This is a genomic window from Citrobacter sp. LUTT5 (assembly GCF_009905315.1).
In the GTDB taxonomy this organism is placed as follows: Bacteria; Pseudomonadota; Gammaproteobacteria; order Enterobacterales; family Enterobacteriaceae; genus Citrobacter; species Citrobacter freundii.
The window spans coordinates 1-57671 of sequence record NZ_CP047606.1 but is presented as its reverse complement, the minus strand read 5'-3'; the positions used below and the strand labels follow the sequence as shown (position 1 = coordinate 57671).

At 52.5% G+C, this 57671-nt stretch carries 56 protein-coding genes, 1 pseudogene and 1 other annotated feature (1 of these 58 running past the window's edge); of the genes and pseudogenes, 17 read left to right on the top strand and 40 right to left on the bottom strand.

What is annotated here, in order from left to right; genetic code table 11:
* The 4 genes in view from GUC46_RS00285 to GUC46_RS00270 are tightly spaced (at most 53 nt apart) and all read left to right on the top strand, a layout consistent with a single transcriptional unit that may run on beyond the window.
* Positions 1–287: the final stretch of a fimbrial protein gene (locus GUC46_RS00285; RefSeq protein WP_121540560.1), read on the top strand. 292 nt of this gene lie to the left of the window's left edge; 287 of the gene's 579 nt are visible here — the last part of the coding sequence; its start codon lies beyond the left edge, outside the window; its stop codon occupies positions 285–287.
* 53 nt (positions 288–340) lie between these two features.
* Positions 341–1048 (top strand): molecular chaperone, encoded by a 708-nt coding sequence (locus tag GUC46_RS00280; RefSeq protein WP_049000705.1) that lies wholly within the window; start codon positions 341–343, stop codon positions 1046–1048.
* Between the two features lie 18 nt (positions 1049–1066).
* A complete protein-coding gene (locus GUC46_RS00275; protein WP_160179633.1) occupies positions 1067–3529 on the top strand; it encodes a fimbria/pilus outer membrane usher protein in 2463 nt (820 codons plus the stop codon).
* On the top strand, positions 3520–4467 hold the full coding sequence (locus tag GUC46_RS00270; RefSeq protein ID WP_044714215.1) for a fimbrial protein: 948 nt from the start codon (positions 3520–3522) through the stop codon (positions 4465–4467). Before GUC46_RS00275 ends, GUC46_RS00270 begins: the two co-directional genes overlap by 10 nt.
* 60 nt (positions 4468–4527) lie before the next feature.
* On the opposite strand, the gene GUC46_RS00265 is transcribed toward GUC46_RS00270, so the two are convergent.
* Positions 4528–5364: a helix-turn-helix domain-containing protein gene (locus tag GUC46_RS00265; RefSeq protein ID WP_057101848.1), complete on the bottom strand. Its 837-nt coding sequence runs from the start codon at positions 5362–5364 to the stop codon at positions 4528–4530.
* A 349-nt stretch (positions 5365–5713) separates the two neighbouring features.
* On the bottom strand, positions 5714–6628 hold the full coding sequence (locus tag GUC46_RS00260) for a LysR family transcriptional regulator (RefSeq protein ID WP_057101849.1): 915 nt from the start codon (positions 6626–6628) through the stop codon (positions 5714–5716).
* Between the two features lie 104 nt (positions 6629–6732).
* Between GUC46_RS00260 and GUC46_RS00255 the strand changes: the two genes are divergently transcribed.
* The 3 genes from GUC46_RS00255 to GUC46_RS00245 all read left to right on the top strand — a co-directional run bounded on the left by GUC46_RS00255 (position 6733) and on the right by GUC46_RS00245 (position 9068).
* Positions 6733–7740 (top strand): zinc-binding alcohol dehydrogenase family protein, encoded by a 1008-nt coding sequence (locus GUC46_RS00255; RefSeq protein WP_032937145.1) that lies wholly within the window; start codon positions 6733–6735, stop codon positions 7738–7740.
* Position 7741: 1 nt separating this feature from the next.
* The gene (locus GUC46_RS00250) at positions 7742–8047 is read left to right on the top strand and encodes a putative quinol monooxygenase (protein WP_044714222.1); all 306 of its coding nucleotides are present in this window, start codon (positions 7742–7744) and stop codon (positions 8045–8047) included.
* 118 nt (positions 8048–8165) lie between these two features.
* On the top strand, positions 8166–9068 hold the full coding sequence (locus GUC46_RS00245; RefSeq protein WP_003023973.1) for a carboxylate/amino acid/amine transporter: 903 nt from the start codon (positions 8166–8168) through the stop codon (positions 9066–9068).
* A 28-nt stretch (positions 9069–9096) separates the two neighbouring features.
* On the opposite strand, the gene nlpA is transcribed toward GUC46_RS00245, so the two are convergent.
* The 10 genes from nlpA to GUC46_RS00195 all read right to left on the bottom strand — a co-directional run bounded on the left by nlpA (position 9097) and on the right by GUC46_RS00195 (position 19103).
* Positions 9097–9915: a lipoprotein NlpA gene (nlpA, locus tag GUC46_RS00240; protein WP_044714225.1), complete on the bottom strand. Its 819-nt coding sequence runs from the start codon at positions 9913–9915 to the stop codon at positions 9097–9099.
* 124 nt (positions 9916–10039) lie between these two features.
* Positions 10040–10978, bottom strand: coding sequence for an Rpn family recombination-promoting nuclease/putative transposase (locus GUC46_RS00235; RefSeq protein WP_130715307.1), 939 nt, complete (start codon positions 10976–10978; stop codon positions 10040–10042).
* Positions 10979–11188: 210 nt separating this feature from the next.
* On the bottom strand, positions 11189–11932 hold the full coding sequence (locus GUC46_RS00230) for a 2-dehydro-3-deoxy-phosphogluconate aldolase (protein WP_032950565.1): 744 nt from the start codon (positions 11930–11932) through the stop codon (positions 11189–11191).
* Positions 11919–13028 carry a D-glucosaminate-6-phosphate ammonia lyase gene (gene dgaE / locus GUC46_RS00225; RefSeq protein WP_088902924.1) on the bottom strand — a complete coding sequence of 370 codons (1110 nt, stop codon included), beginning with the start codon at positions 13026–13028 and terminating at the stop codon, positions 11919–11921. Before dgaE ends, GUC46_RS00230 begins: the two co-directional genes overlap by 14 nt.
* A gap of 3 nt (positions 13029–13031) precedes the next feature.
* Positions 13032–13892 carry a PTS system mannose/fructose/sorbose family transporter subunit IID gene (locus GUC46_RS00220; RefSeq protein WP_005121522.1) on the bottom strand — a complete coding sequence of 287 codons (861 nt, stop codon included), beginning with the start codon at positions 13890–13892 and terminating at the stop codon, positions 13032–13034.
* Positions 13889–14638 carry a PTS sugar transporter subunit IIC gene (locus tag GUC46_RS00215; RefSeq protein WP_003023960.1) on the bottom strand — a complete coding sequence of 250 codons (750 nt, stop codon included), beginning with the start codon at positions 14636–14638 and terminating at the stop codon, positions 13889–13891. The genes GUC46_RS00220 and GUC46_RS00215 overlap by 4 nt, the downstream gene beginning before the upstream one ends.
* A 25-nt stretch (positions 14639–14663) precedes the next feature.
* Complete coding sequence (locus tag GUC46_RS00210; protein ID WP_003023959.1) at positions 14664–15149, bottom strand: PTS system mannose/fructose/N-acetylgalactosamine-transporter subunit IIB; 486 nt, start codon at positions 15147–15149, stop codon at positions 14664–14666.
* A 12-nt stretch (positions 15150–15161) separates the two neighbouring features.
* Positions 15162–15587, bottom strand: a complete 426-nt coding sequence (locus GUC46_RS00205; RefSeq protein WP_121540568.1) for a PTS sugar transporter subunit IIA — start codon at positions 15585–15587, stop codon at positions 15162–15164.
* A 210-nt stretch (positions 15588–15797) separates the two neighbouring features.
* A complete protein-coding gene (gene dagR, locus GUC46_RS00200) occupies positions 15798–18596 on the bottom strand; it encodes a transcriptional regulator DagR (RefSeq protein ID WP_160179621.1) in 2799 nt (932 codons plus the stop codon).
* Between the two features lie 90 nt (positions 18597–18686).
* The gene (locus GUC46_RS00195; RefSeq protein ID WP_003023951.1) at positions 18687–19103 is read right to left on the bottom strand and encodes a GNAT family N-acetyltransferase; all 417 of its coding nucleotides are present in this window, start codon (positions 19101–19103) and stop codon (positions 18687–18689) included.
* A gap of 130 nt (positions 19104–19233) precedes the next feature.
* Between GUC46_RS00195 and GUC46_RS00190 the strand changes: the two genes are divergently transcribed.
* Both GUC46_RS00190 and GUC46_RS00185 read left to right on the top strand, forming a co-directional pair.
* Positions 19234–19527, top strand: coding sequence for a YicS family protein (locus GUC46_RS00190; protein WP_003840665.1), 294 nt, complete (start codon positions 19234–19236; stop codon positions 19525–19527).
* Between the two features lie 94 nt (positions 19528–19621).
* A complete protein-coding gene (locus GUC46_RS00185) occupies positions 19622–21004 on the top strand; it encodes a glycoside hydrolase family 1 protein (RefSeq protein ID WP_149911717.1) in 1383 nt (460 codons plus the stop codon).
* Positions 21005–21053: 49 nt separating this feature from the next.
* Here the strand turns inward: GUC46_RS00185 and nepI are convergent, their stop codons facing one another.
* From nepI to rbsK, 11 genes and pseudogenes are all read right to left on the bottom strand, one after another.
* Positions 21054–22247, bottom strand: coding sequence for a purine ribonucleoside efflux pump NepI (gene nepI, locus GUC46_RS00180; protein WP_003840662.1), 1194 nt, complete (start codon positions 22245–22247; stop codon positions 21054–21056).
* A gap of 118 nt (positions 22248–22365) precedes the next feature.
* On the bottom strand, positions 22366–22665 hold the full coding sequence (locus tag GUC46_RS00175) for a helix-turn-helix domain-containing protein (protein WP_003840660.1): 300 nt from the start codon (positions 22663–22665) through the stop codon (positions 22366–22368).
* A pseudogene (locus GUC46_RS00170) lies at positions 22652–23014 on the bottom strand (type II toxin-antitoxin system RelE/ParE family toxin). Before GUC46_RS00170 ends, GUC46_RS00175 begins: the two are co-directional and overlap by 14 nt.
* Positions 23015–23114: 100 nt before the next feature.
* A complete protein-coding gene (locus GUC46_RS00165) occupies positions 23115–23567 on the bottom strand; it encodes a DUF1198 family protein (protein ID WP_160179619.1) in 453 nt (150 codons plus the stop codon).
* 125 nt (positions 23568–23692) lie between these two features.
* Positions 23693–25084 (bottom strand): hexose-6-phosphate:phosphate antiporter, encoded by a 1392-nt coding sequence (gene uhpT / locus GUC46_RS00160; RefSeq protein ID WP_003023929.1) that lies wholly within the window; start codon positions 25082–25084, stop codon positions 23693–23695.
* A gap of 142 nt (positions 25085–25226) precedes the next feature.
* Entirely contained in the window at positions 25227–26555 is a 1329-nt protein-coding gene (locus GUC46_RS00155; RefSeq protein ID WP_160179616.1) for an MFS transporter, read from the bottom strand.
* A 9-nt stretch (positions 26556–26564) separates the two neighbouring features.
* Positions 26565–28067: a signal transduction histidine-protein kinase/phosphatase UhpB gene (gene uhpB, locus GUC46_RS00150; protein ID WP_057101855.1), complete on the bottom strand. Its 1503-nt coding sequence runs from the start codon at positions 28065–28067 to the stop codon at positions 26565–26567.
* Positions 28064–28657, bottom strand: a complete 594-nt coding sequence (uhpA, locus tag GUC46_RS00145; RefSeq protein WP_003023923.1) for a transcriptional regulator UhpA — start codon at positions 28655–28657, stop codon at positions 28064–28066. The genes uhpB and uhpA overlap by 4 nt, the downstream gene beginning before the upstream one ends.
* A 153-nt stretch (positions 28658–28810) precedes the next feature.
* A complete protein-coding gene (locus GUC46_RS00140; RefSeq protein ID WP_160179614.1) occupies positions 28811–29824 on the bottom strand; it encodes an aldose 1-epimerase family protein in 1014 nt (337 codons plus the stop codon).
* A gap of 11 nt (positions 29825–29835) precedes the next feature.
* Positions 29836–31152: an L-fucose:H+ symporter permease gene (fucP, locus tag GUC46_RS00135; RefSeq protein WP_003023919.1), complete on the bottom strand. Its 1317-nt coding sequence runs from the start codon at positions 31150–31152 to the stop codon at positions 29836–29838.
* Between the two features lie 27 nt (positions 31153–31179).
* Positions 31180–32100, bottom strand: coding sequence for a ribokinase (gene rbsK, locus GUC46_RS00130; protein ID WP_003844463.1), 921 nt, complete (start codon positions 32098–32100; stop codon positions 31180–31182).
* A 324-nt stretch (positions 32101–32424) separates the two neighbouring features.
* Between rbsK and GUC46_RS00125 the strand changes: the two genes are divergently transcribed.
* Positions 32425–33210, top strand: a complete 786-nt coding sequence (locus tag GUC46_RS00125) for a DeoR family transcriptional regulator (protein ID WP_046671057.1) — start codon at positions 32425–32427, stop codon at positions 33208–33210.
* Position 33211: 1 nt separating this feature from the next.
* Here the strand turns inward: GUC46_RS00125 and ilvN are convergent, their stop codons facing one another.
* The 3 genes from ilvN to ivbL form a co-directional block, all read right to left on the bottom strand.
* Positions 33212–33502, bottom strand: a complete 291-nt coding sequence (ilvN, locus tag GUC46_RS00120) for an acetolactate synthase small subunit (protein ID WP_048218864.1) — start codon at positions 33500–33502, stop codon at positions 33212–33214.
* A 3-nt stretch (positions 33503–33505) separates the two neighbouring features.
* Positions 33506–35194 carry an acetolactate synthase large subunit gene (gene ilvB, locus GUC46_RS00115; protein ID WP_160179612.1) on the bottom strand — a complete coding sequence of 563 codons (1689 nt, stop codon included), beginning with the start codon at positions 35192–35194 and terminating at the stop codon, positions 33506–33508.
* A gap of 107 nt (positions 35195–35301) precedes the next feature.
* A complete protein-coding gene (gene ivbL / locus GUC46_RS00110; RefSeq protein WP_003827118.1) occupies positions 35302–35400 on the bottom strand; it encodes an ilvB operon leader peptide IvbL in 99 nt (32 codons plus the stop codon).
* 521 nt (positions 35401–35921) lie between these two features.
* Between ivbL and tisB the strand changes: the two genes are divergently transcribed.
* The 3 genes from tisB (at position 35922) to emrD (ending at position 38345) form a co-directional block, all read left to right on the top strand.
* A complete protein-coding gene (gene tisB, locus GUC46_RS00105; RefSeq protein WP_003023909.1) occupies positions 35922–36011 on the top strand; it encodes a type I toxin-antitoxin system toxin TisB in 90 nt (29 codons plus the stop codon).
* Positions 36012–36133: 122 nt separating this feature from the next.
* Positions 36134–36967, top strand: a complete 834-nt coding sequence (locus tag GUC46_RS00100; protein WP_003840641.1) for a DMT family transporter — start codon at positions 36134–36136, stop codon at positions 36965–36967.
* 193 nt (positions 36968–37160) lie between these two features.
* The gene (gene emrD / locus GUC46_RS00095; RefSeq protein WP_086538659.1) at positions 37161–38345 is read left to right on the top strand and encodes a multidrug efflux MFS transporter EmrD; all 1185 of its coding nucleotides are present in this window, start codon (positions 37161–37163) and stop codon (positions 38343–38345) included.
* Here emrD and GUC46_RS00090 read toward each other — a convergent pair.
* On the bottom strand, positions 38272–39354 hold the full coding sequence (locus tag GUC46_RS00090) for a cellulase family glycosylhydrolase (RefSeq protein ID WP_130715314.1): 1083 nt from the start codon (positions 39352–39354) through the stop codon (positions 38272–38274). The genes emrD and GUC46_RS00090 overlap by 74 nt on opposite strands.
* A 78-nt stretch (positions 39355–39432) precedes the next feature.
* Complete coding sequence (gene dsdC, locus GUC46_RS00085) at positions 39433–40359, bottom strand: DNA-binding transcriptional regulator DsdC (protein ID WP_046671086.1); 927 nt, start codon at positions 40357–40359, stop codon at positions 39433–39435.
* Positions 40360–40588: 229 nt separating this feature from the next.
* Between dsdC and dsdX the strand changes: the two genes are divergently transcribed.
* Both dsdX and dsdA read left to right on the top strand, forming a co-directional pair.
* Positions 40589–41926, top strand: coding sequence for a D-serine transporter DsdX (dsdX, locus tag GUC46_RS00080; protein ID WP_003844455.1), 1338 nt, complete (start codon positions 40589–40591; stop codon positions 41924–41926).
* A 17-nt stretch (positions 41927–41943) separates the two neighbouring features.
* Complete coding sequence (dsdA, locus tag GUC46_RS00075) at positions 41944–43266, top strand: D-serine ammonia-lyase (RefSeq protein ID WP_130715315.1); 1323 nt, start codon at positions 41944–41946, stop codon at positions 43264–43266.
* Between the two features lie 2 nt (positions 43267–43268).
* Here the strand turns inward: dsdA and GUC46_RS00070 are convergent, their stop codons facing one another.
* From GUC46_RS00070 to ibpA, 6 genes are all read right to left on the bottom strand, one after another.
* Complete coding sequence (locus GUC46_RS00070; protein ID WP_130715316.1) at positions 43269–43781, bottom strand: radical SAM protein; 513 nt, start codon at positions 43779–43781, stop codon at positions 43269–43271.
* 14 nt (positions 43782–43795) lie between these two features.
* Positions 43796–44158: a DUF202 domain-containing protein gene (locus GUC46_RS00065; RefSeq protein WP_003023890.1), complete on the bottom strand. Its 363-nt coding sequence runs from the start codon at positions 44156–44158 to the stop codon at positions 43796–43798.
* Positions 44148–44495 carry a YidH family protein gene (locus tag GUC46_RS00060; protein WP_003023888.1) on the bottom strand — a complete coding sequence of 116 codons (348 nt, stop codon included), beginning with the start codon at positions 44493–44495 and terminating at the stop codon, positions 44148–44150. The genes GUC46_RS00065 and GUC46_RS00060 overlap by 11 nt, the downstream gene beginning before the upstream one ends.
* A gap of 185 nt (positions 44496–44680) precedes the next feature.
* Positions 44681–46342, bottom strand: coding sequence for a putative transporter (locus tag GUC46_RS00055; protein ID WP_032950587.1), 1662 nt, complete (start codon positions 46340–46342; stop codon positions 44681–44683).
* Between the two features lie 124 nt (positions 46343–46466).
* Positions 46467–46895, bottom strand: coding sequence for a small heat shock chaperone IbpB (gene ibpB / locus GUC46_RS00050; RefSeq protein WP_003840609.1), 429 nt, complete (start codon positions 46893–46895; stop codon positions 46467–46469).
* A gap of 92 nt (positions 46896–46987) precedes the next feature.
* Positions 46988–47401 carry a small heat shock chaperone IbpA gene (gene ibpA, locus GUC46_RS00045; RefSeq protein ID WP_003023882.1) on the bottom strand — a complete coding sequence of 138 codons (414 nt, stop codon included), beginning with the start codon at positions 47399–47401 and terminating at the stop codon, positions 46988–46990.
* Positions 47395–47467, bottom strand: a sequence feature (ROSE (Repression Of Heat Shock gene Expression) occurs in the 5'-region of heat shock genes and acts as an RNA thermometer to modulate expression.). (Overlaps the previous gene by 7 nt.)
* A gap of 238 nt (positions 47468–47705) precedes the next feature.
* Here ibpA and GUC46_RS00040 point away from each other — a divergent pair.
* Positions 47706–48038 (top strand): YceK/YidQ family lipoprotein, encoded by a 333-nt coding sequence (locus tag GUC46_RS00040; RefSeq protein WP_003023879.1) that lies wholly within the window; start codon positions 47706–47708, stop codon positions 48036–48038.
* A gap of 1 nt (position 48039) precedes the next feature.
* On the opposite strand, the gene GUC46_RS00035 is transcribed toward GUC46_RS00040, so the two are convergent.
* On the bottom strand, positions 48040–49266 hold the full coding sequence (locus GUC46_RS00035; RefSeq protein WP_130715317.1) for a DUF3748 domain-containing protein: 1227 nt from the start codon (positions 49264–49266) through the stop codon (positions 48040–48042).
* Between the two features lie 99 nt (positions 49267–49365).
* On the opposite strand from GUC46_RS00035, the gene cbrA reads away from it, so the two are divergent.
* Complete coding sequence (cbrA, locus tag GUC46_RS00030) at positions 49366–50466, top strand: colicin M resistance lipid reductase CbrA (RefSeq protein ID WP_130715318.1); 1101 nt, start codon at positions 49366–49368, stop codon at positions 50464–50466.
* A gap of 22 nt (positions 50467–50488) precedes the next feature.
* Here the strand turns inward: cbrA and yidA are convergent, their stop codons facing one another.
* From yidA to dnaA, 5 genes are all read right to left on the bottom strand, one after another.
* Positions 50489–51301 carry a sugar-phosphatase gene (gene yidA, locus GUC46_RS00025; protein ID WP_003840602.1) on the bottom strand — a complete coding sequence of 271 codons (813 nt, stop codon included), beginning with the start codon at positions 51299–51301 and terminating at the stop codon, positions 50489–50491.
* A 206-nt stretch (positions 51302–51507) separates the two neighbouring features.
* The gene (gene gyrB, locus GUC46_RS00020; protein WP_003844435.1) at positions 51508–53922 is read right to left on the bottom strand and encodes a DNA topoisomerase (ATP-hydrolyzing) subunit B; all 2415 of its coding nucleotides are present in this window, start codon (positions 53920–53922) and stop codon (positions 51508–51510) included.
* Positions 53923–53950: 28 nt separating this feature from the next.
* Positions 53951–55024 carry a DNA replication/repair protein RecF gene (recF, locus tag GUC46_RS00015; RefSeq protein ID WP_003844434.1) on the bottom strand — a complete coding sequence of 358 codons (1074 nt, stop codon included), beginning with the start codon at positions 55022–55024 and terminating at the stop codon, positions 53951–53953.
* 138 nt (positions 55025–55162) lie between these two features.
* Positions 55163–56263: a DNA polymerase III subunit beta gene (dnaN, locus tag GUC46_RS00010; protein WP_003023863.1), complete on the bottom strand. Its 1101-nt coding sequence runs from the start codon at positions 56261–56263 to the stop codon at positions 55163–55165.
* Positions 56264–56267: 4 nt separating this feature from the next.
* Positions 56268–57671, bottom strand: coding sequence for a chromosomal replication initiator protein DnaA (gene dnaA / locus GUC46_RS00005; RefSeq protein ID WP_003023861.1), 1404 nt, complete (start codon positions 57669–57671; stop codon positions 56268–56270).

Sequence of the window (57671 nt, the reverse complement as noted above, 5' to 3'; positions counted from 1 at the left end):
TTAATAACATTAATTTGACGAGTGAAGGTTATCTAAAAAACACTGATACTGCTGGTGCAAAAAACGTTGCATTAGTGTTAATAGATAAAAATGGACGCAAGATTAACTTAAACGAAAAAGCTAATCGTTTTGAGCCAGATAATTATCAATCAATCGGTCATAATGATTCCCCACTAACATACACATTCAGTGTCGGCTATATCAAACCGCGTGATAGCAATTTGTGGGATCGTGTTACTACAGGGCCGGTCACTGCCCAAGCAAACTACAGCATTACCTATCTCTAACCACATAATGCCGTAGCACTTGTTGCTATGGCATTTTTTTTGCCAGAGGTCATATGAAAATAATCTTTTCTCTGCTTGCTCTTTTTTATATTTCTTTTGCACATGCAAATAACATCATCGTAAATGGTACCCGATTCATTTACTCTGAAGAGACTACTGAAATTACGATACAAATGTCCAATTCGGGAGACTCACCTTCACTGGCTCAGGTATGGTTGGATAAAGGGGACGCTGGGAAATTACCCGAAGAAATTTCCACTCCATTTATTATCTCACCACCGATTGCTCGCATTGATGCAAATAATGGACAATCAATAAGAATCAAAAAAGCTATTGATAAACGCATTGCAGCTACCGATCGAGAATCATTATGGTGGTTAAATATTCTGGACATCCCCTCCATAGATAAAAACCACGCTACGGAAAATGCAGCCATTCTTAATTTGGCCATTCGTTCTCGATTTAAATTTTTTTGGCGCCCGATCGGTTTAGGAGATCGTCAAAATGCCGAAAGCAAGATGGAGTTTATAGCTACTTCTGACGGTATTACGTTGGTAAACCCGACGCCTTTTTTTATCACAGTTGTAGATATTGTTAGCACCTCAGGAAACGGGTTGTTGCAAGAAAGCATCATGGTTGCACCTAAAAGTAAAATTCAGGTCAATTCAAAACAAAAAATAAAACCTGGAGAACCTATTATTTTACAGGCGGTCAGCGATTACGGCAGCGTCGTGGAATTTAAAAAGGCCATCAATAAATAGAAGAAAAAGGAATGCAGAATGAGTTTACGTAAACGGAGCTTAGCATTACATGGCTGCGTAGTTTTATATGGCTCGTTATTTTCAGCCATGCTTCATGCAGACAGCACTAACCGTTATGAATTTGACAATGCTATTCTGATGGGAAATGCCACACTTAACGATTTACAATCATTCAATGCCGCAGGATTATTACCAGGAAAATATATCGTAGATATTTATATTAATGATAGCTGGCGAGGACGCCGTGAACTCTTATTCAAAAAAGATAATAACGGCGATTTGGTTAGTTGCTATCCAAAAGCATTTCTTAAAAGTGTGGGAATTAACCCTGAAAAAATGAGTCAAACGCTGACAACCCACCCTACACGCTGCGGCGCCATTGCGGATTGGGACACCAGCGGGAAAGCAACGGAGAGGCTCAATACCAGCCAACTTGAACTGCACATCACCGTCCCCCAAGCCTATCTCGACAGTATAGAAACTAATTATATCCAGCCTGAATTATGGCAACCGGGAGTTCCGGCGATTAATTTCGGCTACAACGCAGATTATTACAGTACTCAGCAACGCGGTAGCAATCGCTCAAGTACGGACAGCGCCTGGCTGGGAATGGATATCCGCAGCTCCGCTGGCGGGTGGCTAATTGAACATTTTGGTAGCCAAAATTGGGACAGCAAAATGGGCAGCCATTACACGAATAATCGTACAACGCTAAAGCGGCCAATCACTAGTTGGAAATCCATGTTCAGCGCTGGCAAGTTCTATACTGATAGCCAGATGTTCGACAGTATTGCTATTCTCGGGATGGGGTTGGCTTCTGAGGATTTAATGCGCCCGGACAGCACACTAAATTGGGCGCCAATCATTCGTGGCGTAGCAGAGACCAATGCCCGCATCACCGTTACCCAAGATGGCCAAACTATTCATCAGTCTTCGGTTCCAGCTGGGCCATTCTCGATTGAATCAGTGTTGCCCGCGAATACTGGCGGCGAATTGCTGGTCACGATTCAGGAATCAGACGGACGTATCCGCCGTTTTACCGTTCCATACTCTTCAGTACCACAACTACTAAAACCCGGCGTTTCGCGCTATGGCATCACCCTTGGGACCGTCAATGAAGATAATTATGATAAAGATCCGTTTGCCGCACAGGCCTACTGGCAGTATGGCCTGAACAACTATTTAACGTTGTATACGGGGGCATCCGGATTCGAGCGCTATCAGTCAGCCCTCATCGGTAGCGGCCTCAATTCCCAGCTTGGCGCATTCGCCCTTGATGTCACCCAATCTCGCCTGAATCTTGAGGACGATCGCCAACAAGGACAACAATATCGTCTGACATGGAATCGCACTCTCCCTTGGTCAGAAACCTCGTTTTGGCTGGAAGCTAAATACAGTTCACATCACTTTTACGGTCAACGCGATGCGCTGGATGCCCTGGATACACAAGCATCCGTCAACCAATACCTCTCATTACGCGAAAAGCAGTCGTTTAGCGCCAGTATTAATCAGCCGTTATCCGACACCTGGGGCTCATTCTATTTATCTGGCTCTCTTAAGAAGTTCTGGGATCAACAGGATAACTATCGCCAATATGCCATGGGTTACACCAATGCCAGGGGCAACCTGACCTGGAGCATATCCGCCCAGCGTTTATGGAATGAGGACCAACAGGGCTCCGTCACCAAAGACGACCAAATCATGCTCTCATTCAGCTATTTCCTGCCCCGGGATAACGCCGGTTTTACGCAAGTCTCCTCTGATAGCTACAGCAATAACGGCAAAGCGAGCAATACACGCCTCGGCTTCACGACGTCGTCTGATGAAGAAAACAATATCGTTTGGGGCGTAAATACTGGCTATGCCCGTGGTGGTGATGTGGAATGGGGGACAAACGGCATGGTACGTACGCCTTATACCTCTCTGAGCGGAACGTGGAGCCAAAGCAACTCATGGCATCAGGTCAGCGGGGGAATGAGTGGAATGCTGGTTGGCCACGCGGGGGGAATAACGTTCTCTCCAGAGCGCTCAGATACCGTCGCATTAGTCCATGCGCCTGATGCGTATGGCGCGCATCTTGATGGCGTGCCTGGAACCCGCTTCGATAAAAATGGCTACGCTATTCTGCCCTGGCTTCGTCCATGGCGCGTAAACGACGTCACTATCGATCCAAAAGGTTCAACTGAAGGCCTGAATTTTACCAAAACCCAGGCCAAGATTGCGCCGTATGAAGGTAATGTCATTCCAGTCACTTTTGAAACGATACTAAGAAAACAGAATATTATTTATCCTCGTCTGCAGGGTCAGCAGAAAATGCCATTCGGCGCCATCATCCGCGACAAAGCTAATAATCATGTCGGCTACGTTGGGCAAGGTGGTGCGCTTTATATTGATGAAACTACCTCACCAGAAGTGTTCGTTTCACTGGAAACGGGGAAATGCACGATCGTGTTAAAAAATCAGGAGGCCACATGTCGATAATACGTATCGTTCTAATTCTGGGGTGTGTAATGGGCATTCATCAGACAGCTAGTGCTGCATGTACCCTGAACACACAAAAGATTATCTTGTCACCGGAAATCGTTAACGATAAACAGTCAATCCAGTCCGGAGGGGTTATTCAGACGCGCACACTTTCACTACAGAATATTCAGTCGTCAGGTTGTAATGACAGCCATCCTTTTTCTGCCCAGATTATTGGGGATCTGTCCGCAATGAAACAGCCCGGTATTATACGTAGCAATGTGAGCGGTATTGGCATTAAAGTCACCCTAGAAACCTCAACCGGACGAAAGATCCAGTGGCCATCAGATTTCAAAGCAACGGCAGATGAGTTCAGAAACAGCAAAATTAATATTGAGCTAATCAAGCTGGATAATCAGCTTGCGGCCGGGCCTGCTGCGGGTGCGATCAACCTGCAAATCAGAAGTGCAACTCAATCGTTGCCCGTGGTGGATATTATTGTGCCGGCAAAATATATTACTATGCTCAACCGGTCATGCACGATCAAAGGTAACCGTACAATCAACGTAAAACTCCCCAGTGTAGCACTTGAGCAGTTTAGCGGCCCTGGCAGCACGGCAGGAAGAAAACCATTTACTATCGACCTTTTTTGTAAAAGTGATTTTACAACACCATCTCAGATTATTCTAAGCTGGAGCGGCATAGAGAATAATCACAGCAGTAATAGTGGTGTACTACAGAATATCCACCCCAAAGGTGCGGTTGGTATAGGTATTCAGGTTTTGGATCAACAACAAAGAGTTATCAACTTAAAAAATACCACGTATATCCATTTAGCGCATCAGAATAAAGGAAACCACTCTATCCCATTTTATGCACAATATTATCAAACAACTAACAAAGTTAGTCCTGGAATTGTGCGCTCAGTCTTGTATTTCAATGCTGAATACCAATAATCGTTCCTAATTTAGGCGTACTGCGTAGTCTTTGCTCCACGTAAGTGGAGCTTTTTTACATTACATATCAATGGGAATGTAATGTTCACAGGTAATTGTTTTATTGTTAATATCTTCTTGATTATATTTAAATATTTCAATATCATAACCTGTTTTTCTTTTTAATTTACTCTCTGGCAGCATTTTCAAATAAATATATCTTGAATAGAATGGATAGTCCTCTTTCTTAAACCTGAATGAAAAACAGGCATAAACCCCCGAAGGACAGTCATAACGATTATAGATATTTGGCGAATGATGATTTTTATTGCCAATGATACTCTTTACTTTCAATCGCATCATTGAGTTTGGATTGGAAGAGAAATCGGTTAATGCCCACACATTTTGTTTTGAACTGGTAAGTTGCTCAAATATCAAATTTAATCGATGCAGATGCGAATCACTGGCGGGTGGGATTGGTGTATCATAGTTATACTGAAATCCGTGAACGATATCAGCAGGCAAGGTACGAAGTTGTAATTCGCTGACAACAACATCACAGCGCTGTACAAATGACAGTAATGGTGCGAGATCCCAACTGGAATTTTTCCGGTATTCTGTGGGAGTATAACCTGTTAGTTTTTTAAATTCACGACAGAAAGATTGCTGGGAATCGAATCCTACCCGCACTGAAATATCAATAATATCCATATAGGTAAGACGTAACAAGTTTGCCGCTTTGGTTACGCGTCGCTTACGAATATACAATCCAACGGGCATATTGATTCGCTGTTTTAAAACACTCTGAATATGCCTTCGACTATATCCAGAAAACCGTGAAATATCATCAATATCGATGCCCGAAACAAAATTATCTTCTATATAATACAACACATCATTTATAGTCTTTGTCTTCAATGGCCCCTCTCCTACCTAATAACCATAAAAAACGCAATAACAAAAAGCGTCAGTCCATTTAACAATTAGGTAAAGAAATAGTTATATAGCAGGGCGATTATTTCTTATATCGTAGCAACAGCATGTCGTCAAATATATTTTGATAAATATACAATTCATTTAACCAATGACCGGGAATTTATTAACCAGCATATTATAAATGCCTCATTAATTAAAAGAATAATATTTATCGAGGTTACTATAATCAAGAATAATTATCATAAACTGATCGGAGTTCCGATCAGTTTAATGCTAAAAATAGAGAGTAGCTATTATTTATGAGTATCGATAAAAAATAATACTCCTTCAGTTAGACACGCCCAGGGGAAATGCTCAGCATTTCACACCGCGCCTTCACTGCGTCGTGCAGCAGACGGACTGCTCTTGAAAGCTGCTTCCGATGGGGACAAATCATATTCAGCGGGACTTTCTCCCCCTGATAATCCGGCATCAGCAGTTGTAATCGACCGTCACGCACATCTTCGCTGACATCCAGCCACGACTTGTACGCCACACCTTCCCCGGCAATTGCCAGCCGTCGGATCACTTCCGCATCGTCGCTCATAATGGTGCCGTTAACCTGCACACTACTGACCTCGCCGTTGCGCGTAAACGTCCAGCGATCGTGCAGACGGCCGCGTAAAACGAAGGTCATGGCGTTGAGCTGTGTTAAATCATCCGGGGTTTGCGGCGCGCCGTTTTGTGTAACCCATTCCGGTGATGCCACCAGCACACGTCGGTTACTCGGTGCAACGGGCAGCGCAATGTAAGACGCGTCTTCGGTATTGCCATAGCGAAACGCAACATCGACGGGGTCTTTAAAGACATCCGTCACCTGATCAGAGAAAAAAATCCGCAGGCGCAGCGCGGGATAGCGGCGTCGAAACGATTGAAAGACCGGCAGCAGCAGGTTACGGCCAAGATCGGAAGGCACGGCGATTTGCAGCGTGCCAGAAACTTCATCTTCTGGGGTCTGAATTTTCTGCAGCCCGGCATGCATCACGTCCAGCATCTGGCGGGCATAGGGTAGCCAGACCTCGCCCTCCGGCGTCAGGCGTAGGCTGCGCGTGGAGCGGGCGAACAAGCGGATAGCCAACGTAGACTCCAAGCGTTTGATAGCTGAACTGACCTGAGCAGGCTGAACGCCGACTTCGCGCGCAGCATCGCTAAAACTATTCAGCGCCGCGGCGCGGACAAACAACGTGAGATCTTCAAGCCGGAACATTTTCACTCCCCGAGTATAAGTCCTGTCGCCGTAGGGCTATTTTTCCCGTTCTGCTACCGGTTTACCATCGAATTATTCAACTGATTCCTGTGACCGGAGAGACCATGAAAGCCATCGCTATTACCCGCGCCGCGACCGACGGCAATAACATTGAATTTTTACAAGAGATTGACCTGCCCATGCCAGTCGCTACCGGGCACGATCTGCTGGTTGAAGTGAAAGCCATTTCCGTCAATCCCGTTGATACCAAGGTTCGCGAAGGTTTTAACGCCGATGTGCCGCGCGTTCTGGGCTGGGACGCCGTTGGCGTGGTGAAGTCCGTGGGTGAAGCCGTCACCCTGTTCACACCTGGCGATGAAGTCTGGTATGCCGGAGCGCTGGGCCGCGCTGGCAGTAACAGTGAATTTCAGCTGGTTGATGAACGTATTACCGCGCTGAAGCCAAAAACACTGGATAATGCTTCTGCTGCGGCGCTGCCGCTGACCGCCATCACCGCCTGGGAAATGCTGTTCGACCGTCTGGGCGTTGAGGAAAATAGCAATGAAGATGATGTGTTATTGATCGTTGGCGCGGCTGGCGGCGTCGGTTCTATTCTGACGCAACTGGCCAGTAAGCTGACCAAAATGACCGTCATCGGTACGGCATCACGTCCGCAGAGCCAGAAATGGGTTCGTGAAGCGGGCGCTCATCATGTGATTGACCACAGCAAGCCGTTGACGGAAGAGCTGGCACGGATAGGCATTAAAGAGGTGACGCACGTTGCCAGCCTGAACAATACCGAGCAGCACTATTCGCAAATTATTGCCGCCCTGGCACCGCAGGGCAAACTGGCGTTGATTGACGATCCGCACACTCTCGATGCGCGTCCGCTGAAGGCCAAAAGCATTTCGCTGCACTGGGAGTTTATGTTTACCCGTTCGATGTTTACCACCCACGACATCATTGCGCAGCATCAGTTACTGACCCGCGTGGCACAGCTGATCGACAGCAACACCCTCCGCACCACGCTGGGCGAACATTTTGGCGCGATCACCGCGGCAAATCTGCAAAAAGCCCACGCGCAAATTGAAACCGGTCGTTCGGTCGGCAAGATTGTGCTGGAGGGGTTTTAACATGTCAGATTCAGAAGTGATTTCAATTATTGCGGTACTGAAAGCCAAACCAGGGAAAATCGATGCACTGAAACAGGCACTGCAGGCTCTGTTACTGCCTACTCGCCGGGAGCCGGGCAATATTGAATATGCCCTGTTCCAGTTACGCGACACGCCGGATGTGTTTTACGTGCGCGAATCCTGGCACGGTCAGGCCGGTCTGGACGAGCATATCGCTCTGCCACATTTCCAGACGTTCATTCTACAAATGAACGATCTGCTAGCCGAACCGCTACGGCTGGATTATCTGACGCCGATTGCGCCATAAAATAACTGCCGAAGCCCCCTGCCGCGCGGGGGGCTACACCAGTCATGTCTCACTCGCTTCGCTATCTCTGCTATGATGCCTGCACACAAATAAAACAAAACAACATGCCGAGGGAAAGATGAGTTCCACCAGAAGAGGGATGATGAACGTCCTGATTGCCGCCGTATTGTGGGGAAGTTCAGGCGTTTGCGCGCAGTACATCATGGAGCAAAGTCAGATGTCGTCGCAGTTTCTGACCATGACACGTCTGATTTTCGCCGGGCTGATTCTGCTGATGCTCTCTTTCGTTCACGGCGACAAAGTGTTCTCCATTATCAAAAACCGCAAAGACGCCATCAGCCTGCTGATTTTTTCCGTAGTTGGAGCGCTCACCGTACAGCTCACCTTTCTGCTGACCATTGAAAAATCCAACGCCGCTACCGCGACGGTGCTGCAATTTTTGTCACCGACCATTATCGTGGCGTGGTTTTCCGTGGTGCGCAAAGCTCGACCGGGGATTTTAGTGCTGACCGCAATCTTCACCTCGCTTATCGGCACCTTCTTACTGGTCACCCACGGTAACCCAACGTCGCTGTCTATATCACCTGCCGCGCTGTTCTGGGGAATTGCCTCGGCGTTTGCCGCCGCGTTCTACACCACCTACCCCTCAACGCTTATCGCGCGCTACGGCACGCTGCCGGTTGTCGGCTGGAGTATGTTAATCGGCGGCATGATCCTGCTGCCGTTTTATGCCGGACAGGGCACTAATTTCGTGGTGAATGGCAGTTTGATTCTGGCGTTTTTCTATCTGGTGGTCATCGGCACGTCGCTGACGTTTAGCCTGTACCTGAAAGGCGCGCAGATGATTGGCGGACCGAAAGCGAGCATTTTAAGCTGCGCAGAACCGTTGAGCAGCGCGTTGCTGTCACTACTGTTGTTAGGTATTACCTTTACCCTGCCAGACTGGCTGGGCACGCTTTTAATCCTCTCATCGGTAGTACTGATCTCAATGGACTCACGTCGCCGCGCCAGAGCGGTTTAACCCCAACCGGCGCGGCAACGGGTCATGATTACCAACCCGGAACCGCGCCGCCGTTAAAGATAGTTTCTGCCGCCTTTGCCACTTCCGGTGACTGATAAGATTGCAGGAATTCTTTCACATTCTCGGCATCTTTGTTGTCTTCTCGCGCCACCAGGATGTTCACGTACGGTGAGTTTTTGTCTTCGATAAATACGCTGTCATGTACCGGGGAAAGCCCGGTTTGCTGGATGTAGGTGGTACTGATAATCGCTACATCCACTTTCTGATCGTCCAATACGCGCGGCAACTGCGCGCCTTCCAGTTCCATAATTTTCAGATGCCGCGGGTTATCAGTGATATCCAACGCTGTTGGCAGCAGGCCGGTATCCGCTTTCAGCGTAATTAACTTCTCTTTTTGCAGCAGCAACAGCGCCCGCCCGAGGTTGGTTGGATCGTTAGGTATCGCAATCGTTGCACCGTCTTTTAGTTCAGCGACGGTTTTGATTTTCTTCGAATACCCTGCCATCGGGAACACAAAGGTATTGCCCACCGCAACCAGCTTATAGTCGTGTGCTTTATTATCTTGTTCGAGGAACGGACGATGCTGGAAGACGTTGGCATCCAGCTCACCATGATTAGTGGCATCGTTGGGCAGCAGAGAACCGCTAAAACCCACCAGCTCCACCTCAAGGCCATATTTTTCTTTAGCGACTTTCTTCGCGACCTCCGCCACATCCTGCTCGGCACCGTTAATCACACCCACTTTGATATGCTTTGCATCACTGCTCTGTTGATCGCATCCTGCCAGCAATAACCCCGCCAGTAATACCGCCGCCCCGGCCCCAAAAAAAGGTATCTTCAGCTTCACGTTCTATCCTTTTGCAATAACCGCCTGATGAGTAATGAAATGACTATAGCGGCAAGGTCGCTGCGGTTTAAAAAACGAAAAAGCATCAGCAAGAAGAAAAAGGCATAACAGGGAAAGAGAAGGATTAGTCTGAATGTGCCGCCAGTTCGTCCAACGAAAGTCCGGTAATAATCAGCACCAGTTCACGATCAATACCCTTCTCCAGCATGGCATGGGCTATCCGCAACGCTTCGTCTTGTTTACCTTCAATCTTGCCCTTTTGTAATCCCTCTTGTAAGCCACTGTAATGACCCGTTCTTCGCCCTGATTCACGTAAACATTCTGCAATCGTCATTAATCTCTCCTTGTGTTGGGGAACGCGTAAAGCCACCTCGCGAATAAACGCCTCGAAACGCGGTGCGCTGCCAGACTGCATCAGATAATTAAATAGCGTTTCTACCTGGCTGTCATTAGCGTATCCCTTAACCAGCAGAGCAACCAGGTTATCCACCAGCACCATCAGGTCACGTTCACGTATATGCTTCTGGACAAGTTCAAGTAGCGCCATCCGCCGATGCTGCATAATCTCATCATCAGACACCACCGTGATGTCTACCAGCGGGAAGGCAGAACCATAAAGCTGCCGTGCGGTTTCTGGATCGTCAAATTCATCCAGCCAACACAGCGAGTATGGATACGGGCTGTCAACGCCATGATAAAAAAGTATCGGCACCACCAGCGGCAGCGTTTTGTGTCCTGCATCAAGATGCTTCTGCATCGTAGCAATGGCATAACGCATCATCCTGAATGCCATATGAGCATCTGGCGAGCTTTGGTGTTCAATCAACGCGTAGATATAGCCTTTACCGGTTCTCGTTTTTAGCGACCACAGAATATCGGAATAACTGGCACGCAGGTCTTCCTCAATAAAACTCCCGGATTCCAGCTTCAGTGTATTCAGATCGCAAAGTTCACGTAATGGTGCGGGGAGATAGGTATCAAGAAAATCCCGTGCCGTTTCTGGATGGCTTAAGAATTTTTTAAATACGGCATCATGCGGCGTAGAGGTTGTTGGTTTTTGCATGGCGATCCGTCACCGGAAGAACAAGATGACGGGACATTACTCGCCAGTGCTACAGACGACATCAGGGAAATTACCCCTTTGCGAGGCGTTTTCGAGGATAAATAGATGCTGCTGCAATGCATTCATTTTCCATGAATGATGTTCGCAAAAATGCCCGGTAGGCGAGATCACCTTCGGGCATTTTTTGTGTGCCATCCGGCGATAGCAACATCACACCAGGGCTTTGACTATCTCCATCAACCTGATGATATCTGCAGGCCGGGTATTACCGGTCTGTGGGTCGATAATCGAGCTGTAAACATGCGGCATGACGCGCGATACTCCTGCTTCCAGACAGGATTGCAGGATAATGCCGAAGTTATCGAGATCGATACCGCCGGTCGGCTCAATCAACGTCATGCCGTTGCGTGCCGCTGTCGTCGCCAGTGCGTACAACTCAGGCAGGGACTGCTCACCGCCCATTGGGAAGAACTTCGCCGCATGCGCGCCAGAGTCCAGCATCATACGTACCGCTGCATCACAGGAAACGTGGGCTGGCGTGCCCTGGCTGCTGCTGACGCCAGTGGAGATCAACACTTCCCCCGGCGTGCCCGTGGGACTGACTAACGCGTTGATATGGGTCTGTTCACCGCCCGTTGCCGCCAAGGCGCCTGCCGCAAACCCACAACCGGTAAAGGTCTGGTTGACGTGTGCCGGATGGACCTGTGAGGCAATCATCGCCGCTTTGTAATACTGCGCCGGGTCGCCCGCCCCCAGCCCCACGGAAATCGACGGCACGTCGACCATCCAGCGTTTTACTTCCTTAACCCCTTCCTCAACCGAGGAGAACTGCGCCGAAAGAATGCCGATCACCGCGTGACCTTCGGCAGCGTCATAGATTTCCCGGGCGTTGGCGATATCCTTCGCCAGCACGTTAATAGCCACTTTATTGCGATAAAAATTAATGTGCTGCATGGTCTGCAATCTCCTTTAGTCGGGCCACGATCAGTGCCATTTCCCCTTCTGCAACCGTACGCGGGTCAAGACTAAAGACGCCCTGATGAAGGTTGTAACGGCGAGCGTAAATCGCGATATCACCCTCTCGCAGCTGCGCTTCTACGGCGTAAGCATCCATCCCCAGCTCTTGTGCATTCACCCGAATACGAATCCGCCAGATGGCGCGCCCGGCTTCGTCCTGCTCAATATCCGCATCCAGTCCGCGAATCGCTGAAATCGCCTGCGCCACAGGTTGCAGTTCTTCAGCGGTGACCACAGTTTGCCCCTGATGATAGTTTTCCAGGGCATACACCAGCCCGACCATATTCTCTTTGCCGATCTTCATCGCCCGGGCAATTCCGTGGTGCTGCGCTTTACACGCGGCAATCCACTTTTTCTTTCCGGTGATAAACCCGGAGGTCGGCGCGTTAAAGGCTTTTGCCCCGCTGTAGACCACCATATCCGCCCCGCTCGCCACCCAGGCGTGTAAATCCTCCTCGGCGGCGGCATCGACAATCAGCGGCAGGTTATGAACCTGCGCAACCTGTACGAAGTCTGCAATGCTCAACATGCCTTTCTGCACGCAGTGGTGCGATTTCACGTACAGCAGCGCGGCGGTGTTATCGGTAATCGCGCTCTCCAGCTGCCAGCGGGCCGCCAGATTACTTGAGCCAACCTCCACCACGCGTCCGCCGCCTAAGCGGATCGCGCTGGTGATGGGCGCACCGTAGTCAACGTTATGCCCGCGCAGCATGACCACTTCATTGGCCATACCCGCGCTGTCCGGCATCAGCGTGACACTAGCCTGGTCACCGCGGGTAATGGCGGCGGCAACGGCAATCGCAATACCCGCCGAGGCGCACGAAGTAACATAGCTGTCCTCCGCGCCGGTGTAGCGGGAAACCAATTGACCGGTACGGTCCACCAGCCGGTCAATTTCAACAAAGGCCGAAGCTGCCCGCGCGGTGGCTTGCATCACTTCCGGCGCGACGCTGGAAACGCCCAAAATCGTCATCTTGCCGCAGGCGTTAATCACCTGTTTTAGCCCCAATTGTTGATAGATATTCTGTGTCATGGCTTACAACACTCCCAGCAGCGAACAGACCACGCTGAGCGCAACAATCGACAGCAAAATCGTGGTGTAACGCGGCCCTTTCTTCACCAGATAGAAATAAATGGCGAACACCGCCGCCAGCGGCAACAAACCGGGGGCAATAGAGTCGAGGATTTGCTGAACCACCACTTCAGAGCCTTTCAGGGCGCTGAGTTTTAACGGCGTGGTGATCTTGACGTAGCTCGCAGAAAGCGCGCCCATCATGATCAGGCCCAGCACGTTCGCGCCGTAGATAAGTTCCTTTATTCGCCCTCCCTGCAGCAGACCAATTATCGAGTCACGTCCCAGCGTATAGCCTTTGTGCACCATACCGTAGCTGATTGCCAACGTAATGGCCGGGTAGAGGATTAACGGTACAATTCCGCCCATCGCGCTGCCATTTGCCGCGAATGGGATAAAAATAGCAATTAACAGCGGCATCACGGCGGCCCAGATGATCGAGTCCCCCATCCCGGCCAGCGGTCCCATTAGCCCGGTTTTAATCCCGGTAATTGAAGCATCGCTGATCGGCTCGCCGCGGGTTTTCTGTTCCTCCATCGCAATGGAGATCCCCTGAATCACCGCCCCGAACGTCTGCTCTGAGTTGAAGAAGTTCAGATGGCGTTTCAGCGCTTCTACCTGTTCCTCTTTTTGCGGGTAGAGCTTTTTGATGATCGGCGTCATCGAGGCGCAGAAAATCAGGCTCTGCAAACGTTCATAGGAGCTGGAAACTTCCGCGCCCAGCCAGTAGATAAACCAGGCTTTGGTGATGTCTGCTTTGGTCAGCGTGCCGCTTTCACGCGCACGCTCCACCAGTTCATGTTGCATTACGTCGCTGCTCATCATGCTGCTCCTTCATTTTTCGCCAGACCTTTAATCAGGAAAGCCACGCAGGTACCAAAGATTGCCATCGCCATGATGTCCACCTTCAGGTACAGCACTGCGAAGAATCCGCCGATAAACCACGGCAGCAGGCTCTTTTTACCGATCACCATAATGGTGATGGCGAAGCCCAGCGCTGGCAGAATGCCGCCCATAATTTCAAAGGAGTGCGTCAACCAGTGCGGCATCAGCTTGAGGAAGCTTTCCACCACGTCCTGACCAAAATAGTTGGCGGCGAAAACCACCGGGAAACGCAGTACAAGGCCAAGCAACGCCGGGTAGAGGAATGCACAGCGCATAATGCCCGCCATATTGGCCGTTTCCGCATGTTTGTCGGCCATATGCACCCATGCCGCGTTTAACGTGCGGCGCAGCTGGTCGAGGAACACGCCGATGACGCCAAACGGGATCGCCAGCGCGATAGCCAGGTTCGGGTCCATTCCGGCCTTCACAGCGATAGGAATTGAAATACAGGCGGCCAGCGCCGGATCCGACGGGACGTTACCGCCTGGCGTAGAGGTCACGCCGAGATAAACCAGCTGCATACCGGCACCGATGATCATCGCCGTTTCCATGTTGCCTAACAGCAAGCCAACGAATACGGCAATCACTACCGGTTGCAGCAGCATAGCGGAGAAGGTGTAGCCAAGGCGTAATCGGGCAAACCAGTAATACAACCCCATCAGGCTTGCAAAGACTAAAGTATCCATAGTTAAGTACCCTGTTATCAAAGAATTAGAATTTTTTCAGGATATCGTCCAGCGACTGAGGCTTATCTTCCGGGATAGTCTGGAAGAACACCTGAATCCCACGATTTTTCAGGTCGCTCAGAATGCCGACGTCTTTTTCATCCAGCGTAATGTTCTGGAATACCGCTTTGCGGTTTGGCCCACCGCCCAGCCCACCGACCTGAATGGTAGTGACGTCAAACCCCAACTGGACCGCTTCCTGAACCGCCGCCAGAGAAGGGAACAGCACCAGCACTTTGCCGTCACCAAGCTGGTTTTCTTTCCAGGCGGCCGCAAAACTTTGGTTACCGAAACAATCCACTTTGATGTTTGGCGGCGCGGCCATCAGGTAGATGTTTTTCATAAACGGATCGGCATCCAGCTCATCGCTAACCACCGCAATCCGGTTTGCCTGAGATTGCCCAACCCATTTGGTCACCACTTGTCCATGAATCAGACGGCTATCGATACGACATAAGACGATGTTTGCCATGATGTTTATTCCTTATTGTGATTGTTGTAATTGACGCACGTGGGCGACAACGTCCAGGCAACTGCTACGCCCGGCGTCGACCAGTTCAGCCACGCAGGTGGTCAACCGGCCATGCTCGCGTTTGTCGAGCGCCTCCAGCAGCAAAGAGGCGTTGAGCCCGGAAATAACAGCCACCGGGTAATCGGCGCTCAGCCGCGCCGCCACGTTGGAGGTGGTGCCGCCAATAAAATCAGTCAGGATCAATGAGCCTTCCGGCATGGTTTTCACTACGGCTTCAACGCGCTGATAAAACTCGCCGAGCGTATCAACGGGCATCAGCGCAATTTCCGTCACGCCTTTGATTTCACCCATCACCATGCGCAGGCTCTTGCAAAGCTGTTGCCCCCAGCCGCCATGGGTCAGCAGCAGGATCTGGGGCAAGGATTCAGTGGTAGTCAAAATGGCCTCCTGGCTCGATTACATGAGACTTGCAATGCCTGATGGCGCTTCGCTTATCAGGCCACGGCAAGTGCTTTGTAGGCCGGATAAGGCGTTCTATGCCGCCATCCGGCAAACTCATCAAAGTAAGAGCAAAGGCTGTGCCAGAATTTGTGTCACGCGGGGAAGAGAGGAGCGCTGGCGAGGCAGAAAGCCGCGCCAGTAAAGGGATTAGCTATACAGCAGTTCGTAGATATAAAAATATTCCGCGTCCGATAAGCGAATGGCATAGGCTTCTTCGATCGGCAGGAAAGCGGATTTAATGACACTAAACGCGCGATTATCCAGATCCGGCTTGTTCTCCAGCGCCATCTGTAACGGTTTGCGGTTAATCACGATACGCTCGACCATACAGCAGCAGTGGATCAGGAAGCGCAGTGTCACCTGACGGCTCGGTTTGAGCGAAAGCGCGGTGGTCAGATGATTCAGCACGCCTTCCATCTCTTTGAGAATACGCTGCGGGTTGAGCACCGAAATATGGTTAATGATGCTCTCCATAGTCAACGCGCTGATAAAGCGCATCGCGCTGCGCTCCATCTCCAGACGGCGTTCGCTGCTGGAGAGATCTGGCGTCAGCAGGCTGAGTACCAGCTCGGGGCCTTGCTCAGAGAACAGCTCCTCGAGCGAGATAAACGGAATATCCGGCAGTCCTGGCTGGAAAGTGCCCACTATTCCCGCCAGGCGTTCACTGGCGTTAATCGCCTGCTGAACACGCTCCAGGCTGCGAACTTCGTTGTAATCGAGGATCACCATCCGCGTATCCTGCGACATCAACTCACCGAAGCTCTCCTCCAGCACCTTTTTGATTTTCTCTGCCGTTCCCATCCCGGTGATGCAGGAGATAACCAGCACTTTACCGCTGTTTTCCTGCTGTGGAGTACAGAGCTGACAGGGAATATTTTTGCTCTGCATCAACGCCGCCAGCTGCGGCAAGTCGCTGGTTTCGTAGCTTAAATCCAGCCCAATCTCCAGCAGGCTGGTGAGCGTGATATTGGGCATTAGCAGTACGTCTATCTGGAATAACTTACTGATCGTGCTGCCAAAATGGACCAGTGAGCCAATATCCACCATCAGGATCAATCGGCGATATTGCCGGGTCTGGATCATCTGCGTAAGGGCTTCCAGCGTGTCATGCACCGACTGCTCGAAAGGCATATCGATAGCGCTGAACACCTCGCGCTCCAGCACGCGATTCACGTACTGCGCCTGACTTGTGGCGGTCGTCGCACCGTGGGCAATCAAAATCACCCCGCAGTCAGGACTGGCGTCAATCCGTTGGCGGTAATGGCGACACTCTTTGAGGAACAGGCACAGCCAGACCACCTCCGTCGCCGGACACTGAATATGCAGCAGTTCATTGATTTTTCGGCATAACAGCGTAGCGTTTTCGTATTCATCTTTGCAGCGATCGAGGATCAGGCTGGAAGAATAAAGTTGCGGAATAAGGCCGCGCTGCACATAGCCAATCAGCGCCAGGAAGTGTTTGCGCAGCGGGTTAACCAGATTTTCCGGCAGCGTAAAACCAAGCACCTGCTCAACACAGCCGATCAGCAGCGTTACTCGCTCTTCAATCTGATCGCCATAGCGCGGAGGATGCGCCACGCTGTCGCGGCTGTAGAGACCATATTCAAATATCGAACTGAGCTTGTTTTTGAGGATTGCCAGCGTTTCGGCTGGCGGCACGTTGCTGTTACGCAGGTTGATATATTCGCGGGTCAGGAAGCTGTAGAAGAGATCGCTCTCTTCAATTTCGGCTCCGGTGGCCAGCGAATTTTTCAGTGCAGGCAGCGTGCGGGCATCGATGCTCAGGTGTTCTTTGCCTTCGAACAGCGCTCCAACCAACAGACGTTGTTCCGGCGTGGCGTTAAAGGAGATCTCGGTCAGACGTTTATCCAGCTGTAGCGTGTCGCTGTGCTCGGTCATCCCTGAGGCCCAGGCCTGGGCGCAGAGAAACTGAATGTCGCTCTTAAGCTGACCAATGTTGCCTTCCAGCGGCTTGTTCAACAGCCAGAGCAGCAAGGTACGATCGATGCTTATCGTACGCTCGATTTTGCGGCTCTCACGCTGTAAGAAGCCAACGATCAGTTCAACCTGCTCTTCCACCGAACGCTGGCGAATGCCGGGGAGATCGATACATACCTGAATACGTCGTTGGAAAGTGCGCAGCAACGCCGAACTTACCGGTTCGGTGGTCGCACATATCAGGCGAACCGAGATTGACCGCGCCACGGCGCTGGAACCCAGCGGCCGATATTCGCCTTTGTCGAGAATAGAAAATAGCTTTTCCTGACCTTCATACGGCAGACGATGCACTTCGTCGAGCAGCAGATAGCCGCCGTCGGCTTGCTCGACCAGACCGGGTTTATTTTCATTTGCGCCGGTAAATGCCCCCTGTCGATGACCAAACAGGTGCGAAGAAAGCAACTCCGGGTTATGGGCGTATTCCGCGCAGTTAAAGTAAACCAGCGGCGGCGACGCTCCCACTGCGCGTTCGCAGGCGAAACGATGCATCAGTTCGGCAAAAAAGGTTTTGCCGACGCCGGAGGGACCGGTCAGCAGAACGTGCAGCCCGTGGGGATACAGCACCGCCGCGCGGCCTTTTTCCACCGCGTCGCGTAGGCTGCGATCGTAACCAATCAGGCCAGAAAAGGGATCGTCTGTCGCCTGGTTTTCCTGAACAGGTAACAGGTCGGCAACGGTTTGCACTTCGCGCTCGGACTCATCGAGTTTGCGCCCCAGCAGCGTTTCAATCGCCTGACGATGCAGAAAGAATACCGGGCGTCCGCGGCTTTTAATCGCCAGGCCGTCGTTCCAGAGCTGATTGAGATCTTTACTGACCGAGTTGCGCGCCAGTCCGAGGTTAAAGCCGATAGCTTCCGCTGTGAACGCCGTTTCCTGCGCCAGATGGGCAAGATTCAGTCCTCGCGTCAGCCGTTCCAGCTCCCCCAGTATTATCTCAATCCGTCTCATCTCTTTACCGCTTAAGAAATAAATGATTGTTCAGAACATACACTATTCTGCTGCGCAAGAAAGTGAGGCGGCGTCCAGACCTTACGGTCATCAAAACGTTTTCGACAAATAATGCCGCGCGGAGCCGGTTTCCGGAAAGTTATCGAGGGTCATTTGCAGCTGATAGCCGTTTTTCTGATAAAACGGCAGCGCCTGGAAACTCATGGTATCCACCAATGCATGCAGGCATCCTCTCTCACGCGCTGTCTGCTCGGCAGCCTGCATCAATTTTGTGCCGTAACCGCCTTTGCGCAGCGAATCATGCATCCACAGGAAATCAATACACAGCCATTCGCCTTTGATTTTGCCAATCAGCCCGCCCAGAATTTCATTGCTTTCATCGCGCCAGTACACCGCCAGGTCGCCAAAATTGGTGGTTCTCAGGAACTGGCGGTTGTAGGCGCGCAATCCGGCAAGCAGGGCATTTTGATCGTCTTCGGTAATGGTATCTGTAATCTGTATTTGCATCCTATCCTCCTGAAAAACTACAACTTCTGGCTGATTATTTGTTTAGAAATTAACACAGGCTGATGAGTGAGACGCATGCCGTCTACACTTACTCTTGAGATGATGCGCATCGACAACAAGGATTATTATCATGAAACGAGCCGCTTTACCGCTTATTGCCATTCTTTTCACGCTGCCGGGTTTAGCGCAGGCCGATTCGGCTTACGGCTCTCTACAGTCCGTTCATGAAAAAAATACTGTATTGAAGGACTTACGCAAGATTTGCACCCCGCAGGGGTCGCCATCCGATGACGTGTGGGAAAAAACGATTATGTCTGATACACGTAATCAGCAGCATATCCGCGAGGCTATTCTGGCAATACAAAGAAATAACCAGAACAACTACTGGGAAGCACTTGGCAAAGTTGAATGCCCGGATTTATAAGCATCTTGTTGTAAAATGAGCACTGTAACCGGTTTCTGTGTCGCAAAAACACGTATTGTTGCCAGAACGTATAAATAGCAATGGAGCAATAACAATGCGATACCGTTTTCCAGAAAACTTCTGGTGGGGCAGTGCCTGCTCGGCACTGCAAACCGAAGGGGATAGTCTGAACGGCGGCAAAAGCCAGACCACGTGGGACGTGTGGTTCGACCGTCAGCCAGGTCGTTTCCACCAGGGGGTTGGTCCGGCAAACACCTCAACCTTTTATCAGCACTGGAAACAGGACATCGCACTGCTCAAGCAGCTGAAGCACAACAGCTTCCGTACGTCTCTGAGCTGGTCACGCCTGATCCCGGACGGTACCGGCGATGTTAATCCGGAAGCCGTCGAGTTCTATAACAACGTCATCGACGAGCTGCTGGCGCAAGGCATTACGCCATTTATCACCCTGTTCCACTTTGACATGCCAATGGTGATGCAGGAGAAAGGCGGCTGGGAAAACCGTGAGGTGGTTGAGGCGTTTGGCCGCTACGCGCAGACGTGTTTTACATTGTTCGGCAACCGGGTGAAGCACTGGTTCACCTTTAACGAGCCTATTGTCCCGGTGGAAGGCGGCTATCTGTATGACTTCCATTACCCGAACGTGGTGGATTTCAAACGCGCGGCCACCGTGGCGTATCACACTGTACTGGCGCATTCCACGGCGGTGCGGGCGTATCGCGCCGGAAACTACGGCGGTGAGATCGGTGTGATCCTAAATCTGACGCCCTCTTATCCACGCTCTCAGCACCCGGCGGATGTGAAAGCCGCGCACCATGCGGATCTGCTGTTTAACCGCTGCTTCCTTGACCCGGTACTAAAAGGGGAATATCCGGCGGATCTGGTCGAATTGCTGAAAGAGTACGATCAGCTACCAACCTGTCAGCCAGGCGACAGTCAGCTCATCGCCGAGGGGAAAATCGACCTGCTCGGTATCAATTATTATCAGCCGCGTCGCGTGAAATGTCGTGATACTGCGGTCAATCCAAACGCGCCGTTTATGCCGGAGTGGCTGTTTGATTATTACGAAATGCCGGGGCGTAAAATGAACCCTTACCGTGGCTGGGAAATTTATGAGCCTGGTATTTACGATATTATTACTAATCTTCGTGATAATTACGGCAACCCGCGCTGCTTTATTTCTGAAAACGGTATGGGTGTGGAAAATGAGCAGCGTTTCGTTGAGCATGACCAGATCAACGACAGCTACCGCATTGAATTTGTTTCTGAGCATCTTAAATGGCTACATAAAGGCATCAGCGAAGGTTGTAATTGTCTTGGCTACCATATGTGGACTTTTATTGATAACTGGTCCTGGCTCAACGGATATAAAAACCGCTACGGTTTTGTCCAGTTAGATTTAGAAACGCAAAAACGTACGGTGAAAAAGAGCGGCGAATGGTTTGCCCATACTGCCGAAAACAATGGTTTTAATTAAAAAAAATAACCAGGATGCCGGATAGCGATCCGGCATACCGAGCTTTAGTTTATTGCATACCCTTTATGCGAACTTTTGCTGCCACCAGAAGCGCTGTCAGCAGCATCAGGCTGCCGGAAAGCATCAGGGGCGACAGCAGTCCGAGAGTATCGAGCGCATAGCCTCCCACCGCAGCCCCACAGGTATTGGCAAGCTGGATCACGGCGACCTGCACCGATCCGGCTTTTTCTGCCTGATCGGCAAGCGAGCGCGTGATCCACGTCGACCAGCCGACCGGTACCAGCGCAAACAACAGTCCCCAGATAATCGCAATACCCGCCGCCACCACTTTGTCACTGCCCCACAGAATCAAGACCAGTGCACTGAGCGCCAGCACCAGTGGCGCACCGGCTAACGCCAGTTTGACCGAACGCTTCAAAATCATCGACGAAAGCGATGTACCAACAAAGCTGGCAATACCGAAGCTCAGCAGCACCAGCGTCAGGCCATCAACGTCAAAGCCCGCCAGATTCATATAGATCGGGCGAATATAGGTAAAGAAGGCGAACTGCCCGGCAAAGGACATGAAGATGGCAATCATCCCGGCCATCACCCCCGGTCTCTGCAACAGGCTGAACATGTTTTGTTTCTGATGCGAAGGCTCGCCAGGCAGCGAAGGCAACGCTCTCACCACCCAAATTGTGCACAGCACGCCCATCACCGCCGCCGCATTAAATACATTACGCCAGCCGATAATGCCGCCTAAAAAGCTCCCCAGCGGCGCGGCAATCACCAGCGCGATGGAAACTGCGCCAAAAATAACCGACAGCGCTTTCGGCACCGTACGTGCGGGAACCAGACGCATGGTCAGCGACGCCGACATCGCCCAGAAACCGCCAAGTGCCAGACCGAGGCAGGCGCGGCCAACGAGCAGCAGCGAAAAAGAATTGGCAAAGGAAACCAGCAGACAGGAAAGCGTCAGCAGCACCGAAAACAGGATCACCACATAGCGACGATCGGTCGCCTGAATAATTTGCGTCACAAACAGGCTGGCGAACATGGCGACAAATGCCGTCACGGTCACCGATTGCCCCGCCACACCTTCAGAAATCCCCAGATCCTGCGCCATCGGCGTTAACAGGCTAACGGGCAGAAACTCAACGGTTATCAGGCAGGCAACACAGAACGCCACGGCAAATACCGCCGACCAGTTAGGTCGGGAATTTGCCTCAGCGCGGGATTTTTGTTCAACAGCTTCACTCATTTTGTTACCTGCGTGGGGTTATTGTAGAAAAGTTACGCAGTGTAACATTAAATTTGTGACGTATTTAACGTTTCAGCAACTAGTTTCATTTAACAAAGAATATCGGTTACTCGGATTTTTAAAGATAGAACGCGACTCTTTTACCTGTAGGTAGCTTAACATCAATGCTAAGTTCACCACCCAGTGCCGTGACATAACGCTTGAGCGTCGACAGACGAGGATCGTTATCTGCCTGCTCCATTTTTGCGATTGTTGGCTGCTTAACCCCCATTGCCGAGGCAAGTTCAGCCTGAGAGAGATTCAGTTCTTCCCTTAACATATTTAACGCAACCGCCTGACGTAGTATTTCTACTTTTTCGGTAATACGCTCCTGGCTTTCCGGGCTTTGTTTCGCCATCAATTCTTTAAGGGTAGCCATAATTTTCCTTACTTATTAGGTGATTTCGGTACTCAGCATCCGCAAGCCTGATCATCTCTTTATAGAATTTCTTTTCGTTTAACCCTGTTTTATCTCCAGCGCATAGCACGATGCCATGGCGAGAAGGATCAAACGCGAAGAACGCCCGAATCGGACTACCCTGATGCTGTACTCGCAACTCTTTCATATTTGAAAAAGCAGAAGCATTTACCGTATCAGCAAACGGCCTACCTAACTGAGGACCATACTCGGATAAAATCATCATTGCTGCGAGCATATCTTCCTTGAGCGCTTAGGTCTGTACGTCAAACCATTTATCGAAAGCATCCGTTGTTTCCACTTCCCACATCAACGATCCCTCATAGCTAATAAGCTATAGAGAAATTATAGCTTATTAGCTATTGAATCAATCGTTATTTGCATAATTTATTCGCCATCAGACCTGATTCTCAATGCAACCAATGCACACCATCTTCGGGCAGGAAAAAGGCGTTATAGCGCATTTGAAACGCATTAAGCTCCTGCATGTCCGGCTCCATTTCGCGCAAAAAACCGAGCGCCAGACGCACCTGCGCGTCGGTAATCGGCGCGGCCAGCCGAGCTTTTTGCAGCCAACGGTGCCACTGCAGCAGATTCGGCTCACTGCCGTCGACAATCACGATTTGCCAGATCAACAGCACCTGGGCCGCATTTTGCAGATGTGATTCATCAGGGCGGTGGAGGTACTGTAAAAAAGCCTCACCCTGTACTTTTCCCATCTGATCGATCATCGATTCTACTGGCACGACATCAATGTTCAGTCGCTCGCTCAGACGGCGAATTGCCCGCCGTGAACCGGACGTCAGCACCCGAAATCCCACCACAAAAACAACCACCAGGGTGGCCAACATTATCCAAATCATGCGCACATCCATTACCAGACAGGATGCCCATCATAGCGGCAAATTTATCGCTGTCGATGGATGAACGCCACGGCATAAAAAAGCCCGCCATTAAGGCGGGCAAAAGTTACCAATGCACACTTAACTTAAGCGACTTTCAATTGTTGAATCTTTTTCTCGCGGCGAATTTTACGTTCTTCAAACACGGCCACGATGGCCATCAGACAGATACAACCGATGGCGGCGGTGTCCAGCGCGGCGAAGGTTCCTGCCCAGCCGGTGAGGCCGAAAATCGGCGTGCCGTCGGCAATCATCCCCAGACCAAGCTTGGCGAAGCTATCACCAATCAGATAAGCAAAAGTCCCTTTAATCCCATCGGCTGCACCGATCGCTTTTTTCGGTACAAATCCGACTGCCGCAACGCCGATTAACAGCTGCGGACCAAACACCAGGAAGCCCAGCGCAAACAGCGAAGCCAAATAAACGTACTGGTTGCTGGCGTGCTGATAAACGCCCAGGGTGGCGATAATCAACGCCAGCGCCACGCAGGCCACCAGCGCACGGCGGCCATTCGCCAGGTCAGAGAGCCAGCCCCACAGCAGCGTGCCGACCAGCGCGCCCACTTCAAACAGGGTAAAGCCCTGAATCGCCACTTCTTTGGAGAGCTTTAGCTCCTGGAAAGCGTAGACGGTGGACCACTGGTCAATACCGATACGCACTACGTACAGGAAGATGTTCGAGAAACATAACAACCAGATCACTTTGTTTTTCAGCACGTACTCAACAAAGATCTGCCATTTCGTCATCTCGTTTTCTTCGGTCTCTTTGTCTTCTTCGCTGATCTCCTCGCCAAACAACTCTTCAGCTTTACCAAGACCATAAGATTCCGGGGAGTCACTGCCGTAGCGCAGGCCGATAAAACCAACAATCAGCGCGATAATCGACGGGAAGATAAACATCCCGATGACGTGACCGTCGAACAGATAGTTAGCGCCAAACAGCGCCACGCCTGCCGCACCCGCACCGCCGAGGTTGTGGGAGATGTTCCACATACCGAGGTAAGAGCCCCGCTTGCGACGCGGCGTCCATTTGGTGATGGTGGAATAGCTACACGAGCCGCCGGTGCTCTGGAAGAAACCACTCAGCGCATAGAAGGCAATCATCAGGAACAGGCTGGTTGAACCCGCGCCCATGCTGGCGCTGAAGCCGAGCATACAGATGGCAGAGAGGATCAGCATAAACGGCAGGAACTGCTTGGTGTTTTTGCCGTCCGCGTAGTAGGAAACCAGCGTTTTTCCCACGCCGTAGGTGATGGAGAAGCCCAGGCCAATCATCCCCAGTTGCGTCATGCTCAGCCCGTAGGTGGAGATCATGTCGTTCTGCGCGATGTTGAAGTTTTTGCGGATCAGGTACATGGTCAGGTAGCCGATAAATACCACCAGATAGGACTGCATGAACGGTTTGAACCACATTTTGCGCCGCACATCGAGCGGCAGATCCAGGGTCGGCTTGCGCACCTGGTTGAGAAAGGCCAGCATTTGACACTCCCGAGCTAATTTTTATACCTGCGAATAGCAGGCATTGTAAAAATCAGCCGGGAGACGTGCCTGAGACAGCGTCCAGGTGAAACCGGGAAAATTTCTTAGTTTTGCCCCACTCAGGGCAAAAAGGTGAGGTGCATCACGCTTCGTTGAGATCGCGCGGAGTCTGGGCGTTTAAAAACGGCAGGAGCAGCAGCGCGGAAATCCCCGCCGCAATGGCGATCACCACAAAAAACCCGGTCCAGTGCCAGACCTCCATCACCTTCGCCAGCGGCCAGCCGGAGAGCGATGCCCCCAGATAGGCAAACAGACCAACAAAACCGGTTGCTGCACCTGCCGCCTCTTTGTGCGAACACTCCGCTGCCGCCATGCCGATCAGCATCTGCGGGCCGAAGACGAAGAATCCGGTCGTGAAGAAGCACGCTGCCTGCATCACGTAGCTGGCGAACGGCATCAGCCACAGCGAACCAACGGAGAGCAAAATTCCGGCGGCAAAAATCAGGTTCATTGGACCGCGGTTGCCGTTAAACAGCTTGTCCGAGCCCCACCCCGCCACCAGCGCACCGACAAATCCACCCAGTTCGAACATGGTCACGGCGGTATTGGCAGTCACCAGATCCACGCCGAGCGTCTCAGACATGTACAGATTGCCCCAGTCATTAATCGCTGCACGGACCACGTACACCAGCACATAACACAGTGACAGCAGCCAGATATAAGGATTCAGCAGCACATAGCGGGTGAGGATCTCTTTGCGGCTCAGCCCTGCACCTTCCTGCTGCTGAGCAATTTCCAGCTCATCATGCCGCCAGTCGCCAATCGGCGGCAGACCAATCGCCTGCGGCCTGTCGCGCAGCCGCCAGCAGAGGAAAACCCCCACCACAATCGCCAGCAGCCCAGCGATCATCATCCCGGCGCGCCAGCCGTAGTGCAGCGCTGTCGCCGCCATCACGATAGGGATCAGCGCCCCGCCGACGTTGTGCGCGGTATTCCACAGCGCCCACCAGCCGCCGCGCTCGGTACGCGAATACCACGCGGTCAATAAACGCGCGCAGACCGGCGACCCCCAGCCCTGGAAAAAGGCGTTCAGCGCCCACAGCACCGCAAAGGCCCACAGTGAGGTAGAGAATCCAAACAGAATGTTCACCACGCCGGTGGCGATCAGCCCGATGCCCATAAAATAGCGTGCGTTGGAGCGGTCGCTGACGATACCGGAAACAAACTTCGACAGGCCGTAGGTGATGTAAAACAGCGTCGCCAATAGCCCAATATCGCTGCGAGTCAGCACACCGCTGGTAAGAATATCCGGTACGGCGGCATTGAAGCTTTTGCGTGTGAAATAGAACAGTGCGTAGCCGAGCCAAATGGTGGTCAGGATATGCCGCCGCCAATAGCGATAGCGGGCATCCACTTCCTGCTTGTCGGTGATGAGCGGCGCATTGGCCGGGGCTTTTAAAAACGCAAACATGGCCGCTCCTTACACATAACGTTGAGGCAGTGACACGCTGACCCGCGTGCCGTGCGTACAGGAAATCGACAGCGATCCTCCGAGGGCGCTAATCCGTTCACGCATCCCGGTGAGGCCAAATCCATGCTGACTCGACCCCGGCGGCAGGCCGCTGCCGTCGTCCTCAATCACCAGCATCAGCCGTTCATCCTGTTGCCAGCCCTGAAGCGTCACCGCGCTGGCGTCGGCGTGCTTAACGATGTTGTTCAGTCCTTCCTGACAGACGCGAAACAGCGTCACCCGCTGGCTTTCGCTGAGTGCAGATTCGTCAATTCGCCAGTCGAGATGGCTGACGATGCCGCGGCTTTCCAGCTCCATTTCGCGCATCAATGAGCGGATGGCCTGCTCCAGCGTGAGATCGTCCAACTGGCGTGGTCGTAGGCGGCCTAACAGGCGACGCACCGAATCGTACACGCCGAGAGAAAGTTGTTCGATGTGTGCCCCGCTACGCTTCACCCCTGCGTTTTCCGGCGCCAGGCGCTGGACAATACCCGCCTGGGTACGAATGGCGGTGATGGTTTGGCCGATATCATCATGTAGTTCGCGCGCCACGTCCCGACGCACGCTCTCTTCGGTCTCCAGCAGGCGTTCAGCCAGACGATGGTTGCGCGCTAATTCGTTTTGCAGCGACTGGTTAAGCTCACGCAGACGCTGAATGCCCGCGCCGAGCAGCAGCCCGGTCAGGCTTTGCACCAGCAGCGAGAGCAACAGATCGACGGGATGATCGTGCCAGGTCTGGCTGGCAATCAGCGCGATGGCGTTCATCAGCGTCGCAATCAGCGCCCCCTGCCAGCCGTAGTGCCAGGCCAGCGCAATGATCGGCAACGCGAGGCAAAACGGCGTGAAGCGCGAAAGCTCGGCGGGTAAACCGAGCTGTAGCCACAGGCTGACGCTAAACAGCAGCAGGTACCAGACCAGATGCCGCCCGCGCCAGTTCACCGGCTGCGACACCACCGCAGGGCCCAGCGGCAGCCAGGTGGTGCTGGTCAGATAGTGCCAGAACACCAGGCAGATCGGCGCCAGCGTTAATCCGCCGGTGAGCGTCAGCAACAGCGCGTTCCATGCCTCTTCACCCTGCCCAAGCCAGGGCAGCGATTGCAGCAATGCCGCCGCCGTAAGCGCCGCGCCCTGCAACAGCAGCGTACGCCAGTCACGCTGGTGGCGGTATCGCGATATCAGCATCACCGGGAGTAACGTGAGGAAGCTGCCGATCATCAAAAGTGGCAAATGGGCCAGCACCACTTCCTGTGCCAACCAGAAAAGAAGCAGCCATTCCGCGCCCAACAGCACCGGCCAGTAGTCACGTGGACATTGCAGCATCAGCCCCAGACGCAGGCCAAACGGAAACAGCAGTACCGCCAGCTCCGGGCGCTCAACCAGATGCAGGCTGATGCTCCACAGGCAAAACCACGCGGCAGAGAAGATAAAGAAGCAGGCAACAACGGTGATTAACCGGGAACAGAGCGTGTTCATTGCCAGCCGTCAAACATCCGGCGGGCCAGTTCGACGTCGTTACTGACGCCCAGCTTTTCCATCAGGTTGGCGCGATGCACGTGCACCGTTTTCGGCGACAGACCCAGTTCAGCAGCAATCTCTTTGACCGCCATACCTTGTGCCAGTTTTTCCGCTACCTGACGTTCGCGTTTGGTGAGCGGATCCTGACGACCAGCCGCCAGTTTGACGGCGATGTCCGGCGTCAGGTAACAGCCGCCGGTCGCAACGGTATGCACCGCTGCGATCAGCTCATCCGGGCTACAGCGTTTAGAAAGGAAACCACGCGCGCCCGCGTTGAGCGCCTGCTCCACCAGCGCCGGGCTGTCGTGGACGGAGAGCATGATAATCGCCATTCCTTTTGGTAACTGGCTTAACAGTTCAAGACCGGAGATATCTGGCATCGAGATATCACAGATACAGACCTGCACGCCGCGCCCCGGTAATCCCGCCAGCGCCTCACTGCCTGAGCCAAACTCAGCCACCACCTGCAAATCAGGTTCCAGCCCCAGCAGTTGGGCAAAGCCGGAGCGGACGATAAGGTGGTCGTCAATAAGGGCAACGGTAATCATGGGTTCATCCTGGCGCTAAGACATGCCTGATGGCGCTGCGCTTATCAGGCCTACGGGCAGGTGCCGTTGTAGGCCGGATAAGGCATTAATACCGCCAACCGGCAAAAGCGCTTACCTTAACGATAAGTGCTTTGCTGTTCAAGCCTTGAGCGATCAGGCTATGCCCGTTGTGACGGTAAATGTGCGGGTGTGTTTCGGTTCTATCTGAATCAACGTCCCGTTTCGTTCCGCCGCCAGGAAGCCTTCAGGTCGACAAGTCGCGGGTAGGGCGAAGGCTGCCACCTGCTGATCGCCGTTATAGAGGATCCAACGGGTGACATAATTCAGCTCCGCGCTGGAGAAACGCGTCACGAACGTGGTGCCATCAGGTGCGATCATGCTAAATTCAGGCTTATCTGTGTATCTATCCAGTTGGTCAGCAAAGAAAACGATTTCCGGATCGTAAAAATCGGGTTCATTAAGGCACGCCAGCGAAGCCTCACCCTGAATAATCCGCTGATTAAACGCCAGCCACTGCTCGGTAGGCTTAACATGTGCGGGTACCGATTCACGCAGCGTTATGGCTTCATCCGGGATATTCTGGCTGAAGGTCGCTTCCGGGACGTAGGCATAGTTCATATGGCACATGTACTGCAAAGGCATTGCCACTGAGGCGAGGTTAGTGACCGCCATCTGAATATCAAACAGCGCGCTCGCCTTACGCATAACCACCGCAGGATACGCCTGATAATGATGACCGAACCCCATCACATACTCGTAGCGTCCGCTCACGCGTAAATTCTCGCCTTCCAGCTCCAGCCAGGCCTCATCCATCGCGGCACAGGCCATTTCACCATGCAGCGGGTGAGAATCCTCCGGCGACGGGCAGCCATTAGCCAATAGCCCCGAGTGGAAAGCAAAGCAGCCGTAGGTCGCGACCACTTCTGCAGCCGGTTTTGGCTGACTGAACATGTTGCGCATGGTCAGATCATGCCCGTCAAACTGCGCATCCCAGATCATCTGCCCCATCCAGGGCAGAATAACCAGATGTCCACGACTGTTTTCTATCTTCAGCCCTTCCACTCCGCTGGCGTAACGAAACGCGGTAACCGTGAAATCGCTATTTTTCAGTAAGATTCGCGGATGCTCTGCAAAGAGTTCCCGCCACAGCGTGATACGTGTTGTCATGATCGTTCTCCTCAGGAAACCGTCGCTTCAGCCAGATTGTTGCGTACTTTGCTCTCACGCCAGAAGTAGATTCCGACGTACACGAAGCACAACATAGAAACCAGGAACGAAAGTTGCAGCGAGTGGAACATATCAGCCACATAGCCCTGAATTGCCGGAACCACCGCCGCACCGACAATCGCCATGACAATGACAGCTCCCGCCATTTCAGTATGCTCGTTATCCACGGTATCCAGCGTACCGGCGTAGATTGTCGCCCAGCAGGGTCCAAACAGGACGCTCACCAGCACGGCGACGTACACGGCGCTGAAGCTTGGCGCCAGCGCAACATAGACGAGGAACAGCGCGCCAATGATGGAGTATAGGATCAGCACTTTTTCCGGATTGAAGCGCGTCATCAATATGTTGGCGATAAACTTCCCGATAAAGAAGCAGGCAAAGCTATAGACCATGAAGGTTGAGGCATCACGCTCGTTGATATCACCCAATTCCAGTGCCAGACGGATAGTGAATGACCACACCGCAACCTGCATCCCCACATACAGGAACTGCGCAACAATCCCACGGCGGAAACGGGCATTGCTGGCCAGATAACGCAGCGTATCCATCGCTGACGGACGCTTATGACTCGCCGTTTGCGCGACTTTGCAGGTCGGGAAGCGGGTCAGCAGGAACAACACCATCACCACAACCAGTACCATAATCATGTACTTGTAAGGCTCAAGGGTATTTTCCAGCATCAACACTTTAAAGTTGTGGATCTGTTCCGCGTTCATCCCAGCCATCTGTTTTTCCAGACTCTCACCTTCAGAGAAGACCAGATATTTGCCCAGCAGAATACCGGCGGCGGCGCCAATGGGGTAAAAGGTCTGGCTGATGTTCAGGCGTAAAGTGGCATACGCTTTTGGGCCAATCATGGAGCTGTAGGTATTAGCTGCCGTTTCCAGGAAGCTCAGGCCAATCGCAATCGCAAAAATTGCCGCGAGGAACATGGTGTAGGTGGCCATGTGCGATGCCGGGAAAAAGAGCGTACAGCCAACAATATATAGCGTCAGCCCCATTAAGATGGCAATTTTATAGCTGGTCTTTTTAATCACCAAAGATGCAGGAATCGCAATTAAAAAATATCCGCCATAAAAGGCACTCTGCACTAATGCCGAGGCAAAGTTGCTGAGTGAAAATACGCTTTTGAATTGCGTAATCAGAATATCATTTAATGCGGCTGCGCATCCCCATAATGGGAATAAACAGGATAACAAAATAAACTGGAACAGAGGCGTCTTATTCAGATAGCCGTCGGGCATCTGAATGATGTTTTTATCGTTCATAGTGCTACCTTTTACAATGCAGGAGTATTATTCGTTTAAGGTAAGAAACTCATTAAATTGTTCGATGCTTGGATAAGATGATTGAGTACCTTTCCCGGTAACGCTAAATGCAGCGAAGAGAACGGCTTTTTTCATGGCGGCTTCGACATCACCGCTTTGAACGTAATAATGGGCAAAACAACCGATGAAAGCGTCGCCTGCACCACTGGTATCGACAGCGTTCACTTTAAACGCCGGAACATGGACTTCCTGGTCACGCGTCATCCACAACGCACCTTTCTCACCCATGGTGACGATAATATTGTTCAAACCTTTATCAACCAGAGAACGTGCCGCTGCGCGAATATGGTCATAAGTATCCACTGGCATACCGGTTAATATTTCCAGCTCGGTTTCATTCGGCACAAAAAAATCACATTTACAGGCATAAGACATATCTAATTCCCGTAATGCAGGGGCGGGATTTAGTAACACTTCGATACCGTGTTTTTTGCCAAATTCAATCGCGTGATAAACGGTTTCCAGCTGCACTTCCAGTTGCAGGACAATAAGCTGACATTTTTTCAGATCTTCCGCCGCACGATCGATATCTTCCGGGGAGAGAAATTTGTTCGCTCCTTTAATAATCAGAATACTGTTGCTGGAGTTCGCATTAACAAAGATCGGTGCGACACCGCTGCTGGTGCAGGGTACCTTTTCGACATAGGTGGTATTAATCCCCCAGGATTCGAGATTGCGAATAGTGTTATCCGCAAAAATATCATCACCGACTTTTGTCAGCATCAGTACTTTGGAATTGAGCTTAGCGGCTGCAACGGCCTGATTTGCCCCTTTACCGCCACAACCAATTTTGAACGCCGGCGCTTCCAGCGTTTCCCCTTCTTTGGGCATCTGGTTGATGTAGGTGATGAGATCCACCATGTTGGAGCCAATAACCGCGATATCCATTTTACTACCTCTCAGAAACAATCACACCACAATGATATTAAAATAACATTATCATGTTACTTTCGTATCATTTGTGACTAGGATCGCGATTGGAAGATCATTTTATTGTTTATTTATTACGCTAAATGTTGCGACCCCATCACACTACAAATAATGAAGTTGCTTACAATTGACTGAAAGTTAACTGGATATAATCAATAAAACGTGAAAAAACACGCTTTTATTTCCGAATAGTCAGACGTATAGTAATACGGCAATGCCATGTTCTCAGAAACACAAAAATGTTACTGAAGGAACATGGGAACATGATTCGTGGAGAAGCACATGGAAACTAAGCAAAAAGAACGTATTCGACGTCTGATGGAATTGTTGAAGAAGACCGACCGAATCCATCTGAAAGAGGCGGCACGAATGCTGGAAGTTTCCGTGATGACTATTCGTCGGGATCTCAGTCAGGATGACGAGCCGTTACCGCTTACGCTGCTCGGTGGTTACATTGTGATGGTGAACAAGCCCGCCGCCATCGTTAACGCACCACTCCCCGCGCAAAAACAGTATCATCGCGACGACTTACCGGTTGCTATTCTGGCCGCGGGACTGGTAAGTGAAAATGATCTGGTCTTTTTTGATAATGGTGCGGAAATGCCGTTGGTGGTCAGCATGATCCCGGACGATATTTCCTTTACCGGGATTTGCTACTCGCACCGGGTATTCGTGGCGCTAAATGAAAAACCCAACGCCACGGTGATTCTTTGCGGAGGCACCTATCGGGCGAAAAGTGACGCCTTTTACGATACCAGCACCCCCTCTCCGCTGGATGCGCTCAACCCACGAAAAGTATTCATCTCCGCCAGCGGCGTCCATGAGCATTTCGGCGTTAGCTGGTTCAATCCGGACGATCTAGCCACAAAACGCAAAGCGATGGAACGCGGATTACGCAAAATTCTGCTGACGCGCCACGCCCTGTTCGATGAGGTCGCCCCCGCCAGCATTGGTCCACTCTCCACCTTTGACGTACTGATAAGCGACCGTCCGTTACCGGCAGATTACGCAACCCACTGCCGGAACGGCTCTGTCAAAGTGATCACCCCGGATTCAGACGGCGACTAACTCACTCAAAGAACACGGTGATTTTGTTAAACATCGACGGATCGGACTGATTGCGGGCCACTTTCTCCACATCTTCAAGCTTGTCGATCTGGCTTATCATCTGCTCAAGACGTTGATCGTCGTTGACCAGTAGCCAGATGCGGCTCTTATCGCTGTCCTGAATCGGTAGACAGAGAATGCCTTCCACGTTGAATGCGCGGCGGGCAAACAGCCCGCAAACGTGAGTCATTACGCCCGGATGGTTGCGTACGGTGAGTTCCAGGATTACGTTGTCATGAGTCTGCTGTTGCATGGCTTATTCCCCCACCATTTCTGTGTTTGCCGCACCCGGCGGCACCATCGGGTACACTTTTTCTTCGGCATCGATGCGCACGTGGATTAGCGCAGGTCCAGGGCGATTAATAATCTCCTGCAACGCTGCCTGTGGGTCCGCTTCGTTATTCAGATCGCAGGTTTCGAGACCAAACCCGGCAGCTATCTGCATAAAGTTAATCATCCCCGGATAGGTCGCGGCAAAAACGCCCTGCTTATAAAACAGACTCTGCTGCTGATATACAAGACCTAACGCTTCGTTATTCATCAGAATGATTTTAATATCCAGCTGATTTTCGCTGGCGGTCGCCATTTCCTGAATATTCATCATCAGGCTGCCATCGCCGGAGAAGCACAGCACTTTTTTGTCTGGGTTGGCCAGGGCCGCACCAATCGCCGCAGGCAGGCCAAAGCCCATGGTTCCCAGACCGCCGGAGGTCAGCCACTGGCGCGGACGGTTCAGCGGGTAAGCCTGTGCCGCCCACATCTGATGCTGGCCTACGTCGGTGGTGATAATGGCGCTGTCGTCTACGCAGGCAGCCACGGCGTTGATCAATCCATAGTGGCTGAGCGGATTTTTTTCCTGGGGGATCGTGCACGGAAATTCTTGCTGCAGGTCAGACACCAGTTGATGCCACTCTTCACGCGGCTGCGCTTCAATCTGCGGGATCAATTGTGCCAGAACCTCATCGACATCTGCCTGGATCGCCACGTGCGGCTGTTTGATTTTACCCAGCTCCGCGCGGTCAATATCCACGTGGATGATTTTGGCATTCGGGCAGAACTGTTCGGTTTTACCAATCGCCCGGTCATCAAAACGTGCGCCCAGAACAATCAGTAAATCCGCTTCTTGCAGAATAAAGTTGGTGCTGCGCGCGCCGTGCATGCCCAGCATGCCTAACGACAGCGGATGCGCTTTTGGCAGCATGCCGAGCGCCATCAAGGTCATAGTGGTCGGCAGTTTTGCTTTTTCGGCCAGCTCACGAACACGTTCCGGCGCGTTAATTACGCCGCCGCCGAGGTACAGCACAGGGCGTTTGGCGGCGTTAATCATAGCTGCAGCATCGCGAATGCTGTCCTGGCTGAACGCTGGTGCCGCCATTATCTGCGCGGGTACCGGCATCTCTTCAATGTCAAAAACGGCGGTTTGAATATCCTTAGGAATGTCTATCCACACCGGGCCTGGACGTCCGGACTGCGCGATGCGGAACGCATCGCTCATGACCTGCGGTAATTCACTGATATGGCGGACCAGATAGTTATGCTTAGTGATGGGGATAGAGATGCCGTAGGTGTCGACTTCCTGGAAAGCGTCGGTGCCGATCATTGAGGCCGGAACCTGCCCGGTGATACACACCAGCGGGATGGAATCCAGACGCGCATCGGCAATGGCGGTTACCAGGTTGGTTGCGCCAGGTCCGCTACAGGCCATACAGACGGCGGGTTTGCCATCGGTTCTCGCCATTCCCTGCGCGATAAACCCCGCGCCCTGCTCGTGGCGCGCCAGGATATGACGGATTTGTGTGCTTTGGCTTAAGGCGTCATAGACGGGAAGAATCGAGCCGCCTGGAATACCGGTGATGACCTGAATCCCCTGACGTTCCAGGAAATGAACGATGAATTCTGCGCCCGTAAAACGCGTACGCTTGGATGTTATGCCCGAACTTGCCATGCTCCAGTCCTTTTATTCTGGGCCTTTGCTCCGGGCAGGTCTCTGAAACGAAAAACCCCGCCCGGTTTGCGCCGGCGGGGTTTTGGAATCGTGTGTTGATTCGGACCCTACGGCGCATTGCCGACGACCACCACCACACGCACGACGACCGCTGCGCGAGATGGCGCAGTTTTTAGTAGGGTCGCAGTCAGCATGGAAGGGTTCATTAGGGACCTGTCTGTTTGTTGATTAACTGGATTTATACAAACACAGGTTTTTCAGCGTGACAATGGAAAAATTTTCATCTGCACAAAAATGCTTCAACGATCACATTTCATTGTATGTCGTGCAAAAACAAAAAACCCCGCCGGAGCGAGGTTTTTTCAGCGTTGTGCGGTTGGTAGCCGCCGAACACACTGTGTTATGTCAACGAAAAAAGTATACGCGTTCTACGAAGAACACGCAATTTCGGCACGAATTTTGATGTTTTTGAGTATGGAACATGAATAGCGTAACGTCCATAAAATACTGTTAATTTATACAGTATTTATCTATAATGTCTCGGTACGCAATGTGTTATGCGGGGGCCGCATCGTAAACCGGCGCATAAAAGTCCTGGCTGAAACGGGTGGTGCCGTCAGCGCCTTAACCCCCGTGTGAGCACACTGTGTTATGTCAACAAAGGTGCTGGCAACAGGCAGCGGCGAGGTACGTCAGCACCGTGCTCCTTGTACCAAAAGGAGAGCGTATGAGCCTCGTGGATATCGCTATTCTTATCCTCAAACTCATTGTTGCAGCACTGCAACTCCTTGATGCCGTTCTGAAATACGTTAAGTAATTCAGATTCAAGTCGCACCTAAGGGGGGCGGATAACACTCCGCTCCCCTTTCACCTTCTCCCTGTGCTTGTATCGCGTCAATATGTTACGTTTTTATGACATCCTCAGGGAAGAATTCCGCCATGACGCTTTCTGTTTTCTGCATTTTGCTGTTCGCCGCACTGCTGCATGCCAGCTGGAATGCCATCGTAAAAGCAGGAAACGACAAGCTGTACTCGGCGATCAGCGTCAGCGGAACCGCTGCGATTATGGCGCTGATTTGTTTACCCTTTGCGCCGCAACCCTCTGCCGCCAGCCTGCCGTTTTTAGCTGTCTCAACCGCATTACAGGTGGTCTATACCGTCCTGGTCGCTAAAACCTATCAGGTTTCGGATATGAGCCAGACCTATCCTCTGATGCGCGGCACAGCGCCACTGCTGGTCGCGATTATCAGCGTCCTGTTTCTTGGCGATAGCCTTTCGCTACTCGCCTGGGTGGGGATTGCCACCATCTGTCTGGCTATTCTCGGGATGGCATTTAACGGACGCAGCGGTTCGCAACGCGGGATTATCCTGGCGCTCATTAACGCCTGCTTTATCGCCGGTTATACTCTGGTTGATGGCACCGGCGTACGTTTATCAGAAACCGCGCTGGGTTATACGCTGTGGACCTTCTTTCTGAACGGCTCCTGCCTGCTGGGCTGGGCGATGATCGCCAGACGCCGGGAAGCGTCGCGCTATCTGGTACAGCAGTGGAAGAAAGGTATTCTTGGCGGCATTGGCACAATGGGTTCTTACGGCCTGGCGCTGTGGGCCATGACCCAGGCTCCGTTGGCGGTAGTCGCGGCGCTGCGTGAAACCTCTATCCTGTTTGGCGCGCTGCTCGCGTGGCTGCTACTGAAAGAGAAGGTTGCCGGAATACGTCTTGTCGCGGCTGCAGGTATTGCCGTAGGCGCAGTTTTACTACGCTTATCATGATCGCGTTGTAAACCCGATGCAATCCGGCAACATTTGTTGCCGCTTTTTGTTTACATTTCCTGCCGTCCATCAAATAAACATTCCAGCCCACTATCTGGCCTTCTTTTTCTGTTGTGGTAGATTCCACGCGCATTTACGGGAAAGTGCAGCACCTTATTCTTCTTTTTTCTCTTTTTTAAAAGTAATCAGCGAAATGAAAAGGCATAGAAGCGTCAATTTGTTGTTGATGTTGGTATTACTGGTGGCGGTAGGTCAGATGGCGCAAACCATTTATATCCCCGCGATTGCTGATATGGCGCGTGAACTGAACGTTCGCGAAGGGGCGGTGCAAAGCGTAATGGCCGCCTATCTGTTGACCTATGGTCTATCACAACTGGTTTACGGTCCCCTTTCAGACCGCGTTGGCCGCCGCCCGGTTATCCTCGCCGGGATGTCTATTTTTATGCTGGCCACGCTGGTCGCGATTACCACGCATAGCCTGACGGTACTGATTATCGCCAGTGCCATCCAGGGGATGGGAACGGGCGTCGGCGGTGTGATGGCGCGAACGTTACCGCGCGATCTGTACGAAGGCACGCAACTGCGCCACGCCAATAGTCTGTTAAACATGGGGATTCTGGTCAGTCCGCTGTTAGCTCCGCTGATTGGCGGTGTGCTGGATACAGTGTGGAACTGGCGCGCCTGCTATATTTTTCTGTTGATTCTGTGTGCGGGCGTGACGTTTAGCATGGCACGCTGGATGCCGGAAACGCGCCCTGCAGGTGCGCCGCGTCCACAGCTGATCGCCAGCTACAAAACTCTGTTTGGTAATAGCGCTTTCACCTGTTACGTGCTGATGTTGATCGGTGGTCTGGCGGGTGTTGCGGTCTTTGAGGCCTGCTCCGGAGTATTATTGGGCGCACGTCTCGGTCTAAGCAGCATGGTGGTCAGTATCCTGTTTATCCTGCCCATCCCGGCGGCGTTTTTCGGCGCATGGTTCGCCGGTCGCCCGAATAAACGTTTCTCGACGCTAATGTGGCAGTCGGTGACCTGCTGTCTGGTAGCGGGTTTAATGATGTGGATCCCAGGGCTGTTTGACGTGATGAACGTCTGGACGCTGCTGGTTCCTGCCGCACTGTTTTTCTTCGGCGCCGGAATGTTGTTTCCGCTGGCAACCAGCGGTGCAATGGAGCCTTTCCCGTTCCTGGCAGGCACGGCCGGCGCGCTGGTTGGGGGATTACAGAACATTGGTTCCGGCGTGCTGGCGTGGTTCTCTGCCATGCTGCCGCAGACCGGGCAAGCCAGTCTGGGCCTGCTGATGACCCTTATGGGGCTGTTGATTTTTGTTTGCTGGATTCCGCTGGCGTCACGCGTGTCGCATCAGGGACAGGCGGTTTAAGCGTATGATGGCCCGGCTTATCGCCGGGCTTTTCGCATTCTGGCGCGATAATCGTCGTCAGTAACGGTTCCAGCGCCGGACGCCAGGCTCCCTCCTCACCATCATAGAACTGCGTATCCGCATTGATAGCATAGGGAATTTTCGCTTTTTTCAGCTCGCACGCCATAAAGCGGGCAAACGCCATTTGCGAGGCAGAAGGCGCGTTTCTGATGGTTTCTCCCGGCGACCAGCCCCCTACCCAACTGACATGCCCGGTTTTCTGCTGCCAATGAATGGCGGTATTGATACGGGCGCGAATGGCGGCCTTTTCTGCCGCAGTCCCTGAGGTCCACGGATATTTGCCGTTATTTTTCAGCGGTCCCCACGGAAAAATATGCCATTGGGCCAGCACCGTATTCTGACTTTGCGGCGGCAGCTTTAGGTTGGCCAAATCTTCCGGAGCGGCATGCAGTTTCGGCGCGATAAAAATCATTCGCTGTGGATCGATGGCATGGATGGTTCGAATGGTTTTGTCATACACGCGATTGAGCGACGCCTGATTATGGTTGAGTTTATCAGAGGGGTCGTAGATCAGATCAAAACCCAGCAACGGCGAGCGTTGACCAAAGTAATGCGCCACCGCCACCCACCAGTTAACCACCTCTTTTTCGTTCCCGGCGCTGGGGTCTTTTTTATATTCGTCTGCCTGATAGGCAATGATCGGGATCACGCCAAACTGCTCACAGGCTTCCACCAGCTTGCGCAGATGAATCAGCCGCGCCTCCGTAGGCTCTCCCGCTACGCGAATGCGTACGTGGGCCAACCCTTTCGCCTTGTAGTCCCGCACTACCAGCGGATCGAATTCACGGATACCCCGATCGGTGCGCGCCCAATCTACGTCCATCCCAACGCCAAGCTGCTGCGCATACTGCGCCGCCGTCAGCGCAGGTTGCGCGGCACACACGGTGGCGCTGGCCAACAGTAAAAGGGAAACAATCGGCTTTAACACGGTCGTCCTTACGCAAATCATCAGGAGTGATATCACGTATTTAGCACGCTTTTTCACTTTCCGTGTAGAGAGAAAGCGTAAAAAATATTCGCGGTCCGCTTATTTTACCTGTTCCTGAAGCCAGCTAATAAACGCCTCGATTTTCGGCCACTGCCTGCCGGGCAGCGTGGTGATGTAGTAATGCTGATGGCATTTCAGCGCCATATCGCCAAAAGGCGCGACCAGTTCTCCGCTGTCGAGACGTTTTTGCACCAGACGCTTTCGGCCCATCGCCACGCCGATATGGTTCATGGCGGCAATTACCGCTAAATCAGAACGATCGAAACCAATCCCCGTTGATGTCGGCAAATTCGCCGTAAAATGCTGCGCCCAGCTGTGCCATTCATCGGTTCCTGAGTCGTTACTCCATGCCTGTCTGTCGTGCAGCAAGGTGCAGTGCGGCAAATTCACTAACGAACCGGTAAGGTCATGGCGGCGAGCGTAGTCCGGGCTGCATACCGGCAGGATCTCTTCATCCATCAGGAAGTGGTGCGTAAGCTGCGCGGAAGGCGCATCGTCAAAATAGATAGCCAGATCGACCCCGGCACGCTGCAGATTGACGTTGTCGTTGCCGGTCAGGATGGTCAGTGAAATTGACGGGTAGCGACGGGTAAAGTCACCGAGCGCCGGAACCAGCCAGCACTGGGCGATAGAAGGTCGAGAGTAGACGGTGAGCGTCCCGGACAACTCCTGATTTTTAATATCGAGGATTTCCTGATTCAGCGTATCCAGCGACGATTTCAGCGCCCAGAACACCCGCTTACCCTCGTGGGTAAGTTCCACTTTACGGTGCGAACGGACAAACAGCTGAATGCCAAGTTCATCTTCCAACTGATTAATGCGATGGCTGACGGCGCTGGGACTTAACGACAGCTCATCTGCTGCCAGCGCAAACGACTGATGCCGGGCCGCCACTTCAAAGGTATACAGCTTTGACAACTGCCAGCCATTGAGCAGCCGGTTTCTGACCTCGCGTAGGGGATCCAAACTCACCTCCAGTCCTCCTGATTCATTCGCCGGAGTGTAAAAAAGTTCGCTGTAAAAATCAGCACAAAGATGAATCAAGGTGAACCATATCGCATAAATGCAGCGTAATTAGACGTAAATCACTCATTTGATGCAATCTGGCTCATGTGAAAGGAGATTTATATCGTTTGTCAGACGGTGCCTTATTTTTGTCCAATAACCTTATATTAATCACAGGGCAAGGTGAGCTATGCACTCTCAAATCTGGGTTGTGAGCACGCTGCTGATAAGCATCGTGTTAATCGTTTTGACCATCGTGAAGTTCAAATTCCACCCGTTTCTGGCGCTGCTGTTAGCCAGTTTCTTCGTGGGTACGATGATGGGGATGGGGCCGCTGGATATGGTCAATGCCATTGAGAGCGGCATCGGCGGTACGCTGGGCTTCCTCGCGGCGGTTATCGGCCTTGGGACCATTCTGGGCAAAATGATGGAGGTGTCCGGCGCGGCCGAACGCATCGGTCTGACGCTGCAGCGCTGCCGCTGGCTTTCCGCCGACGTCATTATGGTGCTGGTCGGGCTGATTTGCGGGATCACGCTGTTCGTTGAGGTCGGCGTGGTGCTGTTGATTCCACTGGCCTTTTCGATTGCTAAAAAAACCAATACCTCATTACTGAAGCTGGCGATTCCGCTGTGTACGGCGCTGATGGCGGTACACTGCGTCGTACCTCCGCATCCGGCCGCCCTGTTCGTGGCGAATAAGCTGGGCGCAGACATTGGCACCGTGATTGTCTACGGCTTACTGGTGGGTTTAATGGCTTCGCTTGTCGGTGGGCCGCTGTACCTGAAATTCCTCGGTAACCGTCTGCCATTTAAACCGGTACCGGCTGAGTTTTCCGACCTGAAAGTGCGTGATGAAAGCACGCTGCCATCGCTGGGCGCGACGCTGTTTACCGTACTGCTACCAATTGGCCTGATGCTGGTGAAAACCGTCGCGGAACTGAACATGGCGAAAGGCAGTACGCTGTATACGCTGTTGGAGTTTATTGGTAACCCGATCACCGCGATGTTTATCGCCGTTTTCGTAGCCTATTACATTCTCGGTCTGCGTCAGCACATCGGTATGGGTGCGCTGCTGACCCACACCGAAAACGGTTTTGGCTCGATTGCTAACATTTTGCTGATTATCGGCGCAGGCGGCGCATTCAACGCTATTCTCAAGAGCAGCGGGCTGGCGGATACTCTGGCGCTGATCCTCTCAAACATGCATATGCACCCGATTCTACTGGCGTGGCTGGTCGCTCTTATTCTGCATGCGGCGGTAGGCTCTGCCACGGTGGCGATGATGGGCGCAACGGCAATCGTGGCACCGATGCTGCCACTCTACCCTAACGTAAGCCCGGAGATCATCGCCATTGCCATCGGTTCCGGCGCTATTGGCTGCACGATCGTCACCGATTCCCTGTTCTGGCTGGTGAAGCAGTATTGCGGCGCCACCCTGAATGAAACGTTCAAATACTATACGACCGCGACATTTATCGCGTCCGTTATTGCACTGGCTTGCACATTCCTGCTTTCCTTTATTATCTAAGCGCGAAGAGACTGACTATGGAAAACATTCAAACACTTATCGCCCAGCATCCTTTAGTGGAAGATCTGGTGGCTCTGAAAGAGACAACCTGGTTTAACCCTGGCACCACCTCTCTTGCGGAAGGTTTACCGTATGTTGGCCTGACAGCACACGACGTTGAGGATGCCCACGCGCGTCTGACGCGCTTCGCACCGTATCTGGCGCAGGCCTTCCCGGAAACCGCCGCCACCGGGGGCATTATCGAATCTGAGCTGGCCGCAATCCCTGCAATGCAAAAACGGTTGGAAAAAGAGTTCGGGCAACACATTAACGGCGAAGTCCTGCTGAAGAAAGACAGTCATTTGCCGATTTCAGGCTCGATTAAAGCGCGTGGGGGCATTTATGAAGTACTGACCCATGCGGAAAAACTGGCGCTGGAGGCCGGTCTGCTGACCACCAAAGACGATTACCGCGTTCTGCTTTCGCCGGAGTTCAAACAGTTTTTCAGCCAGTACAGCATCGCGGTTGGCTCCACCGGCAACCTGGGGATGTCGATTGGTATCATGAGTGCCCGCATCGGCTTTAACGTCACGGTGCATATGTCTGCCGACGCCCGCGCGTGGAAAAAAGCCAAGCTGCGCAGCCACGGCGTGACGGTAGTGGAGTACGAAGAAGATTACGGCGTGGCGGTTGAACAAGGTCGTAAGGCGGCACAATCCGATCCGAACTGTTTCTTTATCGATGATGAAAATTCCCGCACGCTGTTCTTAGGCTATGCGGTCGCCGGTCAGCGTCTGAAAGCGCAGTTTGCCCAGCAGGGGCGCGTGGTGGATGCCGATCATCCTCTGTTTGTCTACCTACCGTGCGGTGTCGGTGGCGGCCCTGGCGGCGTGGCATTTGGCCTGAAGCTGGCATTCGGCGATAACGTGCACTGCTTCTTCGCTGAACCGACTCATTCACCGTGCATGCTGCTGGGGATTTACACCGGGCTGCACGATACCATTTCCGTACAGGACATCGGCATCGATAACCTGACAGCAGCGGATGGACTGGCGGTGGGTCGCGCCTCGGGCTTTGTTGGCCGGGCGATGGAACGTCTGCTCGACGGTCTGTACACCCTGGACGATCAGACAATGTACGATATGCTGGGCTGGCTGGCGCAGGAAGAAGGCATTCGTCTTGAGCCGTCGGCGCTGGCAGGCATGGCTGGCCCTCAGCACGTTTGCGCCTCCACGGATTACCAGCAGATGCATGGCTTCAGCGCGGATCAGCTCAATAACGCCACCCATCTGGTGTGGGCAACCGGCGGCGGCATGGTGCCGGAAACCGAGATGGCGCAATACCTGGCGAAAGGGCGCTAATCTCAGCGCAGCATCGCCATCAGCTCCATCGGTGAGCGATGCTGCTTAAGCAGGTCACGCATCACGCGCATATGCGGTGCGGTATGGTTGAAGAAAGCCTGATATCCTGCACACAGCACGCCCTTTCCATTTTCCTCGCAGTACGCAGGACAATCACCATGGTAATATTGAAACAATGAGCATGTTTGGCAACGCGTATTCATTGATGACATGATCTGTCGTTCAATCTGTGCTGCCAGACCACACCACTGGCGGAGCGTTTTGTCGAAAAGCTGGATAGATATCTGATTAATATCTTCACGTACCCAGATATCAAATATCGTAATTAAAAATCGGCCCCACGCCTCAGACGTAACCGATTCGTCTGTCAGATGACCTGAGCCATCGTGCTTAACCAGCGGAATAAACTGTACCAGGCGAACATTTCCTTGTTGCAAACCACGGTACACTTCAACTGGTTGTAAACACTTCTGGTGGTCAATCACCACGTTTAAAACATCATCACTAACATCCATGTTCTCACATCCTGTCATGCAAAATTCCCGATAAATACGATAAGTTGGCGAACATGCGTTACAGCAAACAGTATTGCGAGGGATAACACCGCGAGGGAGATCATAAATTTGTCACGCACCGCACGAGATTCAGAAAAATCGCTATGTGTAACATCCATCAGATTACGGCTGCGGGTATAGCGCCAAAGTACGATTCCCACCATCGCCAGCACCACAATTGAAACCCAAAACAGGAAGCCCGCCTGATGCCAGTTGTGCTTCAGCGCCAGCGCCATTAACGCACCATAACCCAGCAGGGTACGAAACCAGGCCAGCGATGTTCGCTCCGGTTGTAACCCCGGGTCGGCGATACGTCGCGATTTGCGGCTATCCGGCATACAGCACCAGCGTCATGACAATCACTGCCACAATAGTCAGCATAACGCTGATAATCAGCAGGCTGTGGGTGTAGGGCAAGTCCTCTTTCAGTCGCATCGCCTTTTCGTTACGTAGCCAGCGCAGGTAGCCGTAGATCGCCAGACCGCCGGCAAACAGACACAGCAACAAGGCAAGCGCCTCACGGATGACCGGCGTGGCAAAATCCGGGGCCAGTTGATCAAGGCCAACTCCCGCCGCCAGAAATCCGAGCGCGGTGCGGATCCACGCCAGAAAGGTACGTTCATTTGCCAGCGAGAAGCGATAGTCCGGTGCTTCCCCAAGGCGAGAAATCTTCATGACAGCTCCTTAAATATTGTTGTCTGGTCGTTATACCGGAACAGTTAAGGAGTATGAACCTGATTCTCAAACGAAAGGGCGAGTCTGGTGATGAGACAATGGAAAAGAGAGAGGGTGTTTGTAATGCCGGATGGCGAGTTGCGTTTTATCCGGCCTACAGGAGATGCAGGCCGGATAAGTCAGTTTTAACCTAATCCCCAGAAGAGCACCGCCAACAGTTGCGGGGTGATAATCCTCAGGAACATGACCAGCGGATAAACGGTGGCGTAGGAGAGCGCTGCCGCCCCGCTGGTGGCATGCAGGTTGTTAGCAAACGCCAGCGCAGGAGGATCGGTCATTGAGCCGGCCAGCATGCCGCACAGCGTCAGATAGTTCATTTTGGCGAATATCCGCGCCAGCAAGCCCACGGTAATGAGCGGAATCGCGGTAATGAAAATACCGTAGCCCACCCAGCTCAGACCATCGCCCTGCGTCAGGGTATGAACAAAATCACCGCCTGACTTCAGACCAACCACCGCGAGAAACAGTACGATACCCAACTCTCGCAGCGCCAGGTTAGCGCTGGGAGGCATAAACCAGTACAGCTTACCGATGCTGCCAATACGTCCAAGAATCAAAGCCATAATAAGCGGCCCACCGGCCAGCCCCAGCTTTAACGCCACCGGGAAACCCGGGATAAACAGCGGGATTGACCCCAGCAGAACACCCAGTCCGATACCGATAAATACCGGTAGCATCTGCACCTGCTGCAGTTTTTGCTGCGCGTTACCAACAACATTGGCAACGGCGTCAATCGACGAAGGGCGCCCAACCAGATTGAGGATGTCCCCGAATTGCAGGCTGGCGTCGCTGCTGGCTACCAGCTCAACCCCCGCACGGTTCAGGCGGGAGATCACCACGTCGTAACGTTCTTTAAAGTGCAGATCGCGGATACGTTTACCCAGCACTTGTTCGTTGGTCACCACCACGCGCTCAACGCGTAAATCAGTCCCGCGTGTCGACAACGATGTGTCCACCTCCTGACCAATCACCACCTGCGCGTTGTGCAGATCGGCTGGCTGCCCGACCAGGTGTAACAGGTCGCCCATCTGGATAACTGTCCCTGGCGACGGCACCATCAATGTCTCGTCACGTTTCAGACGCGAGCAGATGATTTTGTCGCTGTTCAGAATCGGGACATCCTGAATTGCCATATTGTTGATGTTTGGGTTTTCCACACGGATGTTCATCGTCTGAATCAGTGCGTGCCCGTTGGTTAGCGTGGATTCATGCTGCTGGGCTTCAGCATCGACGTTAACGCGGAAAATAAGGCGCATCAGCCACATGGTGAGTAAAATTCCGCAAATGCCGAAAGGATAAGCCATGGCATAGCTCATCCCCATCTGGTCTACCACATCGCCAGGGGTACCCAGATCGCGCAGAATTTGCTGCCCGGCTCCCAACGCCGGGGTATTGGTGACCGCCCCGGAGAATATACCCAGTACCACGGGAAGAGGAATGGCAAAAAGCTTATGCAGAATCGCGGTGACCAGGCCACCCATGATGACAATCAGCACGGCAAACAGATTCAGCCGCAGGCCCGAAACGCGCAATGACGCAAAAAAGCCCGGTCCGACCTGGATACCGATGGTGTAGACGAACAGGATCAGGCCAAATTCCTGAATAAAATGCAGCATATCGCCGCTCAGGGTCATCCCTGCCTGATCGACAAAATGCCCGACAATAATACCGCCGAACAGTACACCTCCGATGCCAAAACCCACACCACGTATTTTTACGTTGCCGATCCATAATCCGACAACCGCCACTAATGCCAGAACGCTGACCGTCAATGCTATATCACTCATTATCCTGTTCCCTGTGAATAACATCATTAAGTAAATGGATTCTCGCAGAGTACAGTCGCAATGTATGGGTGGTAAAGCACAAAAAAGCCCCGTCATTTCTGGCGGGGCAAAGGCATGGAGCTATTTAACTATTTAATGCGGGGCGTTCGCTGATAGCGATACGTTGTGGAGCAATGGCTTCAGGTTCATTCCGGGTCAAATCGATATGCAGCAAGCCGTTAGTGAAGCTTGCGCCGGAGACCTCCATATTTTCAGCCAGCGTAAAGCTCAGGCTGAACGGCTGAATGACCAGCCCCTGGTGCAACCATTTGGTCTCTTTTTCCGGCTGCTGCGGCGTACCTTTCACGGTCAGGCGCGTACCTTCCAGTTGAATATCCAAATCTTCCTGGCGGAAACCGGCTAACGCAAGGGTAATGCGGTAGTGGTTATCATCGCTCTTTTCAATGTTATAAGGCGGGAAGCTCTGGCTTTCACCGGTGTTTTGCAAAGCATTGGCCAGTTTGTCAAAACCGATCCATTGACGCAGCAGTGGGGATAAATCGTAGTTACGCATAATAATCTCCTTCTAAGAAGCGAGTAGGTACCTTTCGGCTCCCTGACGGCAAGCCGATGACTTAGCAAGGCCGCCTGAAGCGGCCTATAGAATTAGTTGATTTCGATGCGGCGCGGCTTATTCGCTTCAGGAATCACGCGCTCAAGATCGATATACAGCAGACCATTTACCAGGTTTGCGCCGCGAACATGAATGTTCTCCGCTAACTGGAACTTACGCTCGAAGTTGCGCTCGGCAATTCCCTGATACAGGTAAGTACGTTCTTTTTGATCGTCCGCATGGGCGCCTTTCACCACCAGCAGATTATCCTGGGCAGTAATTTCCAGTTCGCTTTCAGCAAAACCGGCAACGGCAATTGCAATGCGGTAATGGTTTTCGTCTACCAGCTCAACGTTGTACGGAGGGTAGCCGCCATTGCTTTGGCCCTGATTGTTTTCCAGCAGGTTAAACAGACGGTCAAAACCAATAGCAGAACGGTACAGCGGGGATAAATCAAAGTTACGCATAATTAATAGCTCCTGAAATCAGCGAGAATAATTGACCTTCCATCATGGACAGGTCAGGTAGCCAGGACACCCATCAGGCATGCCCTTCATTTGTCTACACTCTAAAAATGGGTCTTAATACAAACTTTTCAAGCGTATTCATCTGACTTTTTTTGCAGTTTGTTGTCTATTGCATACACTGGGGGGAGCAGTTGTTCTCGTTAAATCGCGATGGCCGCCACAGTGCGACGAAATGGTGATGTTATTTTCGCAACGGATCGCTTTAACTCACCATGCAAACACGATAAATACAGATGAATAAATGATGATTAAAAAAATGTTGGTAACACTGACGATGTGTAGTGGGATGGCGTTTGTAAGCGGCTGTTCCAGCATCATGTCGCATACCGGTGGCAAAGAAGGGACGTATCCTGGCACGCGAGCCAGTGCCACAATGATTAGCGAAAGTGATACGAACTGGGGAACCAAGTCGCTGGCGATTCTGGATATGCCTTTCACCGCGGTGCTCGATACGGTATTGCTACCGTGGGATCTCTTTCGCAAAGACAACTCGGTGAGATCCCGCGTAGAAAAGAGCGAGGAGAGAACCCAGGCCACGAACGCCGTTATTCCCCCGGCAGAAATGTCCGCGCCATAAGTTAACGCCCGGTTTCAGTCACCCACAGCTGGCGGAAACCCTCGACGTCTTCCATCCACGCAACCTGTCGACCATCAGGGGAGAAGACGATCGCATCGGCCGACGGCGGGTTACCATGACGTTCCGTTAAAAAAACAATCTCGCCCGTTTGAACATCACAACAAGCAATTCTGTTCTCCAGTACAAATCCCAGCCATTTCCCCGATGGGTGCCAGTTAAAGGCTGACTGAATATTCGTAGCGCATTGGGTAAGCTGACGCGGTGCACCCCCCAGTGGGGAAATCAGCCATAGCTGCACAATACCGCTGTCATCACGCATTAAAAACGCAATCTCAGACGCCTTTGGATTACTGCGTACCCAATGGCGAGGTTGATTCACCAGCCCCGGGAAGGCGCGCTCATGGGTAAACGTCAGGCGACGTTGGCAAATACCGGATGGCGGCGCAGGCATGGTCATGTCAGTCCCCTCCAGAGGCGCGTCCCCCGGCTGTTTCCAGCCACTTTCATCCAGTGGCAAATCGACAATAAACAATTCCGGTACTTTTTCGCCATTCACTGACAACGTATCGCCGATAAACGCCAGCCTGTTTTCTCCTACCCAGCCCTCTTCATAGGCACGGTTAATCTCATCGCTACCCGGTTTTGGCGTTGGTGTCGTCTGGCTCACCAGTACGCACCAATGGCTGCCACTGTATTCACGCGGATGCTGCGCGGAGACCTTCACCGGCCCATACGGTGCAGCTACGCCGACGTTGCGTAAATCCAGCGCCGCCGAGCGCTCATGCAAAACATGGTCGTTATAGGTGAAACTGACACACTCACCGTTTGGGCTAAAGACATGCACATGACTCCCGCCACGCAGCGCGCCTGGCGTGTACGGCGCGGTAATATCCATCGCATCCAGATTCTCCACCCCAGCCTGCGTAACAATCACCCCACGACGATGATGGAAGTCGTAATGCCATGTTTCATCAGGATTTTCAGGCCCGTGAATGAATACATATTTTTCCGACTTTGGATGAACGGTCACCACGCCAACGTGCGCTCCCTGAGTAGCCCGGTAAATCACCTCCAGTTCGCCAGTATGGATATTGACGCGCTCAATTGTTTCACCGGTAAAGGAGGCGCCAGAAGGACGCACATCAAAGACCAGCCACTGGCTGTCCGGTGTCCAGGTGTTAATATTGGTAAGCTGATGATTACGCGGCGTAAAGGTGATTTGCTTCATGGGATGCCCTGATACAAGACGATTAAAGCAATCATACTTCACAAGCACTTCACTTTCAGGCTTTAGCGTATCGCCATCTTCATTTTTGCGGACAGAAAGATGGAACATTTTGACGTGGCGATTATCGGATTAGGTCCGGCAGGCGCAGCGCTGGCGCGGCAGTTGAGCGGAAAAATGCGCGTGATTGCGTTGGATAAAAAACGCCAGTGCGGCAACGAAGGTTTCACTAAACCCTGCGGCGGTCTGCTGGCCCCGGACGCCCAGCGTTCGTTTATCCGCGATGGTATAACCTTACCCGTTGATGTCATCGCCAACCCGCAGATTTTTAGCGTTAAAACTATTGATGTTGCCGCTTCTTTGACGCGTAACTACCAGCGCAGCTACATTAATATCAACCGCCATGCTTTTGATTTATGGCTTAAATATCTCATCCCTGATGATGTGCAGGTGTACCACGACAGCCTGTGTCGGAAAATCTGGCGCGAGGGCGATAAATGGCATGTTATCTTCCGCGCCGACGGTTGGGAGCAGCAGATCACCGCGCGTTATCTGGTGGGGGCAGACGGTGCGAATTCACTGGTGCGCCGTCATCTCTATCCCCAGCACCAAATCCGTAAATATGTCGCTATTCAACAATGGTTTGCGGAGAAACATCCTGTGCCGTTCTATTCCTGTATTTTTGATAACGATGCAACTGACTGTTATTCATGGAGTATCAGCAAAGATGGCTATTTTATCTTTGGTGGCGCCTACCCCATGAAGGACGGACAGGCACGCTTTGACGCGCTGAAGGAGAAGCTGAAAGCGTTCCATTTCCAGTTCGGCAAACCGGTGAAAAATGAAAAATGTACGGTGCTGTTCCCCTCACGCTGGAAGGATTTCGTCTGCGGTGAAGACAATGCGTTTTTGATTGGCGAAGCGGCCGGTTTTATCAGCGCCAGCTCGCTGGAAGGGATTAGCTATGCGCTGGACAGCGCGGAGATCCTCAAATCAGTACTGCTGCGGGATACGCCAGATATGAATCACGCTTACCGTAAAGCCACCCACAGGTTACGTCTCAAACTGTATGGCAAAATCCTGAAAAGCCGGGCACTCACATCAGCATTTTCCCGTAAATGGATTATGCGCAGCGGCGTGGCGCATATTCCCCAGGGAGATCATTCAGCACCACAAATCATGGCTGAAACAGGGCAAATGTAACAAGGCACTTGCCCATAATTTCTTAATTCAGCGCAAATTTCTCAATGGCATACGCGACGCCATCTTCGAGGTTGGATTTGGTCACGAAGTTGGCGATTTCTTTGACTGATGGAATAGCGTTGTCCATGGCAACGCCCACGCCTGCGTATTCAATCATCGCGATGTCGTTTTCCTGATCGCCTATCGCCATCACCTCTTCGGCTTTAATACCTAACGCATCGGCCAGCGATTTTACGCCCGTCCCTTTATTGACGCGTTTATCGAGGATTTCGAGGAAATACGGCGCACTTTTCAATACGGTGTACTTCTCTTTTACTTCTGCTGGGATGCGCGAGATGGCTTTATCGAGGATCTCCGGTTCATCAATCATCATCACTTTCAGGAACTGGGTTTCTGGATCCATTTTCTCGGCTTCACAGAACACCAGCGGGATGGTCGCGACAAACGATTCGTGCACCGTGTAGTAGCTGATATCACGGTTCGCGGTATACAACGTGTTGCGATCGAGGGCGTGGAAATGTGAGCCAACTTCCCGGGAAAGCTGCTCCAGATAGCGATAATCGTCATAGCTTAACGCAGTTTGCGCTACGGTACTGCCATCTCCAGCTTTCTGCACCAGCGCACCGTTGTAGGTAATGCAGTAGTCACCGGGCTGTTCCATATGTAGTTCTTTCAGATAGCTGTGAACGCCGGCATACGGGCGTCCCGTGGTCAGCACCACATTCACGCCACGCGCGCGCGCTGCGGCAATCGCCGTTTTGACCGCTGGTGAAATGGTGTGATCGGGCAGCAGAAGTGTGCCATCCATGTCGATAGCAATAAGTTTGATAGCCATGAGTTCCCCGGATTAAATGAGTCCGTCCTCATGCTAACGCGATTCCGCTCAAAAAACAGCTACGAAAAGGGGGATAGAAAGGGGAATCGAGATTCCCCTTTTGACAATCGATGGTAGGCCGGATAAGGCCTGAGCCGGCAAACGTAGACGAACTGCCTGATGGCGCTTCGCTTATCAGGCCTACAGGAGCAGGCCTGAGGTACATGTTAGATATCGATGTTCGCCGCTTTCAGGGCATTCTCTTCGATAAACGCGCGACGCGGTTCAACGGCATCACCCATCAGCGTGGTGAATAGCTGGTCGGCAGCAATCGCATCCTTCACGGTAACGCGCAGCATACGACGGCTTTCCGGATCCATGGTGGTTTCCCACAGCTGTTCCGGGTTCATCTCGCCCAGACCTTTATAACGCTGGATAGCGAGGCCGCGACGTGACTCTTTCTGCAGCCATTCCAGCGCCTGCTCGAAGCTGGCAACCGGCTGGCGACGCTCGCCACGTTCGATAAACGCATCGTCCTCGATCAGTCCACGCAGCTTCTCGCCGAGCGTACAAATACGACGATATTCGCCACCGGTCACAAATTCATGCTCCAGCGGGTAATCGGTATCGACGCCGTGGGTACGCACGCGGATCACCGGCTCGAACAGGTTCAGTTCAGCGTCTTTACGCACAAAGCTGTTCCAGGTGCTGCCGTGAACTTCGTTTTCATTCAGTACGTTAACCAGCTGGGACACCCAGGCAGTGACTTTCGCTTCATCAGCCAGATCGGCTTCAGCCAGCGTCGGCTGATAAACCAGTTCTTTCAGCAGCGCTTTCGGGAAACGACGTTCCATACGGCCAATCATTTTCTGCGTCGCGTTGTATTCAGAAACCAGTTTTTCTAACGCTTCACCCGCCAGGGCTGGTGCGCTGGCGTTGGTATGCAGCGTGGCGCCATCAAGGGCGATAGAGATCTGGTACTGATCCATCGCTTCATCGTCTTTGATGTACTGTTCCTGCTTGCCTTTCTTCACTTTGTACAGCGGCGGCTGTGCAATGTAAACGTGGCCGCGCTCAACGATTTCCGGCATCTGACGATAGAAGAAGGTCAACAGCAGCGTACGGATGTGCGAGCCGTCGACGTCCGCATCGGTCATGATGATGATGCTGTGATAACGCAGTTTGTCCGGGTTGTACTCGTCGCGACCGATGCCGCAGCCCAGCGCGGTGATCAGCGTCGCCACTTCCTGAGAAGAGAGCATCTTGTCGAAACGCGCCTTCTCAACGTTAAGAATTTTACCCTTCAGCGGCAGAATCGCCTGGTTCTTACGGTTACGTCCCTGCTTCGCAGAGCCGCCCGCTGAGTCCCCTTCCACCAGGTACAGTTCAGAGTGAGCCGGGTCGCGTTCCTGACAGTCCGCCAGTTTGCCCGGCAGACCCGCTAAGTCCAGCGCGCCTTTACGACGGGTCATTTCACGCGCGCGACGTGCAGCTTCACGAGCACGCGCAGCATCAATGATTTTGCCGACGACGATTTTCGCGTCAGACGGGTTTTCCAGCAGGTATTCGCTCAGCAGTTCGTTCATCTGCTGTTCTACCGCCGATTTCACCTCAGAAGAGACCAGCTTGTCTTTGGTCTGAGAGGAGAATTTCGGATCCGGCACCTTCACGGAAACAACGGCAATCAGGCCTTCACGGGCATCGTCACCGGTGGCACTGACTTTGGCTTTTTTGCTGTAGCCTTCTTTGTCCATGTAGGCGTTCAGGGTACGGGTCATCGCCGCACGGAAGCCTGCAAGGTGAGTACCGCCGTCACGCTGCGGAATGTTGTTGGTGAAGCAGTAGATGTTTTCCTGGAAACCATCGTTCCACTGCAGCGCAACTTCGACGCCGATACCGTCTTTTTCGGTGGAGAAGTAGAAGATATTCGGGTGGATCGGCGTTTTGTTTTTGTTGAGGTATTCAACAAACGCCTTGATGCCACCTTCGTAGTGGAAATGGTCTTCTTTGCCGTCGCGCTTGTCGCGCAGACGAATAGAGACGCCGGAGTTCAGGAATGACAGCTCACGCAGACGCTTCGCCAGAATGTCGTATTCGAACTCAACGACGTTGGTAAAGGTTTCGTGGCTTGGCCAGAAACGGACCTGAGTCCCCGTCATTTCTGTTTCGCCAGTTACTGCCAGCGGCGCCTGCGGCACACCGTGCACGTAAGTTTGCTGATGCACTTTGCCTTCACGACGAATCACCAGTTCCAGCTTCTGTGACAGGGCGTTAACGACGGAAACACCCACACCGTGCAGACCGCCGGAAACTTTATAGGAGTTATCATCGAATTTACCGCCTGCGTGCAAAACGGTCATGATAACTTCCGCTGCCGAAACGCCCTCTTCCGGGTGAATACCGGTTGGGATACCACGGCCATCATCGGTAACGGACACGGAGTTGTCAGCGTGAATCGTTACCACGATATCTTTACAGTGACCCGCGAGCGCTTCGTCGATAGCGTTATCTACCACCTCGAATACCATGTGGTGCAGACCGGTGCCGTCATCCGTGTCGCCGATATACATACCCGGGCGCTTACGCACCGCATCCAGTCCTTTCAGGACTTTGATACTGGAGGAGTCATAAGAATTCGACATCAACGTTTCTCGCTCATTTTATCTTGGGTTAATCCGTTATTTTACCCTTTTCCACGGTAAACATCTTCGAATTTTCATCGGACATGTCTATAACGTGTTCAGCGCTAATTGCGCTGACAAAGACCTGAGATTGCGTGGCTTTTAAGCGGCTGGCCAGCAGCCCGCGACGCGCATCATCCAGTTCAGAGGCAAAATCATCTATCAGGTACAGGCAGCGCCGTCCGCTTTCGCGGGTCAGGAACTCCCCTTGCGCCAGACGTAAGGCGCACATCAGCAGCTTGAGCTGCCCACGCGACAACGTATCTTCCACCGGCGCACCGTCGGCGCGAATGCGGAAATCCGCCTTATGCGGACCGTGCGCGGTGTAGGTCAACATTCGATCGCGTTCAAAACTACGTTCCAGCACTTCGGCGTAATCTGTCTCTTTCTCCCAGCCGCGCTGGAAAGAGAAGGAGAGAGAAAACTCGGGAAGAAACTGCTGGCAGGTATCCGCCATATCCTGCGCAATACCAGCGCTGTACTCCGCGCGCCAGGTGCTGATTTGTTCCGCCAGTGGGATCAGTTCTTTATCCCACGGGCGCAGTTGCTCATAACGACTCACCTGGCGCAGCGCTGCATTGCGCTGCTTGAGCAGTCGCTTCAGGTTGCTCCAGGCGGTGAAAAATCCGGCTTCATTGTGAAAGCATCCCCAGTCAAGGAATGCTCTTCTGTATTTGGGGCCGCCATTGAGTAAAGTAAACCCCTCAGGCGTGATCAACTGCATCGGCATCAGGTGCGCCAGTTCCGCGACCTTGTGCCCGTCAGTGCCGTCAATGCGCACTTTGCTGTCACCCAGTTTGTCTTTCGTCAGGCCAATCGACGTCTCACGTTCTTCACCCTGCAAACGCCCGTGTAAAACAAACGACTCCTGCTCGTGGCGAATCACGCGGCCAATCTGCAAACTGCGAAACGCCCGACCATGGCCGAGCGTATAGATAGCTTCCAGCACGCTGGTTTTGCCGCTGCCGTTAGCGCCTACCAGAAAGTTAAAGCCGGGAGATAAAGCGAGATCCGCGTTTTCGATATTGCGGAAATCTTTAATCAGGAGTCGGGATAGCGACATATCAACTCATAACCAGGGCGTTATCGTCGCAGTTAGTCTGGTTACGGCCAGCGCACAGCAACCGGAGCGTACTGAAGTACGTGAGGATTGCGAGCACTGCCCGGAGCCAGAATAACAAGTAAGATAGCCCGATATTCTTTACAAGCGCATAGGCATGACGACATAGGCTGCAGATTGTGACGCTGCATCTTCAATCTGTACGCTCGATACGGAATCGGTCAGCAGAATACGTACGTTCTCGCACTTCAGCGCGTTAAGAACGTCAAGCACGTAGCTAACGTTAAAGCCGATTTCCAGTTCAGTACCAGGATAGGAAACATCCAGAATTTCTTCTGCTTCTTCCTGCTCCGGGTTGTTGGCAGTGATTTTGAGCTGGTTTTCGCTGACATACAGACGCACGCCACGAAATTTCTCGTTGGAGAGAATCGCCGCACGCGCAAACGCCTGTTTGAGGATATCGCAACCGGCTTCCAGATGTTTGTCCGGATTCTTCGGCAATACGCGGCGATAATCCGGGAAACGACCGTCAACCAGCTTGGAAGTAAAGATGAAGTCACCAACGTGCGCACGAATATTGTTGCTGCCAATCTGCACGCGCAGCGGGTTATCGCCGCCGTCGAGCATACGCATCAGTTCAATCACACCTTTACGCGGTACGATCACCGAATGGCTAGGCAACGGCTGACCGACAGGCATTGAACAGACCGCCAGGCGGTGACCGTCGGTCGCCACGGTACGCAACTCTTCCCCTTCGGTTTCAAACAGCATGCCGTTTAAGTAGTAACGCACGTCCTGATGCGCCATCGAAAACTGCGTGGCTTCAATCAGGCGCTTCATTGTCGCCTGTGGCAGGGTGAATTCGACTTCGCTCTGCCAGTCGTCCAGATTCGGGAAGTCGGCGGCAGGCAGCGTAGACAGCGAGAAACGGCTGCGGCCAGAACGCACCAGCATACGGTCGCCTTCCAGTTGAACGGCAATTTCCGCCCCTTCTGGTAATCCACGGCAAATATCGAAGAATTTACGCGCCGGAACGGTGGTCGCACCAGGTTCATGAGGCTGGATCAGCGCCACGCGCGCCACCATCTCCATTTCGAGATCGGTACCGGTAAGCGAAAGGGTGCCGTCAGCAACCTGCAGCAGCAGGTTTCCGAGGATCGGCAGTGTAGGACGTCCACCCAGCGGGCCGCTGACCTGCTGAAGCGGTTTTAATAAATGTTCACGTTCAACGGTAAATTTCATAGCGTCACGAAGATAATGTTCTGATTAAATTGGAGAAATCTTCTTTAATATCATGGCTTTCTTCACGCAACTGCTCAATCTTGCGGCAGGCATGAAGCACGGTAGTATGGTCACGCCCACCAAACGCGTCGCCAATTTCCGGCAGACTGTGGTTAGTGAGCTCTTTTGCCAGCGCCATCGCCATCTGGCGCGGACGAGCTACCGAGCGAGATCGACGCTTAGAAAGCAGATCCGCAATTTTGATTTTGTAATACTCCGCCACCGTCTTCTGGATATTGTCGATGGTGACCAGCTTTTCCTGCAAAGCCAGCAGATCGCGCAGCGCTTCACGCACGAAATCGATAGTAATCGCCCGGCCGGTAAAATTGGCGTTGGCGATCACGCGGTTCAGTGCGCCTTCCAGCTCACGTACGTTAGAGCGTAGACGCTTGGCAATAAAGAACGCTACTTCACCCGGCAGACGAATGTCGTTTTCGTCGGCTTTTTTCATCAGGATCGCAACACGCGTTTCCAGTTCAGGCGGTTCGATCGCGACAGTCAGTCCCCAGCCAAAACGGGATTTCAGACGATCTTCAACGCCGTTGATCTCCTTCGGATAGCGATCCGAGGTCAGGATGATCTGCTGATTGCCTTCCAGCAGGGCGTTAAAGGTGTGGAAAAACTCTTCCTGCGATCGCTCTTTATTCGCGAAGAATTGGATATCGTCAATCAGCAGCGCGTCAACGGAACGGTAGTAACGTTTAAACTCTTCGATCGCGTTGTTTTGCAGGGCTTTGACCATGTCCTGCACAAAACGCTCGGAGTGCATATACACCACTTTGGCGTTTGGCTTACGCGCCATAATACCGTTACCGACAGCGTGCAGCAGGTGGGTTTTACCCAGACCCGTACCGCCATAAAGGAATAACGGATTGTAGGCGCCGCCAGGATTGTCCGCCACCTGACGTGCCGCCGCGCGCGCCAGTTGGTTAGATTTACCTTCAACGAAGTTATCAAACGTGTGTTTGACGTTGACGTTAGAACGATAGGTAGGTTCTGCCGGAGCCGGGACGTTATCCCAGCCTGGACGCGCCGCCGGAGCAGCACGTTGTGGTTGCACTTGCTGAGTCACGTGGGCGGGCGCAACAACGTTGTTGACCGGCGTTTTCAGCGTTTGCGTGACGGGTTTAGTACCGACTTCAAAGCGCAGCTGCGGGGCATCCGCTCCACAGAAATTATTGAGTAATCCATTAATATTATTAAGGTATTTATCCCTTACCCAATCGAGCACGAAACGGTTTGGCGCGTACAAAGCCAGCGTGTTATCGCTCAGTTCCGCCTGCAACGGGCGTATCCACATACTGAACTCTGTGGCTGGTAACTCATCCTGCAATCGGGCAAGACACTGCTGCCAAAGCGAAAGTGACAC

Bases quoted from the DNA above. Each gene is read 5' to 3' on its own strand.
- GUC46_RS00165 (WP_160179619.1), bottom strand. From the start codon at position 23,567: ATGATTTGGATAATGTTGGCCACCCTGGTGGTTGTTTTTGTGGTGGGA.
- GUC46_RS00260 (WP_057101849.1), bottom strand. From the start codon at position 6,628: ATGTTCCGGCTTGAAGATCTCACGTTGTTTGTCCGCGCCGCGGCGCTG.
- yidA (WP_003840602.1), bottom strand. From the start codon at position 51,301: ATGGCTATCAAACTTATTGCTATCGACATGGATGGCACACTTCTGCTG.
- dnaN (WP_003023863.1), bottom strand. From the start codon at position 56,263: ATGAAATTTACCGTTGAACGTGAACATTTATTAAAACCGCTTCAGCAG.
- ivbL (WP_003827118.1), bottom strand. From the start codon at position 35,400: ATGAACCCTTCCATGCTGACTGCGACCCTACTAAAAACTGCGCCATCT.
- GUC46_RS00245 (WP_003023973.1), top strand. From the start codon at position 8,166: ATGAGTTCCACCAGAAGAGGGATGATGAACGTCCTGATTGCCGCCGTA.
- GUC46_RS00215 (WP_003023960.1), bottom strand. From the start codon at position 14,638: ATGGATACTTTAGTCTTTGCAAGCCTGATGGGGTTGTATTACTGGTTT.
- ilvN (WP_048218864.1), bottom strand. From the start codon at position 33,502: ATGCAACAGCAGACTCATGACAACGTAATCCTGGAACTCACCGTACGC.
- GUC46_RS00155 (WP_160179616.1), bottom strand. From the start codon at position 26,555: ATGTTTGCGTTTTTAAAAGCCCCGGCCAATGCGCCGCTCATCACCGAC.
- GUC46_RS00035 (WP_130715317.1), bottom strand. From the start codon at position 49,266: ATGAAGCAAATCACCTTTACGCCGCGTAATCATCAGCTTACCAATATT.
- GUC46_RS00140 (WP_160179614.1), bottom strand. From the start codon at position 29,824: ATGACAACACGTATCACGCTGTGGCGGGAACTCTTTGCAGAGCATCCG.
- tisB (WP_003023909.1), top strand. From the start codon at position 35,922: ATGAGCCTCGTGGATATCGCTATTCTTATCCTCAAACTCATTGTTGCA.
- nepI (WP_003840662.1), bottom strand. From the start codon at position 22,247: ATGAGTGAAGCTGTTGAACAAAAATCCCGCGCTGAGGCAAATTCCCGA.
- GUC46_RS00100 (WP_003840641.1), top strand. From the start codon at position 36,134: ATGACGCTTTCTGTTTTCTGCATTTTGCTGTTCGCCGCACTGCTGCAT.
- GUC46_RS00070 (WP_130715316.1), bottom strand. From the start codon at position 43,781: ATGGATGTTAGTGATGATGTTTTAAACGTGGTGATTGACCACCAGAAG.
- GUC46_RS00235 (WP_130715307.1), bottom strand. From the start codon at position 10,978: ATGCAAAAACCAACAACCTCTACGCCGCATGATGCCGTATTTAAAAAA.
- GUC46_RS00055 (WP_032950587.1), bottom strand. From the start codon at position 46,342: ATGAGTGATATAGCATTGACGGTCAGCGTTCTGGCATTAGTGGCGGTT.
- GUC46_RS00195 (WP_003023951.1), bottom strand. From the start codon at position 19,103: ATGCAAATACAGATTACAGATACCATTACCGAAGACGATCAAAATGCC.
- ibpB (WP_003840609.1), bottom strand. From the start codon at position 46,895: ATGCGTAACTACGATTTATCCCCACTGCTGCGTCAATGGATCGGTTTT.
- fucP (WP_003023919.1), bottom strand. From the start codon at position 31,152: ATGAACGATAAAAACATCATTCAGATGCCCGACGGCTATCTGAATAAG.
- GUC46_RS00090 (WP_130715314.1), bottom strand. From the start codon at position 39,354: ATGATTTGCGTAAGGACGACCGTGTTAAAGCCGATTGTTTCCCTTTTA.
- GUC46_RS00255 (WP_032937145.1), top strand. From the start codon at position 6,733: ATGAAAGCCATCGCTATTACCCGCGCCGCGACCGACGGCAATAACATT.
- ibpA (WP_003023882.1), bottom strand. From the start codon at position 47,401: ATGCGTAACTTTGATTTATCCCCGCTGTACCGTTCTGCTATTGGTTTT.
- dgaE (WP_088902924.1), bottom strand. From the start codon at position 13,028: ATGACACAGAATATCTATCAACAATTGGGGCTAAAACAGGTGATTAAC.
- GUC46_RS00175 (WP_003840660.1), bottom strand. From the start codon at position 22,665: ATGGCTACCCTTAAAGAATTGATGGCGAAACAAAGCCCGGAAAGCCAG.
- GUC46_RS00220 (WP_005121522.1), bottom strand. From the start codon at position 13,892: ATGATGAGCAGCGACGTAATGCAACATGAACTGGTGGAGCGTGCGCGT.
- emrD (WP_086538659.1), top strand. From the start codon at position 37,161: ATGAAAAGGCATAGAAGCGTCAATTTGTTGTTGATGTTGGTATTACTG.
- GUC46_RS00210 (WP_003023959.1), bottom strand. From the start codon at position 15,149: ATGGCAAACATCGTCTTATGTCGTATCGATAGCCGTCTGATTCATGGA.
- GUC46_RS00185 (WP_149911717.1), top strand. From the start codon at position 19,622: ATGCGATACCGTTTTCCAGAAAACTTCTGGTGGGGCAGTGCCTGCTCG.
- GUC46_RS00280 (WP_049000705.1), top strand. From the start codon at position 341: ATGAAAATAATCTTTTCTCTGCTTGCTCTTTTTTATATTTCTTTTGCA.
- GUC46_RS00065 (WP_003023890.1), bottom strand. From the start codon at position 44,158: ATGCCGGATAGCCGCAAATCGCGACGTATCGCCGACCCGGGGTTACAA.
- GUC46_RS00275 (WP_160179633.1), top strand. From the start codon at position 1,067: ATGAGTTTACGTAAACGGAGCTTAGCATTACATGGCTGCGTAGTTTTA.
- GUC46_RS00250 (WP_044714222.1), top strand. From the start codon at position 7,742: ATGTCAGATTCAGAAGTGATTTCAATTATTGCGGTACTGAAAGCCAAA.
- GUC46_RS00125 (WP_046671057.1), top strand. From the start codon at position 32,425: ATGGAAACTAAGCAAAAAGAACGTATTCGACGTCTGATGGAATTGTTG.
- GUC46_RS00190 (WP_003840665.1), top strand. From the start codon at position 19,234: ATGAAACGAGCCGCTTTACCGCTTATTGCCATTCTTTTCACGCTGCCG.
- recF (WP_003844434.1), bottom strand. From the start codon at position 55,024: ATGTCGCTATCCCGACTCCTGATTAAAGATTTCCGCAATATCGAAAAC.
- rbsK (WP_003844463.1), bottom strand. From the start codon at position 32,100: ATGGATATCGCGGTTATTGGCTCCAACATGGTGGATCTCATCACCTAC.
- dagR (WP_160179621.1), bottom strand. From the start codon at position 18,596: ATGAGACGGATTGAGATAATACTGGGGGAGCTGGAACGGCTGACGCGA.
- dsdX (WP_003844455.1), top strand. From the start codon at position 40,589: ATGCACTCTCAAATCTGGGTTGTGAGCACGCTGCTGATAAGCATCGTG.
- cbrA (WP_130715318.1), top strand. From the start codon at position 49,366: ATGGAACATTTTGACGTGGCGATTATCGGATTAGGTCCGGCAGGCGCA.
- GUC46_RS00270 (WP_044714215.1), top strand. From the start codon at position 3,520: ATGTCGATAATACGTATCGTTCTAATTCTGGGGTGTGTAATGGGCATT.
- gyrB (WP_003844435.1), bottom strand. From the start codon at position 53,922: ATGTCGAATTCTTATGACTCCTCCAGTATCAAAGTCCTGAAAGGACTG.
- dsdA (WP_130715315.1), top strand. From the start codon at position 41,944: ATGGAAAACATTCAAACACTTATCGCCCAGCATCCTTTAGTGGAAGAT.
- GUC46_RS00040 (WP_003023879.1), top strand. From the start codon at position 47,706: ATGATTAAAAAAATGTTGGTAACACTGACGATGTGTAGTGGGATGGCG.
- uhpA (WP_003023923.1), bottom strand. From the start codon at position 28,657: ATGATTACCGTTGCCCTTATTGACGACCACCTTATCGTCCGCTCCGGC.
- GUC46_RS00230 (WP_032950565.1), bottom strand. From the start codon at position 11,932: ATGCAGCACATTAATTTTTATCGCAATAAAGTGGCTATTAACGTGCTG.
- uhpB (WP_057101855.1), bottom strand. From the start codon at position 28,067: ATGAACACGCTCTGTTCCCGGTTAATCACCGTTGTTGCCTGCTTCTTT.
- uhpT (WP_003023929.1), bottom strand. From the start codon at position 25,084: ATGCTGGCCTTTCTCAACCAGGTGCGCAAGCCGACCCTGGATCTGCCG.
- ilvB (WP_160179612.1), bottom strand. From the start codon at position 35,194: ATGGCAAGTTCGGGCATAACATCCAAGCGTACGCGTTTTACGGGCGCA.
- GUC46_RS00060 (WP_003023888.1), bottom strand. From the start codon at position 44,495: ATGAAGATTTCTCGCCTTGGGGAAGCACCGGACTATCGCTTCTCGCTG.